The organism is Carnobacterium sp. GW821-FHT04C06, from assembly GCF_059420345.1.
On sequence record NZ_JBWKTN010000001.1, the window covers coordinates 634386 to 679651 of the forward strand.

Consider the following 45266-nt stretch of genomic DNA (forward strand, 5'->3'; position numbering starts at 1 on the left):
GTTGAAACGTGGCTGTTGCTTTCTGAGCGGACAGTTGCTACCATTTTGCGTGCTGTTTCCTTTTCAGCTTGGACTCGGCTTAAATCTGATTCTTTAATCTTCATTTTTAAAATACCAATTTGAACAAGCCATTGATTGTTGTCTACTTTTTCCATTAAAATGCCTCGTTGACCATAAGAATGAACCATCACTTCATCGCCTTTTTTGAAAGTCTTTTGTTCTTTCGCTTTTTTCAAGACTTTATTTTTAGCTAGTGCTTCTTCGTGATGTAGTTTAGATAATCTTGTTTTAGCGTCAATTAGTTCATGTTCTTTAATGCCACCTTCAAATTGACCTGTTAACTGCATTTTGCGCAAATCTTTAACAATTTGGCTAGCTTCTTCTTCTGCTGTTTCGACTACTTGATTGGCTTTTTCACGAGCTTTCTTCATTAAAACTTCTCGTTCTTCATAAAACTGCGTGATTGCAGTTTGCAAATCAAGATGCAGCTGTTCAGCTTCATTGACATAATGACGCACTTCAAGATACTCTGTTTCCGTCATTTTACGACGATTTTCCAAATCTGCAATCATTTCATTTAGGTTTTGACTTTCTCCATCAATCAAACTGCTAGCTGCTTGAATCACGGTTTCATCTAATCCTAAACGTTTCGAAATCTCGAAAGCATTACTACGCCCAGGTACGCCAATTAGTAAACGATACGTTGGGCTCAAAGTTTCAACATCAAATTCCATACTTGCATTGATGGTTTTAGGTCGATTATAGCCATAGGCTTTTAATTCAGGATAGTGAGTTGTTGCCATCACAAAACTGCCAATTTCTCCTACTTTATCTAAAATCGCAATCGCTAAAGCGGCTCCTTCTTGAGGATCGGTTCCAGCTCCTAATTCATCAAATAAGATTAAGCTTTTTTCATCAATTTGATCTAAAATAGACACAATATTAGTCATGTGAGAAGAGAAGGTACTTAAACTTTGTTCAATCGATTGTTCATCGCCAATATCGGCAAAAATCTCATTGAAGATTCCCATCTGACTTTCTTCTGCTACTGGCAATTGTAAGCCCGATTGTCCCATTAATTGCAACAAACCGAGTGTTTTTAATGTAATGGTTTTCCCACCCGTATTTGGTCCCGTAATCACAACAGCTTGGTAATCACCACCAATAGTAATGTCATTTGCTACTGCTATTTTTTCATCCAATAAAGGATGTCTTGCTTGGTGAAATTTGATTTCATTTGTTTCGCTAATCAAAGGTCTCGTTCCTTTAATGGCTTTTGCATAACTGGCTTTTGCACCGATGAAATCTAATTTTCCTAATAAATAGGTATTGTTTAAAATTTCATTGCCAAATGGTTCGATTTCATTTGAAATTTCTGCTAAAATACGGTCAATTTCTTGACGCTCTTCTATTTGTAGTTGTCTTAAGCGATTGTTTAAGTCAACGACACTTTGTGGTTCGATAAATAAGGTTTGACCTGTTGAACTTTGATCGTGGACAACCCCACCAAAATGACCTCGGTACTCTTGTTTTACTGGAATCACGTAACGATCATTTCGCATAGTTACAATCGCATCACTTAAATAATGAGCACTTTTGCCACGTACCATGCCATCTAATTTTTCACGAATGTTGCTCTCTGCTCGCTTCATTCCGTTACGAATGCCTTTTAACGCTTGACTTGCGTCATCTAAAACGCGACCGTCTTCATCCACTGTTTCACGTATTAATTGGCTTAATGTTGGCAGTGTGACAAGTTTTGCTACTAGTTCATATAATTGATACAACTCGATTTCAGCATCTTTCAAGTCGTCAAAAAAGCGTGTTACTTCTGACGTCGTTTTTAAAATTTTACCGATTTGAGCAATCTCAAGGCCATTTAGCATGGCTCCGATTTCTAAGCGTTTCAAATGTGGGCGAATGTTTTGCAGTTTAGGAATCGGCATTCCACCACGCAAACGCAAGATTTTTGCACCATCCTCCGTTTCTTCCTGCCATTTTTCAACTTCCTCGATGGACGTCGAAGGGGCTATCCCTTCCGCTTGTTCTCTTCCTAACTCAGAAGAAGTGTAACGAACAAGTGCCTGTTTGATTTTATCGAATTCAAGTGTGTAACTAATTTTTTTATTCATGTCCAACCCTTCCTTCACTTCATTTCCTTAAAAGAAAACGCCCTTCAAAAAAGAAGAGCGACTCATTAACCGATTGTACCGATCCACCAATTGTAAATTTGATTGGACAGTATCGGCGTATGTTTGACAATAAACTGCGCTAAACTACTATTTTTTAACATTTCTTGGATGTTATCCATTGGAATCATGGCTAATACATATAAAATCAAAAAAATAGCAATATAAGCCACAAGTACGCTTAAAATTCCGCCACCTAAATAGTTGGCTTGTTTGATGATTGGGAAAAAAGTTAACGAATTTAAGAGTCGTCCAATAAATCTTGTAACCAACCAGCCGATAAATAAAATCAACATAAAAGCGACTGCATTATAAAAAGCTTTATCTAGCTCCAAACCTAGGGCATGATCGAAAAAAGCAAATTGACTGTTTTCGGTAGCCGATGGATAGGGAATAAAAAGTTCTAAATGAGCTCCTAGTTTTAAATAATAGAGTCTTGCCACAATATAAGAGAGCAAATAGCCTCCTGTCATGACAATTTGTAAGACAAGACCCCTTCTTGCGCCACCATAAAAATTTATCACTAAAATAATGATGATTCCTAATGAAAGCATTCTCTCATCCTTTTCTACCTGAAAGTTAGGGGATTTGATTATCCCTCTTCAAATTTTGCTAATTTAGTTTCTAACTCAGTTATTTTTTGACGCATTTTTTCCATTTCGATTTGCATTTCTAATTGATCAGAAACGGCATTTACTGCTGTTAAAACCGCCATTTTATCTAGTTCAAGATTATCTGTTAAGCTTTTAATCTGATTGATTTGCTCATCAACGGTTTCTGCTACCAGTTGAAGATGCTCAGTTGGTCTTGAACCAACAATGGTATAGGATTTCCCCGCAATGGTTGCCTTATAACGTTTTTTTCCACCTGACAAAGAAAGCCCTCCTAATGTTACATTTCCCTTATTTTACCATGAAATTGAACAAAGTTGCATTCTTTTTTAAGAAAATCACTTGATTTAAGATTAAATTAAGGCTTTCGACTCGTTTTTCAGTAAAATATGGTAAACTTATAAGAAAATCAATGGATTAGAAATGAGTGAATCCGCTTGGCAAATGATGTATTAACGGTTGCAACAGCAACTCTTAAAGAAATGAAAAATTATTATCAAGACTATTTAAAACCTACTACTCCACCTGGGGCACTTTTTGCTGCAAAAAAAAGTTCAGTAAATATCACGGGCTACAATTCTGGTAAAGTTTTATTTCAAGGAAGTTCGGCTGAGCAAGAAGCCCATATTTGGAAGAGCAAGGCCACTACTACTTTACCCTCAAAAAAAAGCACTAGTAAAAAACCAATCGACACGCCACTTCCTCACGGATTTGATTCTTGGTCCGTTATCGGAAGCGATGAGGTGGGAACAGGCAGTTACTTTGGTCCGTTAACTGTTGTAGCAGCTTATGTTGAAAAAAGTCAAATTCCATTGCTAAAGGAGCTAGGTGTGCGAGACTCTAAAGACTTAAAAGATCCTCAAATCATTGCCATTGCGAAAGACTTGATGACCTTTTTACCTTTTAGCTTGCTCAATGTAATGCCGGAGAAATACAATCAAATTCAACCAACAATGACCCAAGGAAAAATGAAAGCAGTCTTACACAATCAAGCCTTAGGACATGTCTTAGCTAAGATTTCTCCACAAAAACCTGATGCCTTTTTAATTGATCAATTTGAATTGCCTAGTACTTATTTTAAACACATTCAAGATCAACCTGCGCAAATAAAAGAGCGGGTTTACTTTCAAACTAAAGGCGAGGGACATCACTTAGCTGTGGCTGCAGCTTCTATCATTGCTCGTTATGCCTTTTTAAAAGGATTGGACGACCTATCTGCAGAAGCTGGAACGAACATTCCTTCTGGCGCTGGAAGCAATGTCGATTTGGTTGCAGCTAAACTATTAAAAAGAGGTGGCGTAACACTGCTAGGAAAATACGCCAAACTTCACTTCGCTAATACTGAAAAAGCAAAAAAAATCAGTGGTCGTTACTAAAAAAGACGCCCCTTTCAACAAAAAACATCTTCTATTCAATTGAATAGAAGATGTTTTTTGTTAACGCTTTTTGCGCTTTACTACGAAATGAACAATCCATGTGATTACACCGCTAAAAAGAAATAAGTAGCCTAGCGGTATTAAGAAAAAGTAAGGTTCATGTAACATGCCGTTGCTGTCGATTCTTGATTCTGTAAATGCACTCGACAAGAAACAAAGTCCTCCTATTAACAAGAGGCTAATACTAATCACCATCAGTTTTGCTTTTCTGACTTCACTTGCATCTTTAACTAATTTGTTTGTCATCTGTTCATCTCCTAAAATTAATTGATCGAGTGAGATATCAAATAATTTTGCAATAAGCACCACCATTTCTAAATCAGGTAAATTCCGATCATTCTCCCAACTAGAAACAGCTTGTCTAGAAACCATTAGTTTTTGAGCCAATTGTTCTTGTGTTAATTTATTATCAGTTCTAACTTTTTTGATTTGTTTGCCAAAATTCATATCTGCCATCTCCTCGTTCCATTATCCTAAAAGAAAAAAAGTTTTTTTTAAAGATTGTCTTACAAGCATGTAGGACAGTGCAACTGTCATTGTTATTAAATCAACACTCTTGATAAATTTACTACAAAATAAATTTTTTCAAGCAGTTTACTTTTGATGGTGTTTTAGTTATTGTTTCCAAAAAAATAACAATTTACTCGTCTAATGCTTTTATTTCCATTTGAGTAACCACAATGCTTGCTGCACTTAGTACACCAATTCCCAGCAATAATTTTGAAGAAAATGGAACACTTAGAAATAGACATCCAGTCGCAATCATTCCATTTGCATATTGACTTCTTTTTAACGAACGTTTAGTTGGTACCGGCAGTGTAACTGAAATTCCGATTTTCTGATTTAACTTATTTAACGAATAATGAACTTTTTTTATCATCTGTTTTCCTCCTTAAAAATGCCTGGCAATGAGTGGTCTAATAAAAATTCAAAAGATTTTTCTGTAGCTGTTAACGTATCTCGATCAATTGTTGCCAAAAATAAAATAGTGTGAATAATGTCAATCGCCTCTTTTTCAGGCAACAACAAATGCAAGTTAGAAGTGTGAATTACTTCTGAAAAAATGTCCAAGCTTTTTTCTTTTAACTGCGTGACTTGCTCTTGAGGTAATTTGGCAAAAAATAGATCATACTCTGAGTTATTAAAATTATACAAAGCTGGATACTGACGATATTCTTTAAAAAGCCACTTCATTCCTTTTTTAAAGCCTACAAAAGAAGACTCTTCCTCTTGGATAAAGCCCGCCCATGTCCTTAACAAGTTTTCTTGTACCTTTTCAAGAACTTCAATAAAAAGTTGTTCTTTGGTTTCATACATCAAATAAAAAGCACCTGTTGAAATCCCAACGGTCTTAGTTAAGTATGGAATACTCGTTCGTTTGTAGCCATTTGTCTTCCAACTCTGCTCACAAGCTCTTTTTAATTTTTCTTTAATCTGAAATTTGTCCTCCTCTGAGAATCCTCTCACCATTTTGACCCCTCCTTTTTCTTACTTTTCACTCTGTTCATGAATATACCATAACAAAAATTCATGAATATAACAAGTTTAAAATTCATACGTTATCTACTTACCTTATTCTTTGATACTAAAAAAACTTCTAGAACGTCGTGATTCACACAACTTCTAGAAGTTTTCATTTACCTTTTTTTTATTTTATTTTGTTGATATAAATACACTGGAATACCTAGTAACGTTAATAATAATCCTAAACCAGCATTTAAAGGCTGAACATATAGTGTATTTAAAATGATATAGAAACCACCTAAAATCGCAATTAAAGGAACGACTGGATAGAAGGGAACCTTGTAAGGTCGAACCAATTCAGGGTTGGTTCGTCTTAGCTTAATCACCGCAACAAAAGTTAAAGTATTGAAAATCCAAATGACAAAAACAATTAAATCCGTCAGTTGATTAAATTGTCCCGAGCAAATCATCACAATTGAAATCACCAACATTAAGATTCCACCATTTGTTGGCATATTTCCAGATTTGCTTAACTTGCTAAACCAATTGCTAAAAGGCAATAAATTTTGGCTTCCCAACGCATATGGAATTCTTAATCCAGAAATCGTATATCCGTTAATTCCACCAAAAACTGAAATTAAAATTCCAATCGTCACAAGTTTTCCTCCAAAACCACCAAATAAAGCATGCGCTACAGCGGCTGCAGGTGTATCCGTAGCTGCCAATTGAGGCGCATCTAACACGAATAAGTACGCAATATTAATCAATAAGTACACCGACATAACGATCGATAAACCTCCGATAATTACTTTAGGCAACACTTTTCCTGGATTTTTCATTTCACCAGCTAACGCGCCGACGTTCATCCATCCATCATAAGCAAATACGGTTGCAACTAAAGCAGACCCTAGGCTAGTTACAAAGGGGTGATCCGTTACGCTCATTGGCAACAATCGAACAACGCCACCTCCTGGATAAAGCAAACCTGCAATAATAATAACAGCAATTGGGATTAATTTTAACAAAGTTGAAACATTTTGAACAAAACCACCATATTTAGTTCCTAATAAATTCATCCCCATTACTAAACTAGCAACGCAAATTGCAATTGGAATCAAATACCCCATTGATAAATCAAATAAACTCGTTACTTGTGTAGCAAATATAATAGCTAATGCTGCAATATTGGCTGGAAAATAGACAATCATTTGTGCCCAACCTACTAAAAATCCAAGCCACTTTCCAAATACTTTTTCTAAGTAAATCATCATGCCGCCTGTTTCTGGAAATATCGTTCCAATCTCGGCAACTGTCAAACCTCCTGCAATCGCAATAATGCCACCTAACACCCAAGCCAATAGACCTAATCCAGGTGAGCCGGCTGCGCCATATACAGCAGTTGGTTTAAAAAAGATTCCTGCTCCAATAACCGTTCCTATCACTACTGTAAGCGCGGTTAAAGCACTCACTTCTTTTTTCAATTGTGTTCCTCCCATAAAATACGGTCACATCCTTTTTTACTAATAAAGAAAAAGAACCCTATTCAACAATAGCGTTCTTTTTCTATAATTGATTTTCTTATCTTACCACAACATGGAAGGTTTCTACTAGTGCATTTGTCACTTTTTCAAATGCTAACGTTACTTCCTCTTCTACAAGCGTTGCTTCTGGGTTTAAATAAATCAATTTGTATGCCATTGACTTTTTACCAGCTTCAATTTTTTCACCGTTATAAACGTCAAATAATTGAACATCTTGTAAATATTTTCCACCCTTAGCTTTAATCAAAGTCGTTAACTCTTGATTATCAACGGTTTCATCTACTAATAATGCCATATCTCTTGTCATACCAGGATATTTAGGAATTGTTTGATAAATCGTTGGTGCTTTTGGTGCGTCCATTACTTTTTGTAAATTGATTTCAAAACCATAGGTTTCTTTTAAATCGTACTCTTTAGCACGTAATGGATGAATTTGGCCTAAATACCCAATTTCTTCACCATCTAATAAAATCAAAGCCGTTCTACCTGGATGCATTCCGTCTAAAGTTTCTGCCTTTTGATAGCTGATTGAACCTGTAAATCCGTACATCGCAAGTAATCCTTCAAGCACACCTTTGACAGTGAAGAAATCAACTGCTTTGCCACTTTGTTGCCAATCACTTGTCACTTCTAAACCAGTCATTACACCAGCAACGTGTTCTTCTTCTAAAGGCAAGACTTTCCCTGCTACTTTATAAAAAACACGACCGATTTCATAAAGGGCAACATCTTGATTTTTACGTGCTTTGTTATAACGAACATCATCCAATAAGCCACTTAATAAGTTCATACGTAACGTACTACGCTCTTCCGTCATTGGCATATCCAACATTGTTGCTTCGCTTTCACGCATCATAAATTGACTGGCTTTCGTTGGTGTCGTTAACACATAACTAATAGCTTGTGACAGTCCTGCCCCTTCAAGGTAACGTCTTGTATGACGAACCAAACGCTGATTTTCATTTAGCATTCCAGGTGTTGCCTCACTAATTGGTAGTGTTGAAGGCAAATTATCGTATCCGTAAATCCGTGCCACTTCTTCAATCAAATCAGCTTCAATTGAAATATCCCAGCGTCTTGGTGGAATCGTTACGTCAAAAAGTCCTTCTGAATGGGTAACGCCAAAGCCTAGGCGTTCGAAAATGGCAACCACTTCTTCACTTGAAATAGCTGTTCCTAACGAGCCATTAATTCGATCTAATGTAATATTTAATGAACTATCCATTGGTTTTAAGACATTTTTTGAAACCACTCCGCTGACGATTGTGCCGCCGGCAAGCTCCACCATTAATTGTGCGGCGTGATCACAGGCTGTTAAAATAGTGCTAGTGTTGATCCCTTTTTCAAAGCGCGCGCTGCCTTCACTGCGTAAATTGAACTCTTTTGCCGTTCTACGAATGGTGGTTGATTCAAATAAAGCTGATTCCAAAGCAACAGTAACAGTATCTTCTTGAATTTCAGAATCCAAACCGCCCATAACGCCGGCAAGTGCCACTGGATTTCCACCATTTGTTACAACAATATTTTCCTCACTTAATTTACGTTCTTCGCCATCTAAAGTAACCAATACTTCCCCTTTTTTGCCACGACGAACTAAAATTTCTTTTGATCCTAAACGATCATAATCAAATGCATGAAGAGGTTGGCCGTATTCTAAAAGAATATAGTTGGTAATATCCACAACATTATTAATTGGGCGAATGCCAGCATTCATTAATTTCGTTTGCATCCATAATGGACTTTCGGCAATTTTTACATCTTTAATAATACGCATGTTGTAACTTGGAACATCTACTGAATTTTCAACCTCTACTTGAATGTAATCTGCTGCTTTTACTGAAGAGTCTTCTGTTAGAACCACTTCTTTAAAAGTTGGTTTTTGATCATAAATTGCACCAACTTCATAAGCTACTCCACGCATACTTAAGGCATCTGCACGGTTTGGTGTAATGGATAATTCTAAAATCGCGTCATCCATTGCCAGATATGGGAAAACTTCTTCTCCTGCCACTGCTTCTGCTGGTAAAACATAAATACCATCTGCGTATTTTTTAGGCACTACTTTTTCAGAAAAGCCTAATTCACTTAAAGAACAAACCATTCCATTTGAAACTTCCCCACGAATTTTGCCTTTTTTGATTTTTGCATTTCCAGTAATTCTTGCTCCTGGTAAAGCTACAATAATTTTTTGATCCTTAGCAATATTCGGCGCACCACAAACAATTTGGGTTGGCTCCTCTTCACCGATATCTACTTGGCAAATGTGCAAGTGATCTGAATCTGGATGATCTACTACTGAAAGGGTATGTCCCACAACGATTTTCTTTAAACCTGTTTCGCCTTTAAAAACATCTTCGACTTCAATTCCAGTACGAGACATTCTATCCGCTAATTTTTCAGGGGTAATCTCTTTATTTGCGTTTAAATCTAAATATTCATTTAACCATTTATAAGATACATTCATGATTTTTACTCCTTCACCTTGAATTGATTTAAGAAACGTACATCATTTTGATAGAAATGACGGATATCATCGATTCCGTATTTTAACATAGCAACGCGATCTGGTCCCATCCCAAAGGCAAATCCGCCATAAACAGAGCTATCAATGCCTGCCATTTCAAGAACATTAGGATGAACGACTCCTGCGCCTAAAATCTCGATCCAGCCTGTATGCTTACATACGTTACAACCTGCTCCACCACATTTAAAACAGCTAACGTCCACTTCAACAGAGGGTTCAGTAAATGGGAAATAACTTGGTCGTAAACGAATTTCACGATCTGCTCCAAACAGTTGTTTAGCAAAAACTTCAAGGGTTCCTTTTAAGTCACCCATTGTAATATTTTTGTCGATTACTAAACCTTCTATTTGATGGAATTGATGTGAGTGAGTAGCGTCATCACTATCGCGACGGTACACTCTTCCTGGACTGATCATTTTTAATGGTCCTTTTGCAAAATCATGCTTCTCCATTGTTCTAGCTTGAACAGGAGACGTGTGGGTTCTTAGTAAAATTTCTTCTGTAATATAGAAGGTATCTTGCATATCTCTGGCTGGATGATCTTTTGGCAAGTTCATCATTTCAAAGTTGTAACGGTCTTCTTCTACTTCAGGACCTTCAATAACTTCATAACCCATTCCAATAAATAAATCTTCAATTTCTTCAATAATTTGTGTTAAGACATGTGGTTGACCTACGCTAACATAGCTTCCAGGTAGTGTAACATCAATAGCCTCATTTGCTAAAGCTTCATTAATTTTTTTCATTTCTAAAGTTGTTTTTTTCTCCTCTAGCATCGTCGTAATTTCATCACGTACAACGTTAGCCAATGCCCCTACTTTGGGACGTTCCTCAGCCGATAAATCTTTCATACCTCGTAAAACTTCTGTTAGCGGTCCTTTTTTCCCTAGATACGCTACACGCACTTGGTTCAATACATCTAGATTTTCAGAAGCTGCTACTTTTGCTAGTGCTTCTTCTTTTAAACTTTCAATTTTTGCTTTTAAATCCATCATTTTCTACTCCTTTATAGTATATTTAGGTTGTTTTAGGCAAATAAAAAAAAACCTGTTCCCCAGAAAGGGACGAGGTCTTAGAATCGCGGTACCACCCTTGTTCAGTTAATTGCACGATGGCAACTAGACTGCACTTCATTTAGATAACGGCTAATGCCGGAACTTCTTTCATTACAATTTGCAATAGCCAAAAGTCAACTCGAGAAGTGAATGTTCACTAGTATCTGATTCCTTTCAAATGGTTTCAGCCACGCCATTTGTCTCTACCTTACGGAGTCAATACTACTTACTTTTTTTCTGTCATTGTTTTATATGTGTATTCAATTGTTTCTCTTCCTTAGTTTACGGAATAAATCAAGGTTCGTCAAGCAGATTCTATTTTTCTTTTTCGTTTAAATGATAAAAAGCTGTTGATTCTTCTCTTTTAAAAAGAGCAAATCAACAGCTTTAGGATTCATTGAGTAAGGGATTAGAGAATTTATTCTTATACAGTTTGTGGGACAGTTTCTTCTGAGTCGATCCATTTATCTGCCCAGCATTGAACTTCATCCATTACAGGTTTTAATGACTCGCCTTTTTCAGTTAGACTATATGCTACTCTAACAGGTGAATCGGGATAGACAGTTCGTGTAACGATGCCTGCTTGTTCAAGCTCTTTTAAGCGCTCAACTAACACACGATCACTAACACTTGGAATTTTCGCTGCCATATCTTTAAAACGTTGTGGCCCTTCTAACAAGACGTCGATAATGAGCCCCATCCATTTTTTCCCTAAAATAGAAAAAGTTTGCTCAAATTTTGGACAAATCGTTTTCTGTCTTTCTTCACATGATGTCATCTTCTTCACCTCTTTTTTTTATTATAGCATTAATGGTTATAAAAAATAAGTAACTTGCTTTTAATTCTCACTCTTTTTTTTTATTAGTTTCTATAGTATAGCACATTTCTAAAAAAATAAAGAGTTATTATTTGCTTATTTTTTACAATAGGAGTAGGATACTAATATAAAGTAAGTAAAAATAAATTGGAGGAATGAAACATGTCAAACACAAAAATTGCTGTCATTTACTATAGTTCAACAGGAGGAAATACCCAAATGGCTCGTTGGGCAGCTGACGCTGCAAAAGAAGTTGGTGCTGAAGTTCGTTTATTAAAAGCTCATGAATTAGCCCCTGATGTTGCTATTGATTCAAATCCTTTATGGCGTAAAAATGTTAATGAAACAGCTGATATTCCTGAAGCAACAAGCGCTGATTTAGAATGGGCAGACGGAATTATTTTTAGCTCTCCTTCACGTTTTGGTGTGATGGCTAGCCAATTAAAACAATTTATTGACTTGCAAGGTGGACTTTGGGCACAAGGAAAATTAGCAAATAAAGCTGTCACAGCAATGGCAACAGCTGGTAACCCACATGGTGGCCAAGAAGAAGTCATTCAAAGTATTTATACTGTGATGCAACATTGGAGTACCATTCTTGTCCCAACTGGTTACATCAATAAAAGTACCTTCGGCGCAGGTGGTAACCCTTACGGAAGCAGCGCGACAATCAGTCAAGACGGAGAAGTTGTGGATGCAAAAAATATCCAACCTGCTGTTGCAGATCAAGCAAAACGTTTGGTTCAAGTAGCAACAGCTTTAAAAAATGGCTTATAATTTTTAGTCAATAAAAAAGTTTAACTCGCAAATTGACGAGTTAAACTTTTTTTTATGATTGAACGGATACTTTCAGTTTTAACCAAGTGTTTTTCACACTAGCAGTAGCGCGACCCATCAATGGCGCAATAACCTCCGCACAAGCGCAATACTTATCGACAAAAGTTACAACGTAACTTTCTTTATAACGAGGTGGCGCAATCGTTGCTAACCACATATGTTTAATAATAATGTCTTTTTCTAAATCAGACAATGGTGTTAATTTTTCAGCATTTTCACAAGCCATTCTTGGATGTACATAGGCATGTGTTCCTTCATCAAACTTCGTTGTTCTCCAGTCATAGTAAAACAGATCATGTAGCAAACCTGCTCTGGCTGTTGAACGTGCATTCCAGCCGAATTTTTTACTAATTCGGTAACTTCGGTAAGACACACTAATGGAATGTTCAAGTCTGGTTGTAAAATGATGTTGAGTATACTCAGAAAGTTGTTGCACTTCTTTGCGGTTGATTAAATCCTCAATATGTCCAATATATTCGGTATCTGTTTTCCATTTTGGTTCCGTCATTTAACGACTTCCTTTTTTTAGAGTTCTTGATATGAAGCTGAATCGCTCTACTATTTTCTTGCTAACTTCTATTTTACACCTTTTTACTACGATTAATAGTAGAAGGAATTCAATTTATAGAATTTTAAACAATCCTTAACTTTTTTGTCACAACTTATTTTTTCAATGTAAACATTAAAATTCCTGCTGCTACAGCAACATTTAAGGACTCTGCTTTTCCTGTTATTGGAATATAGAGATTCTTAGTTGTTTTAGCTAATAAATCAGCCTGCATCCCATTGCCTTCATTGCCCATTACGATAGCAAATGCATCTGTTTTAGGAATACTCGTGTAGCTAACAGCGGCTTCGTTTAACTCTGTCCCATAAATAGGAACATTCTGCTGCTTAAACGTTTCAAACCATTCAGTTAAATCACCTTCAAAGATAGGTAAATGAAAGTGGCTTCCCTGCATTGAACGTAAAACTTTGCTATTATACATATCCACTGTTCCACTGCCTAACACGACTCCACCAAACCCCGCAGCATCGGCTGTACGAATCATCGTTCCTAAATTGCCAGGGTCTTGCACAGTATCTAAACATAGAAATGGCTTGGTAAAAGTTGGCGTTGCTTGATTTTTCTCTAAGGAAATTACCGCGAACACACCTTGCGTTGTAGGTGTTTCGCTTAATTGATTGGCAATTTCTTTTGAAATCATAACTTGTTTATCTAGTGGGTATTTAAAAGCTAAGTCCTCATGTTCTTCACTGATTAAAAGTTCAACAATCGGTGCATCATAGTGAATCGCCTCTTCTACTAAATGAAACCCTTCAATCAAATAACGTTTTGCTTTTTCTCTGCCTTTTCTCGTTTGTAATTTTTTCCATTGTTTTACTCGTTCATTTTTAACAGATAGAATTGTCTCCATCGTTATTGCCTCCTAGTTCGCTCTTAACTAAAAGCGTCCTTTGAGTAAACTCAAAAGACGCTTGGTTTGGTTTATTTTTGTGACGTCTTAACTAGTATAACAGATAATTACAATCCAATAAATGGTGCTGGATTCACTGGTGTGCCATTTTCTCGAACTTCAAAATGAAGATGCACACCGGTTGAGGAACCACTTGTTCCCATAACCCCAATTTGTTGCCCTTGACGAACCGTTTGTCCTGCCACCATTGTTAGGCTTCCAGGTGCCATATGAGCATAGTATGTTTGATAATTGACGCCGTTAATAGCGCCATGATTGATGATTACTAAATAACCATAACCGCCATTGTTGTAATTTGAATACTCTACAACGCCGTCAGCAGCTGCTTTAATTGCTCCACTTCCTGCTAAATCGATTCCTTTATGGAAGGTTTGTGCTCCTGTAAAAGGATCGCTACGATAACCAAATGGTGACGATACGTATCCATTACTTGGTCGAATAAAGGTTGTTCCTCCTGTATTTGGAGGGGTCGGCGTTCCTTCATTGCTAGCTGGCGGAGTATTAGTTGTTGGCGTCGCCATTTCTTCCGCCTTCTTATCTGCTGCAACTTTTGCTGCTTGCTCAGCCACAATGCGATCTTGCTCAGCTTTTAAATCACTGGTAAGTTTACTTGTTTGAGTAGCAATTGTATTTTTTTCCGAAATCAAGGTGTTTTTTTCGGCTTCCGTAAGTTGATATTTTGTTGCAATTTGAAGGATTTTATCATCTAATTCTGATTTTTGAGCATACAAATTATTCTTCGAACGTTCAATTTCATTTTTTAAATTTTCAGCTATCTTTTTTTCATTAATAGCTGCAGTTTCAGCTGTTTTTAATTCTTTTTGATCGTTTTCTTGATCCGTTACAATTTGTTTGTTTGCATACACCAATTGAGTCACGGCCGTTACTTTTCCAATTAAATCAGAAAAATTTTCAGCAGTTAAAACAATCGTTGCTAGACTATGTGTGTCGCCATCCGTTTGGACGAAGCGAGCTTGGTTTTCTAATTTCTGTGTACGTTGTTGAATTCGGTCTTCTAAAGTAGCTATTTTTTCTTTTAACTCATTGATTTTTACTTCTGAATCTTTTAAGTTTACTTGTTGCTCTTCTAATTTTTTCATGACCTCATCGATTTGTTTTTGTAGAGATTGAACTTCTTTTTCTAAGGTACTTTTTTCAGTTTCTAATGATTTTAATGATTCCTCAGTAGCTTCGATTCCATTTTCAACAGTTGCTGATTTTGAATCGAGTTCTTGTTGTTTTTGATTTATTTCTTCAGTAGTTTCCGCTGATACTTGAGTTGCTGGTAAAACGGAAAGTGTTGACAATAGCAGTGTTGAAATTAAACTTAGTTGAATGATTTTTTTCACAGTGTCCTCCTTTGAATCTTGTTTTCGTTTTCTAAATTATAGCATAGCACTCCTTGTAATATTATATTAGTTTTGTAACAAGCTAGTGGCAAATTATTACAAGCCCTCTTCTGGTTTTCTTATGCTATACTATATAGTAAGAATTGTTAACAAAAGGACTGATGAAAATGGATTGGATTTTATTATTACGCTTAATTTTAGCCAGTTTTTTAGGCGGAATCATTGGTGTAGATCGTGAGTTCCGTGCAAAAGAAGCTGGGATTCGGACACATTTTTTAGTTTGTTTAGGAAGTGCCCTTTTAATGATTGTCTCTCAACATGGATTTGGGGACGTTGTGGGTCAACCTGGCTATAGCTTAGATGTGAGTCGTGTAGCTGCACAAGTTGTCAGCGGTATTGGCTTTATTGGAGCTGGTATGATTATCATTCAAAAACAAAGTGTGGTAGGTTTGACCAGTGCGGCTGGTATTTGGGCAACTTCTGGTATTGGTTTAGCTGTTGGTGGTGGCATGTATTGGATTAGTGTGAGTGCTACCATTTTAACGCTAGTTGGTTTTGAACTATCGAATCTGATGTTTCGAAAAATAGAACATCACACAACTTCTTTTCAAATTTCTACAACAAAAGCAGATTCCTTACCTAAGATTACAGAGCTCATGCAAAGCAAACAAAAAATTTATCAAACTTTTGAATCGAAACGAGAAATTTTTGAAGAAACAAAAGTCTATCACGTTTCTTTCACCATTCGGACTAAAAATTACGAAGAAGAAATGGAACTGGTTCAAGCTTTGCAAGAATTGCCTCATGTGACTGTCGAAAAAATTAATTAAAAGAGATGAATCGAATAGGATTCGTCTTTTTTAATAGAGTTTATTACTTTCTATGTGTGCTTGTTAGGAGTATACTTACTTTAAAGTCTCACATTTAGGATGGTGTTTTATGCAAACTGAAATTTCAAATTTTAATTTTTACAATCCCACAGAAATCGTCTTTGGGAAAAATCGTATTCCTGAACTAGATCGTTTAGTTCCTAAGAATAAAAAGGTACTGATTTTATATGGCGGTGGAAGTGTCGTTCGTTTCGGAACATTAGATAAGGTCAAAGAAGCTTTACCAAACCGTACGATTGGAGAATTTGGTGGAATCGAAGCCAACCCAACATATGAAACCTTAATGAAGGCTGTAGAATTAGTAAAGGCAGAAAACTATGAATTCCTATTAGCTGTCGGCGGAGGATCAGTTATTGATGGAACGAAATTTATCGCAGCAGGTGCTATTTTTGATGGAGATCCGATTGATATCTTCGGCGCTGGTATTGGCAAAGGTTTGCCTGTTACTAAATCCCTACCATTTGGTACTGTGTTAACCTTACCAGCAACAGGTTCAGAAATGAATAATGGCGCAGTGGTTACTTTTGTTGAAAAGAAGGCCAAGCTATCTTTTGGCAGCCCCTTTTCCTTCCCTAAATTTTCAATTTTAGAGCCTGAATTAACGTACACACTACCAACTAGACAATTAGCAAATGGCGTAATTGACTCCTTTGTTCATATTATGGAGCAATATTTAACTTATCCAGTTGGCGGCATGGTGCAAGACCGTTTTTCAGAAGGGTTATTACAAACACTGATTGAAATTGGACCAAAGGTTATTGATGAAAAGAATCATGATTATAATTTACGAGCTAACTTTATGTGGACTGCTACAAATGCGCTAAATCGTATTCTAGCTCCTGGAGTTCCTCAAGACTGGGCAAGTCATAGTTTAGGCCATGAGATTACTGCCTTGTATCATATTGACCATGCACGAACATTAGCTATTGTATTGCCTTCTTTAATGGAAATCCGTCAACATGAAAAACGTGAAAAATTAATTCAATATGCGGAACGTGTCTGGCATATTACAGATGCAACAGAGGATGAAAAAATTCAATTAGCGATTTCAAAAACCCGCGCCTTTTTTGAACAACTTGGGGCACCTACTCACTTTAAAGAGTACGATTTAGGTGAAGAAGTGGTGGAACCACTTGTTGCTCAACTTGAAAAACATCAGTTAACAGCTATTTCAGAACGCCGTGATCAAACGTTAGAAATTAGTCGCCGTATTTATTTAAATGCTTTGTAGGCATCTAAAAATAGTCAAAAGCATACACTTGCTTTTGACTATTTTTATACAAATTTAAAAAACACCTTTTATTTTTAGAAAAAATTCGCTATACTAAAATTGAAAGTGAGGTGTCCTATTTTGCGCTATCTTTATGCAAATTTAGTTGGCGAATGGACGTGTGTAACACTCGATCCTGAATCAACCATTGACGGGGTTCCCTTAGATATCTGGTTAATTGATAAAGACAACCATTTATATGATAACCCTTCCGTAACAATTTTTTACGCAGGTGTTACCTATCAAATTCATTCATCCTTACTCCAAATCTTTGAAATGACAGCAAAAAAACACTTTAGTTAAAATGAACTAAAGTGCTTCTTTGTTTAAATGCCCATATTTGACAATGCATCGATTGCCGTCATTGCCGTCTCCGTATTTTTAAAAGAAGAAGCAGACTTGTCCTTGGTTTCAATGCTTACCAACTGATGTTTCATTACTTGATGAAGAGTTTGGCGACTATTAACAGTAATCAAATAACCTTCACTATTTAGTTCACATACTTCTTTCCATGCATCTACTTGATTTTCTGCAACAACATCATCGACAATAATTGCTTTTCCATCAACTGTATGAAATGTAATTTTATAACTCATTTTCAGCACCTACTTTCTTATTACCTTTATCATAACAAACCTTTTGTTTTTAGCTAGTAATTACCCTTTTTCTTCAATCAAATAAACAACTCATCAAATGTCAGTTTAAATTTATGCATATTTTTCTTGATTATCTCAATAATCACATCATTTTGATTCATAATCGCAAAGGCCATCGCGATAAAATAACCTTTCTTTGCTTCTGCTAATTGTCCATTCATTGCCTCATTAAAAGCTTTTTCATAATAGAGTTTATCTAGTTGCGAAGTTGTTTTTTCAGATTCTGCCATTTGAATACCCGTTTCGCAAAGAGTGACTGCTTCTTGATAATCACCAATATCTGAATAAAACTTAGCTGTATTAAAGTAAATCAATAAAATTTTGTCTAAATTCTTTAAATCAATATTAGATATTTTTTCTAACTCACGAATCGATTGTTCAAAATAGATTTTTGCTTTGTTCGTTTCCTCTTTTAAATGATAGGCTACCCCAATCGTATTAGAAACCAAGACATCTGTAAAATCAACTCGTTCACTACGATCTACAATTAACTCTAAGTTTAAATAATGTAACGCTTCTTCAATATCATTAAAGCCCATTAACAAAATTTTCCCCATCAAATAAAAATACATCTTTTTTTCATGTAACGTTGAAAGACGCTCTTCATTGAGTTTTATCTTTAAAATTTCATAAGCTTCTTTGTATTGAAAAAGGTCACAAAGTTGATCCACTTGTTGAAAAATTACATAATTTTCATTAGAATCACCTTCATTAATACATATATCGTGGATGTCAACATCTAGTCTTTCACATAATTTACTTAAAATGTTCATCGTTGGGATACTATTGTGATTTTCAATTTTACTAATTGTTACTTGGGTACAGATACCTTCTGCTAATTGCTTTTGACTAAATCGTTTATTCTTTCTTAACTCTTTTACTTTCTCCCCTAAAATGATCACTTTAACTTCCCCTTTCAAATTTTTGTTGCTTTTAACAAACAACTGTTATATGATGATAACAAGTTCAACATTATTATAATATCATATAACAGGAGGATAACAAAATGAATATCAATAATTTATTGTATTTAATTTTAACTGTTGGAAATTCTTCAACATATGGCGATACGCCATTCGGCTAAAAACAAGATAACTGCTGCTACTTTTCTTTTGTAGCAGCCTTTTCTATGTTCATTTTTTTTATTTAGGCCCTTTATAACTTAGCCTGTCCATAAAACTAAAATCGATTAATGCGATTTACTCATAATTAACTTATTTGGTTTTTCATTGGATCTAAAGGAATTTTTTTAATTTTACCTTTAAAACTAAAAATTTAAAAAAATAATAGTAATCTATATACTATTCAGGAAATAATCATTCTATTATGTTTAGATTCTTTTCATGAAGATTCTTCAAAAAAACTCTTGATTTTAGTTATATAAATACCATTTTTTTTATGGTTACCAGATAAAGATTATGGTATAATCATACAGTTTGATCAATTATATACAGAATAAAATAACTTTACCCGTTGGTATTCAAAGTTATTTTACTCAAAAAAAGGAGCTTATTATGGCTAAGAAGATTAAAGATGAGAATGGAAATGTTTATGTAAAGAAAAAGCCTTTTTACAAAAAATGGTGGGTTTGGGTTATTGCTGTATTAGTATTATTTTTTATCGTTGATTCACTTGGAGGAAGTGACAAGGATACTTCAACTAAAACTGGAAAAACAGAAGCTAAATCAGAAAATAAGAGCACTACTGATTCGACAGAAAGTAACGAACCCGCACCTGAAAAAGAGGTGCCTGTTGAGTATACATCTGCCCTTAAAAAAGCGAACTCTTACGCTAAATTGATGTTTATGTCTAAAATTGGCATACAAAATCAATTAACTTCAGAATATGGTGATAAATTCTCTCCTGAGGCTGCTCAATATGCGATTGATAATATTAAAGCTGACTGGAATGAGAATGCTCTTAAAAAAGCTGAAAGTTATCAAAAAACGATGTCTATGTCCCCTGAAGCGATCCGAGATCAATTAACTTCTGAACATGGCGAACAATTCACTCAAGAAGAAGCAGACTACGCTATTCAACATCTAAATAAATAGTTTGTTTATTAAAAAATCTGCTTAAAAAAAGCGATGAAAAAATGTGGTTTTTACCACACTTCTTCATCGCTTTTTTATTTCCATTAAATGTTAATCTTCACTTTTAATCAATTGATAAATCGCATCTGCGTAAATAACCGTTGCATTGATAATATCATCAATCGCCATAAATTCATCGGTTTGGTGCATTGTATCGATGCTATTTGGGAACATCGCGCCGTAGGCTACTCCACGTTTTAATAAGCGACCATAAGTTCCGCCACCAATGGTTTTTTCAACTCCTTTTTCACCCGTATGTTTTTCATACACATCAAGTAAGGTTTGAACCAATGGGTCATCCGCTGGTACATAGTGAGGCGTTTGTGCTTTGCCACGAGACAACGTCACACCAAAATCAGCTAATTTACTTGCAAGGCCAGCTTCAATTTCTTCAATGGTAATTCCTTGTGGGAAACGGAAATTCAAAGCGATTGAACCGCCCTCTTTTGCTGTAAAATTAAACACACCAGGATTAACTGTTAGGTCTCCCATCACAGCGTCTACATAATTCAACCCAAGTTTAGCTGCTCTTGAATCGTCGTGTAGATATTCAGCCGTTAAAGCCAAGTAATGCTTAGCATCGCTACCAAATGAATAGTTTGTTAAGAATGTTGCCAAATAAGTAGCCGCATTGATTCCAGCTTTTGGTTCCATTCCATGAGCGCCTTTCCCAACTACTTCAATGGTTACTTGGTTGCCTTCGATATGGCAAGTTCCAGTAATTGGATTTTGTTCCACAAAATCAAAGAAGTCTTTTTCAATTTTAGTTGCATCTTCTGAAATAAAAATGGCTTTAGCATCTTGTGGGACCATGTTTTCACGTAAGCCTGAGTTAAAGCTGATTAATTCATTTGCTCCGCCTTCAGTATTTCCACCAAAGCTTAATTGAACCGTTAAAATCCCTTTTTCTCCATTGATAATTGGGAACTCTGCATCTGGAGAAAAACCAAAATCAGGTGTTTCTTCAACTGCTAGATAGTGATCCATACATTTCCAACCACTTTCTTCATCTGTTCCAATAATAAAACGAACACGTTTAGAAACTGGTAAGCCTAATTCTTTAATGATTTTCAAAGCGTAGTAACCAGCCATTCCAGGTCCTTTATCATCACTTGAACCACGTGCATATAAACGCCCATCTTTGATTACTGGCTCAAATGGAGGATTTGTCCAGCCACTTCCAACAGGAACGACATCTACGTGAGCAAAAACGCCTAAAGTTTCATCCCCTGCACCATATTCAATATGCCCAGCTAAATTGCCAACATTTTTAGTCACAAAGCCATCACGAGCGCCAATTTCTAAAAATTTTAACAGTGCTTCTTTTGGTCCTGGACCTACTGGTGCATCCTCTGAAGCTTTGCTATCGTCTCTTACACTATCAATTTTTAATAAAGTAAATAGATCCGCAAATAAATCGTCTTTTCTACTTTCTACTTCTTTTTTCCAATCAATTGACATTTATCAACACTCCTTTTCTTGATTTTCAACATCTTAATCATATCACTTTTTACGATATTTACCAATCCAAGGATAGCAATTTTCTAAAAAAATTCATTTCGTGCAAATCCATGAGATTCCTATTATAATAGAAGAGAACATCGGGAATCAAGGAGGAATAAATAATGAAAGAATTAAATCAAAATATTGTACAAGGAATTTTACCAAAACGAAAAAATGAAAGCTACAAAGGGAATTACGGTCATGTTCTCTTAATTGGTGGCAATCAAGAGTTAGGAGGAGCAATTATTTTAGCCGCAAGTGCTGCTGTTTATAGTGGAGCTGGTCTTGTTACAGTCGCAACTCATCCAAGCAACCATACAGCACTTCACGCTAGATTACCTGAAGCAATGGTGATTGATGGTTATGATACAGCAAAAGTCATTCATCATATGAAAAAAGCGACAACCGTCGTTATTGGTCCTGGCTTAGGGCTAGATGACCAGTCGCAACTAATTTTAAAGGCTGTTTTAGCTGCATGTACGCCTCAACAAAGACTTGTCATTGATGGAGATGCGATTACCTTAATGGCTTCTGAAAATCTTAAAACACCTGTAGCACAAACCGTTTATACTCCTCACTTAGGAGAATGGCAACGACTGAGCCATTTAACGATTGAAGAACAAACGAAAGATTTAAATGCGCATTTCAGAAAACAATTAGGGGCAGAAGTAGTCTTAAAAAAACACCATTCAGAAATTTATTTTGAAGATGAAGTCTGGAAAAACGAAGCAGGAACGCCTGCAATGGCAACTGGTGGTATGGGGGACACATTAACCGGCATGTTAGCTGGCTTTTTAGCGCAATTTCCAAACCGTAAAACAGCCATTTTGGCAGCTGTTTACCTTCATAGTCGAATCAGTGATGATTTAGCAAAAACGCATTATGTGACACTTCCTTCTCAAATTATCCAACGGATTCCTTGCGTCATGAAGGATTATGCTACAAAATTTGATTTTTAAAATAAAAGAGAGGCACTTCTATAAAATGAAGTGTCTCTCTTTTTTAGTCTATTCCTTTTAATAAATTCAGCTCTTCTTGTGTAAGCGGTCGATACTTGCCAAGTGGTAAGGTAGGATCTAGTTCCAACAATCCCATGGCGGCTCGTTTTAAATAGACAACCTTTTTTCCACAAGCTTCAAACATTCGTTTCACTTGATGAAATTTCCCTTCATGAATCGTCACAAAAATCGAGGAAGTCCCTTCGTCAGGCATCACACTGACAATTTCTAGCTCTGCTGGCTGGCATTGGTAGCCGTCAGACAAGACAATCCCTTTTTTAAAAGCATCACTATCCTCTTGCGTAACAATTCCTTCTATAGTAGCTTCATAGCGCTTTGCAACATGCTTCTTAGGAGAAAGCAGCTCGTGAGCTAACACACCATCATTGGTTAAAATCAACAGACCTTCTGTGTCTTTATCCAAACGTCCAACAGGAAAAAGCTCAAAATTTTGCTCAGCCGGCGTCAACAAATCAATTACTGTTGGATTCACATTATCAATCGTCGCACTTACAACCCCCTGTGGCTTATGCAGCATTAAATAAATAAATTCTTGATACGCTACTGCTTCACCATAAACAGCCACTTGATCGACAACCGGTTTAACTTGAAATTTGCCATCCTTTACGCATACACCATTCACTTCAACTGCTTTTTTTTTCAATAAATCCTTTGTTTCTTTTCTTGTACCAAAGCCTGTATGGGCTAAAAATTTATCTAAACGCATGTCAGACTTCCCTTCTAAAAAAGATACCTGCAACATGGAGTATTTCCATCAATTCCAGATACCTTTTTGGTTATTTGATTTTCAATCTTCTTCTTAAGCCTGCAACCTTATCACCGAGTAAACGATCAGCCAGTCTTGTTTTTAACGTCAAATACATATAAGCAAAACCACCAACGCCTGCTGATAAGAGCATCACGACTAATGCCAAACCACGATCCATCGGGCTAATAAACAAGTAACAAGCTTCCCGAACCACAATCGTTACAAGTGCCATAATCACGGTCATGATCACAATCAGCAACAATCGTTTTAGCACAAATTTCACATGAAAATGGGTTAACTTTTGTAATGATACCAACATCATCGCGCAAGACACCGTAAAACCAAAAATCGTTGCATAAAGTGCTCCTTGAGCTTGGAACATCGATACTAACGGATACTGAACTGCACCTTTAACACCAATCCCTACAATTAAACAGAAAATCGCATAACGATTTTGATTCAAGGATTGAAGAAGCGCAGATAAAACTGTAAATAGTCCTAAAATAATACTCATATACGATGAAAGCTGTAAAATCGTTGTTCCTAAATCACTGTGCTTATAAAACAACGTGTACAATGGTTCTGCAACAATCGCCATGCCAATTGCAGCTGGGAACATGATAAATGAAAATAACTGAATATTCGTTGAAATTTGCTTACGCACTTCTTTGCCTAAATTTTTAGTAAAGGCCTCCGTAATCAACGGAATTGAGGTAACCGCCATTGCTACTGCAATAGAAATGGTAATCATAATCAATTTATTAGCATTAAATGCAAACAACGCAAACAACGTTTTTGCTTCATCTGACGTAATTTTTGACGTAGCTAGCACAATTTTTTCAAAGGTGTATTGGTCGATTAACTGGAAGAAGGTGATTCCTGAACCAATAACCACAAATGGGATGGATTCTTTGACCATCTCCACTAAAATCTGGTTCGTTGAAATTTCAATTTGATTTAAGCTTCCTGCTGCAAGGACATCCATTCGATCCTTTTGACGCAACCAATAATATCCTAACGCTGCTAAACTAAAAATGGCTCCGATAAAAGCAGCAAAAGTTGAAGCCGTAACCGCATCTACCATTTCGCCATGCCAAACTTTCATAATTAAAAAAGTTGCAGCCAACATAAAGATAATACGAGCAAACTGTTCAATCAGCTGCGAAATCGCTGAGGGTGCCATCTCTTGATACCCTTGAAAATAGCCACGAATCAAACTCATCCCTGGAATAATCAACAACGCCCAACTAAGCGAACGAATCACCTTAATTTCATCGGGATTTCCAACCCCCATAATAGGAGCGAGTAAATACATCGCTAAAAAACAAATAATCCCAGTAATTACCATTAGAATCATGCCTTTTTTAAACAATTTCCGTCCCGTTTGATACTCATCAAGAGCATTATAATAGGAAATTTGTTTAGCAATTGCCGAGGGTACACCTGCTGTTGCAATCACTAAGAAAAGCGAATAGGGATTGTATCCCTTAGCAAACAAGCCATTCGCTAACTCTGCTTGACCGCCCATCCAAGCCATCCAAGGAATAATATAAATAGCGCCTAATACCCTTGAAAAAATACTGCCTGCAGTCATCCAAGCTGAGCCACGAATCATCTTTTCCTGAGCCGTTTGTTCTTCCACTACGGCTTCTTCCATATTTATTGAAGAATTTGGCATTTTTCATTAACCTACTCTCATCATTATTGTCTTGTTCTATTTTACTTGTAAACACAAAAGGTTGCAATGACTTCCCTCTTTTATCCTTCAACATTTAACAAAAAATTAAGCATCTTACTATGTAAAAATGTTTATAAGCCAGCTTTATCCCTAGCTTATAAACATTTTTTATTAAGCGGATTTCCCTTTTGCAGTTAGTAAGCGTCGTCCGGTTAAAATGGTTGCGACTAAGCAAATCACAAAGGCAACCCCAAAAGTCACATGCATTCCGTAAACAAATAATTCTGGCTGATCTGCTAAATACGTGGTTACCTTGTATCCTGATTTATTGCTCATAGCAACATACAAAATCGTCGTCGCAAAAGAAATGCCAAAGACCATTCCTAAGTTTCTAGCCAAGGAATTTAAACTGCCCGCAATTCCCAGTTCCTTTTTAGAAACAGAAGACATGACAATCGCATTATTTGGTGATTGAAAGAGTGCACTTCCCAGCCCCATAATTCCCGTCATCAAAATAAAGACTGCAATATTCGTATTTCCATCAATAAAGACAAAGCCTAACTGTACAATCGTCGTTAGTGCCAACCCGATAAACGTCAGCAATTCTCTACCGACCTTATCCGATAAACTCCCACTAATGGGTGCTGCAATCACCATTACTAATGGAAAGACCATCAATAAAAGTCCCGCTTGACTTGGATTCAATCCTCTTGTTCCTTGTAAATAAAAAGGCATCATTACATTAAAAAAGAAATTTGCCACAAAAATCAAAAAGGCACAAAATAGGCTAACCGAAAATAAGCCATTTTTAAACAAGCTTAAATCAACTAGCGGTTTGTTCACGTTCTTTTCGATTCGAATAAATGCTACAAAGCTCAAAATAGCAACTGCAAAAAGCCCTAAAATCAAAGCGTGGCCAAATCCAATTTCTTGCCCAATAAAAATCCCGATAAACAAACTGCCAATCATACATGCAAAGGCAAGAAAACCTTTGTAATCAATCGTTTCTTTTCGGAAAAATAAATCTTCAGGTAAAATCTTGATTCCCATTAAAATCGTAATCAAGCCCACTGGAACATTGATCCAAAAAATATACGACCAACCAAAATGAGCTAAAATAATGCCTCCAATACCTGGCCCTGCAATACTGCCTAACGAAACGAAGGACCCAATTAAGCCCAAAGCCTTCCCACGTTCGCTAATCGGAAAAATTTCCGTGATAATTCCATAATTGGTCGACATCGTCATGCTTGCCCCAATCGCCTGTACTACTCGAGCAAACAATAAAAACGACAAATTAAATTCAAAGCCACAAAGTAGCGAACCGATGACAAATAAAAACGTTCCCCAACGAAAGACTTTGATTTTCCCAATTAAATCTCCTATTTTTCCAAATAATAAAATAAAAATACAAACTGCCATTAAGTATACTGACACGATCCATTCCGATTGGTTCATTGGCACATTTAAAGCCTTTGAAATCACCGGTATCGCAATGTTCACAATACTGCCATCTAGTGTGGACATAAACGTAAACAAACCAATGGCAATCAAAATCAGCCATCTATTTTTTTGAACTTTTGAATCCATTTGATAGGTTTTGATAACTTCTCCCATGTATATCCTCCTTTGGTTTTACAAAACAACTGTATTATACCACTTTATTTTATTAAAAAAATAGATTCATTTCAATTTCTTAAAAAAAGCCCTCAAAAAAATGAGGGCTTTAGGCTTGTTTTTATAGTTCTGTTCCATCCATCTTGTCATCTAATAATTTTTCTTGAGATTCTTTACTCTCTATTTTAGAATACTCATTAATTTGAGCTTGTTTCATAATATCCAATACAGCATCTGTATCTGTTTTAAATTTATCTCCATCTTTTTCTAAAGCCAATTCAATCTCAATATCTTCACCATAAAGCTCCATTGGAACTCCTTTATCTCCATAAATAATATCATAGATTTTAAAGGTAAGTAAATTGTTGATTGCTTTAATATCTGTATTTTGTGACTCCCCAATCATTTTAGAGGCGTCTAAACTACCATAAACATTTGCTCTTGTCCATGTAATAGCATTTGCAACACTGTTCATTGCAATTGGATCTAACTTCACTTTTACTGTTGCAGTATCTCCTTCTACATCCACATCAGTAATTTGATAATGATCGATTTGTTTAAAACCTTTCACATACACTTTAGAATACTGACGGAATATATCTTCGGCCGTATAAATACTGCCATCAATTTGGAAAGACCAACCATTTCCAGGATAATCTTTGATTTTACTATCATAAATTGTATCTTCAGCAATTCGAGTCATATCTGTTCCTGAAATGCCTATAACATTATTAAGGCCAGAACTTTTTCCTTTAAACACAAAATCAAGAACCGTCCCAGCAGCTTTTTCTGCTTCCATTTTGTCAGAATTCTCTTCTTTTTTTATTTCTTTCTTTTTATCTTGTTCTTTTTGATTTGTACTAGTTTTTACCGATTCCTCTTTTTGAATCTCAGTTTTAGAACCACATCCTGCTAAAACAACCCCAGTCATTAAAGCAAACATTCCCAATTGAATTATCTTTTTTTTCTGCAACTTCAAACTCCTCCTTAAATTAAAAAAACACTAAATAAGTAACACCTATTATTAAACCATACAATCTTTGTTGTGTAAATATTAGAATATATATTTTTATAAACTATCAAATGAATAAAACAATTAATTATTTCGCTCAAAATTGATTTAAAATTTTTTGATATTCTTTAGTATTTTTTTCAATTGTAGTGAAACTAGTCATTCCCTTACTATCGGAAAACTCGGCTATTTTAGTAATTAATTGATTCATTTTACTTGTATCCAAAATATATCCATCCGTTGTTTGAATAGATTCAATCTGTTTTAAACTACTACTGAACCATGAATTGACCATAATACTATCTGAATTTGAATAATCAATCTTCAATTGTTGATCTTGTTTTATAAAATTTAAATCAGAGTACTTACTTTCAATAATTAAGGCATCATTTCCATATTCATCTTCGCTGATATCTTGGCCATCTCTGACACCAAAAAAAATATATCGTTTCCACTTCCAGCTTGTCATAAGTTATTGTTATGTACTCGTAAGGACCGAATCCGCATTCGGCAAAAAAAAGCACGTATGACTTTGCGGAGTAAAATTATTATTTCATTATTAACCATTTTGTGCCAGATGAATATTATCATTAACTTGAACAATATCTTTTTTTATATAATTAAAATTGAAATTCTTCCCTGAATACATGAAGATAAAGTTATTAAACTTAACGTTGTGCCTGACGTTGTTCGTCTAAATTTTCTAGGTCTTTTCTATAACTTTTTGTTAGTTGTTCTTCTTCTTCTAACTGTTGAGAATAGCGACGTCCTTCTTGGCGGATAGATACTTCGCTTTCTTCCATATTTCTATAAAATTGCTGTTTGTTCCAATCGTCATTCTTTGTTAGGTACATCACTTTATCCACTAATTGATTAGTTTCTCGTCTAAATTGTACGACTTGTTCATCTAGTTTTTTTTGTTGTCGTTGAATGTCTCGTTTTTCTTGGTAATACTGTTCTTCTAGCTGTTTATACTTATTTTTATACTCAATATTATCCATAGATTTAACCTCGTTTCATTGGGGTCTTAAGGCTTGGTTTGGTTAATTGTTTCAAATATTTTCCAGCTGCATCTGCCCCTTTTCCTTGCAGGGCACCTTTTAATGCATCTGGCAGTACTATTGGTTTGTTGATACATAACCTCTGACAGTTCATTGAGTGTGGTCACTGAGGTTTGCTTGGTGGTGCTAATCCGTACTTGTTTCGCTGTGATTAGCGCTTGTATCGTCATTCTTTCACGGGCTTTTCCTTCTCGTTCCAATTTTAACTGAAATTCTTTTTCTTTATCACTCACTGGCCCCATCCCTTCTTTATTATTTTGGTGTAAACATAGACGAACCTGCTTGTCCATCGTAGTCTTGAATATTTTTCGCAATGATCGTTAGCTGCTCGCTAAAAGTAGTTAGTTTTTCTTTGTCTTGTTGGATTTCCCCCATATTCTCATTAGCTTGTACACTGTCCCATAACTTGTTTTTTTCATAAGGTGCAATCATTTCCTGTACTTCAGCATAAGATAAGTATTGACGAATTTCGTTGGCTCCGTTTAGGATTTCTTTAGATAGTTCGCTGATTTCATGTTCCATGTCTTGTTGCATTTTTTTTAGAATCTTTTCCGCTTCTTTCCCAACAATTTTTACTTTTTTCGCAACGGCATTCGCTAAATCTACACGTAATTCGATTTTTTACTGCCAGAAGCACCAGCGATACTTTTTTGTAAGTTGGTTATTCCCTTATCGGTAGTGGATTTTAATGCGGTTAAGTTGGCATTACCTTTTGCATATTTTCCATAGAGCTCAAGATATTCCTCTACTCTCTTTTTTGCTTCGGATTTGTCATTTGCCAAAGGGTTAAATTTGCTATTTTTCTTCGCCCATACTTTTGCGGCTAATTTGGCTTGTTCCAACGTCATGTTGGGTGCAAAAATACCATCTTTGGCTAAACGATCTAAGTTTAATGTATCCCCATCAAAATATTTTGCCAATGTGCTATGTTCGCCAAATCCTGCTCCTGAAATTTGAGAAACAGTGCCATATTTCCGATCACGTCCTGACGCATTCGCCCAAGAATCGTTTTGATAACGGATTAAAAACTCAGGATTCTTTTTCAACCATTGTTGCTCGTCATAAGTTAATGTATTAAATTGATTTTTCCCCCAGTCATCAAAACTGGTTGTTCTAAAGCCAAATTTTTGCCCGTGCTCTCCTGCCATTTTCATCATGTAGCCACCTGATTGACTAAAACCTGCGACATCAGTAATTGAAACACCTTTTTGGGCAACTTTTTTTTGAGTTTGGTTTAAAAATTTTTCTGCTTGCTTATATTCTTCAGAAATATTTCCATTAAAAGCATTAACGGCTGACCCAAAGCCACTTTTACCTGTTTCATTTGGCATATTCGTTCCTGCATACACTATGGCAACATTATTATAGTCAGTGGTGCCGTCTTCGTTGACAGGAGCTATAGCCATGGCGTTTAATTGGTTATCATCATTACTTGCAATTTTGTTAACAACTGTATAATATTGTTTTCCATTAGGTAAATCTAGTCTGAACGTATCATCATTTTCTACAATTCTTACAGTTTTTTTTGTAGCATCAATAGCATTTGCCAACACTTCAGTTGTAATTTCTTTGACCATAGGCTTTCCCCTCCTAATACTTCAATTCATAAATAACTAAATTGTAAATAATTTTGGCATTTGGGCTACCTACAGTATTTTTTTTAACTTTTTCAAAAGGAATTTTATCTTTTTTCTCTAATTTTCTAGTAGAATTTTCTATCTCCATTTTTATGAATGAATCTGTATTTTCAGCATTTAATGAGTCTAATTTAACGTATTTTTTTAAAGAGCTATTATATTCAGTTTCCCCATTTAACCGAAATGTCATAGTGAAATAGTTATCTTCAGATACGAATATCTTAACATCACTATCAACATAATTTCCCAATAAAGAAGGGCCATAGATTGGTGAGTTACGCCACTCTACGCCAACACCTTGCCATTCTATTTTTTCAATTCCTTCATAGTTTTTCATTAGATAATCTGAAACGTAAGATTGAATTAATTCAATCCCTTGTTGGTACTCTTTTTCTGTTGCTCGCTTATCCATATCTCTTTTTCCTCCAATTCCTAAAATAGTTATTAGTACAATTAAAAGGCTAATTAACCACCATTTTTTCTTTTTCACTCTACCACCACCTGTTTTTAATAAGCATGCGTTTCTAGGAAATTGGCTTAATTTAATTTCCATTTTTAAAAATCATCAGTAATTGAATCGACTTTTTGGACAATTTTGTTTATGATTTAGAAATTTACGTTTTTCTCTTGGATTTTTAATGTAGCTTTCTCTTTATCAGCCTGGACCACATCTTTTGTTTCATCAATTGTTTTGGCTAAAACTTCTGTTGTGTTCTCGGTACTCACGGATTCATCCCTTCTAATATATCAATTCTTGAATTTCTAAATTGTAAATAATTTCAGTTTTTGGACTGCCATTATTAGATTTTTTGATTTTTTTAAAGTCCACCTTGTCTTTTTCGTTCAATTTAAACGTAGCATTTTTTATTTCAGATTTAACTACAACATCTATATTGCTTGGATTCATAGAATTCAACGCAACATATTTTTCTAAATCAGCATCATAGTCTGTTTCATCTATCAAAGTAAATCGCATAGTAAAATAGTTATTTTTAGAAACATATATCTTAGCTTTGCTATTAACATAATTTCCCAATTGAGATTGCCATAATTTCTTGACTAGTTACACTTTTTTCTCCTAATGCAAATTCATGTATAATTTGCTTTTCATCGGCTAAAATACGTTAAAATTTACAAATAACTAAAAGTGCCCTCAACCCTGTGTTAATCTTCATAATATCTCCTAATGATTTCATTTAATTTATTACAAAATATTTAAACCTGTAACATTTCATTTAAATAAAGATAAAAATAATGATGTTTATAATTATATGCTAACGATTAGAAAATACAACTGTTTTTTTATAAAAAAACGTCGATAACATTGAATTTTTCAATGTTATCGACTTTTAGTTTATTTAAAATCAATCAACTTTCTAACTAACTTAACCATCAAATGATACATCGGAACAACAGTCACAATTAAAGGAACTGCAAAAACTAAAAGCTCCTTATTAAAAATACTTACTAACGAGAAGAAATTCCCAAAAAAGAAGAAAATCAGCAAAAAGACTACGATTAAACTACTGATTAAACCAATTACTTTTTTGCTTAACGGATTGGCTACATAGATCAAAGATGTGAAACAAACCATTCCCGTCAATAAGACGCTTAACGTCGAAGTAATTGAATAGTCTAAATGCCAAATAGTTCCCATCACTAAAATCATACAAATATACAGAACAACAAGAATTCCGGCTGTCAATGCCGGCTTCATGACATTTTTAAAGAAGCCTCCTTTAATTTGTGCATAGTTTGGTCGTAGGGCTAAAAAGAACGAGGGAATACCTACTGTTAAAGCATTAATTGGACTTAATTGGATTGGCTGAAACGGATAAGCTTGATTCATAAAAATAAACAACACCGCCAAAATTGCCGAATAAACAGTCTTCGTTAAATAAAGTGACGCTACTCGTTGAATGTTATTTACCACCCGTCTTCCTTCCATTACAACACCAACTAATGAATCAAAATTGGAATCAAGCAATACAAAATCAGAAACACTTTTAGCTGCCGTACTTCCTTCAGCCATCGCAATACCGCAGTCTGCTGTTTTTAACGCTAAAATATCATTCACACCATCGCCAGTCATGCCAACAGTATGTCCTGCTTTTTGCATCGCTTGAATCAACTCCCTTTTCTGCGTTGGACTCACACGACCAAAAACCCGATACTTGGCTATAATTTCAGTTAAATCTGCTTCTTTGTCTACTTGACTCATATCAATTGCTTGTTTTGCATCCTCTACACCAACTCGTTCTGCTATATGAGCCACTGTTTTAGGATTGTCTCCTGAAATAATACGAATGGCCACTCCTTGTTGGTTAAAATACTTTAAAGTTGCAGGCGCTTCAGCTCGAATCGTATCTTCCATGTAAACAAATCCTAATAAACTTAGCTGCTCTGGTAACTGATGGTTGACAAACCCCGTCGAGCTACTGGCAATAGCCAATACTCTTTTGCCCATTTCACTTGCTTGATTTACACTATGCTGGTCTGCTTTTGATAACGTTGAAAATACATACTCCGGGGCACCCATCACATAAGTTTTATTTGTATCAAATGTTGCGCCACTCCACTTACGAGCCGAAGAAAATGGAACACTTTCAATTAATTTCCATTCTTCATTTTTATCAACAGCTTTTTGAAGCGCCAGGCTTGTTGGATTGTCATCTTCTAATCCTTTAACCAACGCACCGATAGCCGCTTTTAACTGATCTAATTGAACCCCATTAGCCACGATAAATTCGCTTACTGTCAATTCACCATTTGTTAATGTTCCGGTTTTATCCAAACAAAGTAAATCCACTCTTGCTAACGTTTCAATTGATCCCATTGTTTTCACTAAAACTTTTTTCTTCGTCAGATTGACGATTCCTACCGCTAACGCAATAGAAGTAATTAAGATTAATCCTTCTGGAATCATGCCAATAATAGCAGCCGTTGTTCCTAAGATTGCTTTTGAAATAGCCAACCCGCCTAAATAGCCTGAAAAAAATAGCAACAACCCAATGGGTAAAATCGCAAAGGTTAACCCTTTTACAAGACGGTTTAACGTTCGCATCAATTCACTGGTACTATTTTTTTCTTTTTTAGCTTCAATTGAAAGCTGATTTACATAGCTATCCTGTCCTATTTTAAGGGCTTCTACATACCCGTTGCCGCCAGTTACATAACTCCCTGATAAAATTGAATCCCCTACTGTTTTTTTGATAGCATCCGATTCCCCTGTTAACTGTGATTCATCTACTTCAAAACCATTTGTAGCAATTACAATACCATCTACACAAATCTGTTCCCCACGACGAATCATTACCAAATCATTTGTCACAAGCTCCTCTTGCTCAATGTCTACAAAATCGCCCTCTCGAACAACGGTTACTTTTGCTTGATTTAGCAAAGAGAGCTTGTCGATACTGTGCTTAGCTCTGATTTCTTGATAAATACCAATGCTTGTATTTGCAAAAATCACACCTAAAAACAATAAATTTTTATAGCTACCGGTTGTTAAAATAAGTCCTGCCATTACTAAATTAATGCCATTAAATAAGGTACAGATATTATCAAAGAAAATCTTGCCTACACTTTTGGTTAGAGGTTTTTGCGGCTGATTATTGGCACCTTGCGCTATTTTTTCTTTTACTTCTTTCATTGAAAGTCCTTTTAAATCAGTTTTTAGTTCCACCGTTTCAGCCCCCTCTCTTTTACTATGCTTCGTTTATCTTACACGATAAAAGTTAATAATTTCTAATGTTTGTTCTTTATTTTGAGAATTTTTTTGGATTCTTATATAAAAGATAACTTCATTTATTATATCGAAGGATTCATAAAAAATCATCCGTCAAAAGTCGGATTTCCTAAAGGGTTCTAATAGCCTTTTAACTCATCTTTACGGTATACTAAACATGTACTTAAAAATGAATTGGAGTGTGACTAAAATGAGTAATCATGTTGTTATTATGAATTTTGATTCTGAAAGTAAATCGTATCAAGCCTTTTTAGAAATAAAACAGCTACATTTGGAAAAGAAAATTAAAGGCGAACAAATGGCGATCTTAGAACACTTACCAAATCATCAATTAGAACCAAAACAATTTTTAGATTTTAATGGCGCTGATAAAAATATGAAAGGTGGACTAATCGGGATGCTGGTGGGCGTTTTAGCTGGTCCCTTAGGCGTTTTACTTGGTTGGTTTACTGGAAGTGTGATTGGTTCAATGCAGGACGCTAAGGAAGTCACAGAGGCACTTTCTGTTTTTGAGCACACTGTTGACGTCATTCATGAAGGCGATACTGGAGTCATCTTAATTGCTGACGAAGAAGACAATCGTTACATCAATGATTTAGTTTTCCAAAAATTAGGTGGTCAAATCGTACGTTTAAATACGGAAGATGTTGAAAAAGAAGTCGCTGATGCTAAAAAAACAGAACAAGATTTAGAAACTGAGGCAAAAAGTCGCTGGTTTAATCGAAAAGCATAATTAGATACAAAGAAGTCAAGGAATGAAAGAGCGCAACCTCTTGTTCCTTGACTTTATTTGTATGTCACCCTTCGATTAAGTCCTTTTTCATAACCCGCTTATTTTTCAACAATACTTATAGTGAATCCATCGTAACCTTTAACCCCAACTGTCTCCAATGCAGTAGAATTTAGCGCAGAATTGTCTGCTAAATCTTCAACAAATGAGCGTACTCCCTGCACGCTTCCATCTTTACTGGTTGAATCAAGAACCGCTCCACCTCGGACAACGTTATCTCCGATAATAATTGTTCCTTCAGTAGCTAATTGTAAGGCATAATCTAAATAAGCTGAGTTATTTTCCTTATCCGCATCAATAAAGATTAGATCAAAAGCTGGTGTTTGATCTTGTACTAATTTTTCTAAACTATCGGTAGCTGCTCCGACTAGAATTGTTACTTTATCAGATACGCCAGCAAGCGCTAGATTTTCTTTGGCAACTTCCGCATGTTTTTCATTATATTCAAGAGTGATTATTTCTCCATCCTCTTCTAGCCCTCGAGCAAACCAAAGAGTGCTGTAACCTCCAAGCGTTCCTATTTCTAAAATGCGTTTAGCTCTTTTTATTTTTGTTAGAAGGTAAAGAAATTTCCCCTGTGAAGGTGATACATCGTGTGGTGGCAATTGATGTTGCTTATTATTGGCGAGAATTTGTTCAAAAATTGGGTCTTGCCCCACCAACTTTTCAATAAAATAATCATCAACAGCTGCAAATAATTTATCCAAAATAACTCACTCCCCAGTCAGTAATCGTCGTTTTGTTTTTATTGTATCTTTTTTTTAATCAGAAAGAAAGCATCCTGCAACCTTACTCAGACTGTCGAACTATTTTGAACGAACCCTAAAAAAACAACGAGTAAAATCATTGTATGATTTTACTCGTTGTTTCTATATATGAGCCTTCTTTTTAATATTAATTGGCTACAATATTTACCAGTTTACCTGGTACAACAACTACTTTACGAATTGTTTTTCCAGCAATAGCTTCTTTAACGGTTTCATCAGCTAAGGCAATTTCTTCCATCTCAGCTTTTTGAACGTCTTTTGCAACAATGGCTTTCGCTTTTAATTTACCATTTACTTGGAAAATGACTTCAATTTCATCTTCTACTAAGAATTTTTCGTCAAAAGTTGGCCAAACTGCATACGTTAAGCTTTCTTTATGACCTAATTTCTCCCAAAGTTCTTCAGCCATGTGAGGCGCAATTGGTGCTAATAATTGAACAAATCCTTCGATATAATTAAATGGAAGTGCATCTGTTTTATACGCTTCATTTACAAATACCATCATTTGTGAAATTGCGGTATTAAAGCGTAATGCTTCAAAGTCTTCCGTTACTTTTTTAACGGTTTGATGATACACTCGATCAAGTGCGCCATCATTGAATGTTGTAATGCGATCCCGTAGTTTGCCATCTTCATCCACTAGCATGCGCCATACACGGTCAAGGAATTTACGACTGCCTTCAAGACCATTTTCATTCCATGCAATGGATGCATCAAGAGGTCCCATGAACATTTCGTACATACGCAAGGTGTCTGCGCCATATTTTTCAACAACATCATCAGGATTGACTACATTGCCTTTTGATTTAGACATTTTCTCATTATTGCCGCCTAAAATCATGCCTTGATTGTACAATTTTTGGAAAGGTTCTTTTGTTGGAACTACCCCAATATCATACAAGAATTTGTGCCAGAAACGAGCATACAATAGATGGAGAACAGCATGCTCTGCCCCTCCAATATAGATATCAACAGGCAACCATTTTTCTAGTTTTTCAAAGCTTGCTAATTCGTTTTTATTATGTGGATCGATAAAACGTAAGAAGTACCAAGAACTACCTGCCCATTGTGGCATTGTATTGGTTTCACGACGACCTTTCATACCTGTTTTAGGATCAACCACGTTTACCCATTCTGAAATGTTCGCAAGTGGTGATTCTCCTGTTCCGCTTGGTTTAATTTCAGTGGTTTTAGGCAATAGAAGTGGCAACTCTTCTTCCGGTAAAGTCGTGGTTGTACCATCTTCCCAATGAATAACAGGAATTGGCTCTCCCCAATAACGTTGACGAGAAAATAGCCAGTCGCGTAAACGATACGTTGTTTCTTTTTTACCAAAGTCGTTGTCTTCCAACCATAGGTTCATCTTCTCAATTGCCGTAGCCTTATCCATTCCATTTAGGAAATCTGAATTAATATGTGGACCATCTCCAGTATACGGCTCATTTTCAATATCGCCGCCTTCAATAACTGGTAAGATTTCAATATCAAAGGTTTTAGCAAATTCATAATCACGTTCATCGTGAGCAGGAACCGCCATGATAGCACCCGTTCCATAAGTTGAAAGTACATAGTCCGCAATCCAAATAGGAATTTCTTTTCCGTTTACAGGATTGATTGCATACGCTCCGGTAAAAACACCGGTCTTCCCTTTAGCTAAATCGGTACGGTCTAAATCTGTTTTCAAGCTTACTTCTTCAATATAAGCTTCTACTGCTGACATTTGTTCTGGCGTTGTGATCTCTTTGACTAACTCTAGCTCAGGGGCCAAAACCGTATACGTTGCACCAAAAAGTGTATCAGGACGTGTTGTAAATATTGTAAAGGTCTTATCAGTTCCTTTGACTGTAAATTCCACATTCGCTCCGACAGATTTTCCAATCCAATTACGTTGCATGTCTTTAATGCTTTCAGGCCAGTCTACAAGCTCTAAATCATCTAGCAAGCGCTCAGCGTATGCTGTGATTTTAAGCATCCATTGTTTCATTGGTTTACGGTAAACAGGAAATCCACCACGTTCACTTTTCCCGTCAATGACTTCTTCATTTGCCAAAACGGTTCCAAGAGCAGGGCACCAGTTAACGGCAATTTCAGCTTCATAAGCTAAGCCTTTTTCATATAATTTTGTAAAAATCCATTGTGTCCATTTATAATAATGAGGGTCCGTTGTGTTGATTTCGCGATTCCAATCATAGCTAAAGCCTAATGAATTGATTTGACGACGGAACGTTTCAATATTGTGAGCTGTAAATTCAGCAGGATCGTTTCCTGTATCTAATGCGTATTGTTCTGCTGGCAAACCAAAAGCATCCCATCCCATTGGATGAAGAACATTATACCCTTGTGAACGTTTCATTCTAGCTAAGATATCAGTTGCCGTATACCCTTCAGGATGTCCGACATGAAGTCCTTGACCAGATGGGTACGGGAACATATCTAACGCATAAAAATTTTCTTTAGTTGGGTCTTCTGTTGTGTTAAAGCTATTGTGACTTGCCCAATATTTTTGCCATTTTTTTTCAATTGTCTTGTGGTTAAAACTCATTTACCTTCGACTCCCTTTCCCTTATGCTTACTTGTTATTTTTTTGAAACAATAAAAAATCGTCCTGTAAATCCAAAACAAAATTTTCGTTGCTTCGCATTCACAGGACGAATAAATAAAATCAAATTCGTGGTACCACCTATGTTTTCTAAAAAACACGCTAAAATAAGCATCGCTTTCTAGACTCCTCATACCCTTAACGCAGGTGCTACGACCTTACTTACTCCTAGTTCAGTAAAGCGACTCAAAAGGCGAGTTCATAATTCTTCTTTATGCATTTCCACCACCCATGCACTCTCTATCAAAGTTTCCTTACTACTATTCCTTATCATTGTCTTTTCTATAATAATACAATCATTTTAACAAATTCCACCGCACTTTTCAACTGTCCTCTTAGAATCGTAAAACAAAAAAATTAGCAAGAGAAATCAATTTCTCTTGCTAACAATTTTTCTAAACTGGATTAGCTTTAAGATAATCCTTCAACCAATTTTTCCCCTCCACAATTCGAGTAACCAACATTGCAGATACATTATTTCCAGAAGAATTTAATAACGTTGCTGGTACATCAATAATCGTACTGATGATTACAATTACTGGAACTGCTTCTAGCGGAAATCCAAAAAGATTCACAATCAACATTTCAGCAATCATTCCGCCACCTGGAATTGACCCCATAACAGCTCCTACAAGAAAAGCTCCTAAAATAATGGTCAACATCGCACTAGGTGACGTCATTTCTTTGCCAAAAATACCATATAAAAAGGCAATTTTTAATACACCGCCGATAACGGAACCGTCTTTATGAGTATTTGCACCTAAGGGAATCACCGTCTCTGCAATATCAGGTGTAACACCCATTTTTTTAGAATATTCTAAATTAACAGGAATACAAGCTGCACTAGAACAAGTCGCAATGGCTGTAATTGAAGGCGTTGCAATGTTTTTCCAATAAATTTTCACTCCTGCTTTGCCAACTGCTATAAAAGCATATAGCGTAAAGAAAACAATATAATAAAGAACTGCAATAACTAGATACAACACAAAACTACGAGCGTACCCGCCAATTATTTTAGCTCCTAAAGTTCCAATAACTGAAGCAAAGTAACAGCCTAAACCAATCGGTGCATAATACATAATCAGTTGAACCATTTTCATCATCACACTGTTTGCTGAATTTAAAAAAGTTACAACCGCCTCACCTTGTTTGCCAGCCATTGACGTTGCTGTGCCAAATAAGATTGAAAAAACAATCAACGGCAGCATACTTGACTTAGATAGAAGCAAGTGAAAATCTGAAACAGTAAACATATTGACAATTCGCTCGCCAATCGTGATTTTTTCAGCATCTCCAGGTGCCCCCATTAAAGCTTTCACACTTTCCACATCAATTCCCTTAACTGGATTAAAAACAGAAATACCAATGTATCCAACAATTGATGCTACCAATGCTGTTGAAAAAAAGACCAGTAGCGTACTTAACATAATTTTTCCTAAACGCTTCATGCCATTCATATTTGCAATTGCCGATGAGATACTAAAAAATACGAGTGGTACGAGCATCACGAACATAATATTTAAAAACACATCTCCAAAGGGCTGTAGTACTGTTGCTTTTTCACCAAATACAACGCCTACGATTCCACCAAAAATCAACCCTGCTAATAAAAGCATCGATGACTTATATTGTTGCCAAAAACTCTTCATTTTATCTTCTCCTTCATTGCTTTCCTAAAAACTCCTTCTCTAGTTTAAATTATTTTAAGAAAAAAACAATCTTTTTCTTAAAATAAACCGTTTAAATCAATTCTGGTTTATTTTAGGATGCAAAAAGAGTATAATACTTAATGTTGTTATTAATAAGACATGACACGTTAAAGGAGTGATTAGACTGAGAGCAAAAATCCGTTCTTTACGAGAAGAGTATCATGAATTTTTACGCTATTTCTTTTGGGGATTGATTGGCACTGGGCTAAACATTGGCCTTTATGAACTTTTCATTCGTATTTTACCTATTCATTATTTAGTAATTAATTTTATTGTTTGGTTTATTACCGTGCTCTTTGGGTACTATACAAACCGTAAATTTGTTTTTAAACGCCTTGCAAAACCACTTCCTGAAACCTTGATTGAAGCAGGTCGTTTTGTTGGATTTCGTGTCGTTTCAGGTATTGCAGATACGGGAACAATGTGGTTGTTCTTTTCATTATTGGGCTTCAATGAAGTATTAGCAAAATTAATTGCAAACATCATCGCTTCTTTAATCAATTATTTCACTAGTAAATTAGTGGTCTTTAAACGCCCTAATCGAAGCATGGAAGACATTAAAATCAGTTTAAATAAATAATAAAACACCACTAGTTTTGATCAACTAGTGGTGTTTTTACATTTAACTTGAAAATTCAGTGTGGAGTTTAAATTGTTCTTCCACTTCTTTTGAATGTGCTTCTTTTACAGCCTCATCCCATTGATAATATGAGGACATTTCATCAATTACTTGTTGGCTAATTTTTTTAGCATGATGAATATCAAACAACATTTGGCTGCTTCTTCTTAAGAGATAATCCACTGGTGTTATCACCATTTCGTGCTCTAATCCATAATGGAGCATACTGTAATCTACTGGGTCTAACGAACTCTCTTGACTTGTTTTTAAATAACCATAAACCGTATCTACGTTGGAACCATAACGATGGACTAAATTCTCAGCATCCTCTTTAGACAATCCAAGCATCATGCCGACTTGCGTTTTTTCAACTACAAAGTTTTCAAAGTTATCCCCGCCACCTACGTTACCACCAGATAAAAGCAATCGTTCTGTTTTAGTTGGTTGGTAAGTTATGCCTGTTTCAACTGCTAATTCTAAGACAACTTGATCGACTACTTTTTCAGACATTTTACGATAGCCTGTTAATTTCCCACCTGCAATGGTGAACAAGCCACTATCTGAATGGAATATTTCATCTTTTCTAGAAATTTCTGAAGGGTCTTTTCCTTCTTCATGAATCAGTGGACGCACACCCGACCAACTTGACTCCACATCCTCTACTTCAATTTTAGGAATATCAAACATTTGGTTGGCTGCATTTAAAATATAATGAACGTCTTCTAACGTTACACCAGGCTCTTTTGGATTGCCTTTATAATTGGTGTCAGTTGTCCCAATATAGGTTTTCCCTTCACGAGGAATCGCAAACATCATTCGATTGTCATCAAATGGCGTATCAAAATAAATCGCATTACTAATTGGAAATTTTGCTTGATCAATAACTAAATGAACCCCTTTTGTTAAGTGCATTGTTTTTCCTTTTTTTGAGTGATCCAATTCTCTTAATTTATCGACCCAAGGACCTGCTGCATTGACAATTTTTTTTGCATAAATAGTACCCGTTTCTCCACTTATTAAATCTCGGAAAGCCACACCTTTAACTTTGCCATCTAAATCATAAACAAATTTTTCTACTTTAACGTAATTGGCAATCATCGCTCCTTCTTCCGCTGCTTTTTTCATTACTTCAACGGTTAAACGAGCATCATCCGTCCGATATTCAACGTAAACGCCGGCGCCTTTCAACCCTTCTTTTTTCAAATAAGGTTCTTTTTCTAACGCTCTAAGTGGTTTCAACATATAACGACGTTCAGATTTTTTTACCTTTGCCAAATGATCGTACATTTCCAGACCAATTGCCGTTGTAAAGGAGCCAAATGTTCCACCTTTATAGAAAGGCAATACCATCCATAATGGCGTTGTTACGTGAGGAGCATTTTCATAAACAATTGCTCGTTCTTGTCCAACTTCCTGTACAACTTTGATTTCAAACTGTTTTAGATAACGTAATCCACCATGAACTAATTTAGTGGAACGACTTGAAGTACCAGAAGCAAAATCTCCCATTTCTAAGACACCCACATTTAGCCCACGTGTTCGAGCATCTAATGTAATCCCAGATCCGGTAATCCCGCCACCTACTACAAGTAAATCTAATGGTTCTGACTGCATTTTTTTTAAATTATCGCTTCTTGTTTGGTATGAAAATTCCATCATTTAAACACTCCCTTTAATTTAGACGAACGGTTTATTCTTTTATTTTAAAACTTCTTGTTGCAGCAACTGCTTTTTCCCATCCTTGGTACAATTCTTTACGTTCTTTTTCTTTCATTTCAGGCTTATATGATTTATCAAGAAGCCAGTTTGCTTTAATATCATCAATGCTCTTCCAGAATCCGGTTGCTAAACCAGCTAGATAAGCAGCTCCAAGAGCAGTAGTTTCGTTTACTTCTGGACGTTTGATTTCAATATTTAAAATGTCACTTTGGAATTGCATTAAGAAATTATTTTTTGCAGCGCCACCGTCTACCCGCATTTCCGTAATCGGAATATTAGAATCTTTAATCATTGTTTCCATTACATCTTTTGATTGATAGGCAATTGATTCTAGCGTTGCACGAATAAAGGATTCCTTGGTTGTTCCACGGGTTAAACCAAACACAGCACCACGAGCATCTGTATCCCAATGAGGTGCACCCAGACCCACAAATGCAGGAACCATATAAACGCCTCCAGTTGACCCAGCACGAACCGCATAGTCTTCCGTTTCACTAGCATCGGTAAACATTCTTAAACCGTCACGTAACCATTGAACGGCAGACCCTGCAACGAAGACACTTCCTTCTAGAGCGTAATTGACTTTTCCATCAATTCCGTAAGCAATCGTTGTAATTAAGCCGTTATCCGAATTAATCGCTTCTTCACCTGTATTCATTAAAATAAAGCAACCTGTTCCATAAGTGTTTTTAATCATGCCTTTTTCAAAACAATTTTGTCCAAATAACGCTGCCTGTTGGTCTCCTGCAATTCCAGCAATTGGAACTTGTTGACCAAACATATGGTATTCAACCGTTTTCCCATACACTTCAGAAGAAGAGCGAACTTCTGGGAGCATGCTTTTTGGAATCTCTAGCAATTCTAATAATTCATCGTCCCATTTTAAGTCATGAATATTGAACATCATCGTTCTTGACGCATTGGTATAATCTGTAACGTGAACCTGATTGCCTGTTAATTTCCAAATCAACCATGTATCAATTGTTCCAAATAATAACTCGCCTTTTTCAGCACGACTTCTTGCACCTTCAACATTGTCTAAAAGCCATTTAACTTTTGTTCCTGAAAAATAGGCATCTACTCTTAATCCTGTTTTACTTTTAACTAAATCTGTATGTCCTGCTTTGATCAAATCATTGGCAATATCACTTGTTTGTCTTGATTGCCAAACTAACGCATGATAAATCGGCATTCCTGTATTTTTATCCCAAACAACAGTCGTTTCACGTTGATTGGTAATTCCAATTGAATCAATTTGTGTTGGACGCGTATCAGACTCAATTAACACGCCAGCAATTACAGCTAAAGTCGTTACCCAAATTTCATTCGCATCATGTTCCACCCAGCCTGGTTGTGGAAAATATTGTGTAAATTCACGTTGCGATGTATGCACGATTTCCCCTTTTTTATTAAATAAAATTGCTCGTGTACTCGTTGTTCCTTGATCAATTGCTAAGACATATTTTTTTTCCATCCGTCAACACTCCCTTAAAATTCATTAGTCTTTCTGTTTTGTAGCTACGACTAGGCCGAATAATACTACAATAAAAATAATTAATCCAATCATAGAAATTTCTAAATAGATAAAGTGATAGAAAATCGCTCCCAAAATCCCACCGACAATCGGTCCAACTACGGGTACCCAAGCATAACTCCAATCAGAATCGCCTTTACCTGAAATTGGCAATACTGCATGTGCAATCCGTGGCATCAAATCACGTGCTGGATTAATCGCATAACCCGTTGGTCCCCCAAGAGCTAAGCCAATACCTAGAATCAATAGTCCAACGATGATTGGGTTTAATCCAACTGTAATTTCATTTGCTCCAATTGCAAGTAAACCAAACGTTAAAACAAAAGTGCCTAACGCTTCTGTCATCATATTAGCAAACGGACTGCGAATCGCTGGACCAGTTGAAAATACGGCTAATTTATCCCCTTTACTTTCAGTTGCTTTCCAATGTTTCAAATAAACTAAATAAACAATAATGGCTCCTAAAAATGCTCCAATCAACTGACCGGCAATATAACCGGGTACTTCTGCCCATGGAAAAGCACCAATAACTGCAAAGGCTAAGGTCACTGCAGGATTTAAATGAGCCTGACTATTTCCAGCAACTACATAAACTCCAAGTGTTACCCCAATTGCCCAAGCAATCGTAATTCCAACCCAACCCATGTTAAATGATTTTGCTTTGACTAACACATTCCCTGCAACGACACCGCTTCCAAAAATAATCAATACCATTGTACCTATCAATTCTCCGTAAAAACCTTCCATTCTAAACACACTCCTTCTTTGTAATTCTTCTCTAAAGAAAACGATTACATTTATAAATTTATCGTATCATTAAATTCTTAAAATAGAAAATAGGATGCCTTGTCATTTGGTGAAAAGTTTGTGAAATACAATCTTTTTATCACCTGTATTTTTCATTTTCCTATTTTTAAAACGCTACTTCTACTTCTTCCTTAAAAGTTAAAAATCCATTTACAAAAGCATTTAACACCTCCAAACACCTTGTTTTATTGTTCTACCATTACTATACACTGAAACCGTTTTCTTTTAAACGGACAATTTCACAAATTTGTCCTAATACTCCTTAAAAATCAAAAAAAGAGAACTTTTTTTATAAAAAGTCCTCTAAAAAAATTATTTATGCAATTCATTTTTTAATTTATCTGCAATAAACTCAACATCGGTTCCAACAATAACCTGAACAGCTGTTTCGTTGATTTTCACAACACCACGAGCTCCTGCTTTTTTCAACGCTTGCTCGTTCACAATACTTGTATCTTTCATTTGTAAACGCAAACGAGTCGTACAATT

General features: G+C 35.8%; 43 protein-coding genes and 2 other annotated features (1 of these 45 only partly in view). Of the genes, 9 read left to right on the plus strand and 34 right to left on the minus strand.

Annotated features, from left to right (window positions below):
- From AC07SW_RS03070 to zapA, 3 genes are all read right to left on the minus strand, one after another.
- Window positions 1–2132, minus strand: partial view of an endonuclease MutS2 gene (locus tag AC07SW_RS03070; protein ID WP_494632209.1) — the 5' portion only. The gene continues 235 nt to the left of window position 1, outside the view; the window shows 2132 of its 2367 coding nt (coding positions 1–2132); its start codon is at window positions 2130–2132; its stop codon lies off the left edge, out of view.
- Between the two features lie 65 nt (window positions 2133–2197).
- The gene (locus tag AC07SW_RS03075) at window positions 2198–2743 is read right to left on the minus strand and encodes a CvpA family protein (protein ID WP_034568723.1); all 546 of its coding nucleotides are present in this window, start codon (window positions 2741–2743) and stop codon (window positions 2198–2200) included.
- A 38-nt stretch (window positions 2744–2781) separates the two neighbouring features.
- On the minus strand, window positions 2782–3063 hold the full coding sequence (gene zapA, locus AC07SW_RS03080) for a cell division protein ZapA (RefSeq protein ID WP_074403365.1): 282 nt from the start codon (window positions 3061–3063) through the stop codon (window positions 2782–2784).
- Window positions 3064–3237: 174 nt separating this feature from the next.
- On the opposite strand from zapA, the gene rnhC reads away from it, so the two are divergent.
- Complete coding sequence (gene rnhC / locus AC07SW_RS03085; RefSeq protein ID WP_135024251.1) at window positions 3238–4176, plus strand: ribonuclease HIII; 939 nt, start codon at window positions 3238–3240, stop codon at window positions 4174–4176.
- Window positions 4177–4236: 60 nt separating this feature from the next.
- Here rnhC and AC07SW_RS03090 read toward each other — a convergent pair whose 3' ends face one another.
- The 7 genes from AC07SW_RS03090 to AC07SW_RS03120 all read right to left on the minus strand — a co-directional run bounded on the left by AC07SW_RS03090 (window position 4237) and on the right by AC07SW_RS03120 (window position 11598).
- Window positions 4237–4683, minus strand: coding sequence for a DUF3955 domain-containing protein (locus AC07SW_RS03090; RefSeq protein WP_034568717.1), 447 nt, complete (start codon window positions 4681–4683; stop codon window positions 4237–4239).
- Between the two features lie 193 nt (window positions 4684–4876).
- Window positions 4877–5116 (minus strand): hypothetical protein, encoded by a 240-nt coding sequence (locus AC07SW_RS03095; protein ID WP_135024259.1) that lies wholly within the window; start codon window positions 5114–5116, stop codon window positions 4877–4879.
- On the minus strand, window positions 5113–5706 hold the full coding sequence (locus AC07SW_RS03100) for a TetR/AcrR family transcriptional regulator (protein WP_119908315.1): 594 nt from the start codon (window positions 5704–5706) through the stop codon (window positions 5113–5115). The genes AC07SW_RS03095 and AC07SW_RS03100 overlap by 4 nt, the downstream gene beginning before the upstream one ends.
- A 167-nt stretch (window positions 5707–5873) precedes the next feature.
- Entirely contained in the window at window positions 5874–7196 is a 1323-nt protein-coding gene (locus AC07SW_RS03105) for an APC family permease (RefSeq protein WP_119908316.1), read from the minus strand.
- Window positions 7197–7278: 82 nt separating this feature from the next.
- Complete coding sequence (gene pheT, locus AC07SW_RS03110; RefSeq protein WP_494632211.1) at window positions 7279–9705, minus strand: phenylalanine--tRNA ligase subunit beta; 2427 nt, start codon at window positions 9703–9705, stop codon at window positions 7279–7281.
- A gap of 5 nt (window positions 9706–9710) precedes the next feature.
- Window positions 9711–10757, minus strand: a complete 1047-nt coding sequence (gene pheS, locus AC07SW_RS03115; protein ID WP_119908318.1) for a phenylalanine--tRNA ligase subunit alpha — start codon at window positions 10755–10757, stop codon at window positions 9711–9713.
- 65 nt (window positions 10758–10822) lie between these two features.
- Window positions 10823–11073, minus strand: a binding site (T-box leader).
- A gap of 171 nt (window positions 11074–11244) precedes the next feature.
- Window positions 11245–11598 carry a winged helix-turn-helix transcriptional regulator gene (locus AC07SW_RS03120; RefSeq protein ID WP_034568707.1) on the minus strand — a complete coding sequence of 118 codons (354 nt, stop codon included), beginning with the start codon at window positions 11596–11598 and terminating at the stop codon, window positions 11245–11247.
- A gap of 201 nt (window positions 11599–11799) precedes the next feature.
- Between AC07SW_RS03120 and AC07SW_RS03125 the strand changes: the two genes are divergently transcribed.
- On the plus strand, window positions 11800–12414 hold the full coding sequence (locus AC07SW_RS03125) for a flavodoxin family protein (protein WP_463684314.1): 615 nt from the start codon (window positions 11800–11802) through the stop codon (window positions 12412–12414).
- Window positions 12415–12466: 52 nt separating this feature from the next.
- Here AC07SW_RS03125 and AC07SW_RS03130 read toward each other — a convergent pair whose 3' ends face one another.
- The 3 genes from AC07SW_RS03130 to AC07SW_RS03140 form a co-directional block, all read right to left on the minus strand.
- A complete protein-coding gene (locus tag AC07SW_RS03130) occupies window positions 12467–12982 on the minus strand; it encodes an HD domain-containing protein (RefSeq protein WP_034568703.1) in 516 nt (171 codons plus the stop codon).
- 154 nt (window positions 12983–13136) lie between these two features.
- A complete protein-coding gene (locus AC07SW_RS03135; RefSeq protein ID WP_135016917.1) occupies window positions 13137–13892 on the minus strand; it encodes a TrmH family RNA methyltransferase in 756 nt (251 codons plus the stop codon).
- Window positions 13893–13999: 107 nt separating this feature from the next.
- A complete protein-coding gene (locus AC07SW_RS03140) occupies window positions 14000–15301 on the minus strand; it encodes a murein hydrolase activator EnvC family protein (protein ID WP_311780855.1) in 1302 nt (433 codons plus the stop codon).
- A 167-nt stretch (window positions 15302–15468) separates the two neighbouring features.
- On the opposite strand from AC07SW_RS03140, the gene AC07SW_RS03145 reads away from it, so the two are divergent.
- The 3 genes from AC07SW_RS03145 (at window position 15469) to AC07SW_RS03155 (ending at window position 17764) form a co-directional block, all read left to right on the plus strand.
- Complete coding sequence (locus tag AC07SW_RS03145; protein ID WP_238328340.1) at window positions 15469–16131, plus strand: MgtC/SapB family protein; 663 nt, start codon at window positions 15469–15471, stop codon at window positions 16129–16131.
- Between the two features lie 109 nt (window positions 16132–16240).
- Window positions 16241–17422, plus strand: a complete 1182-nt coding sequence (locus AC07SW_RS03150; RefSeq protein WP_034568695.1) for an iron-containing alcohol dehydrogenase — start codon at window positions 16241–16243, stop codon at window positions 17420–17422.
- 120 nt (window positions 17423–17542) lie between these two features.
- Window positions 17543–17764 carry a hypothetical protein gene (locus AC07SW_RS03155; RefSeq protein WP_034568693.1) on the plus strand — a complete coding sequence of 74 codons (222 nt, stop codon included), beginning with the start codon at window positions 17543–17545 and terminating at the stop codon, window positions 17762–17764.
- Window positions 17765–17787: 23 nt separating this feature from the next.
- On the opposite strand, the gene AC07SW_RS03160 is transcribed toward AC07SW_RS03155, so the two are convergent.
- Together AC07SW_RS03160 and AC07SW_RS03165 are read right to left on the minus strand one after the other, a co-directional pair.
- Complete coding sequence (locus tag AC07SW_RS03160; protein WP_034568691.1) at window positions 17788–18057, minus strand: hypothetical protein; 270 nt, start codon at window positions 18055–18057, stop codon at window positions 17788–17790.
- Between the two features lie 77 nt (window positions 18058–18134).
- Complete coding sequence (locus AC07SW_RS03165; protein WP_494632213.1) at window positions 18135–19019, minus strand: helix-turn-helix domain-containing protein; 885 nt, start codon at window positions 19017–19019, stop codon at window positions 18135–18137.
- Window positions 19020–19631: 612 nt separating this feature from the next.
- Between AC07SW_RS03165 and AC07SW_RS03170 the strand changes: the two genes are divergently transcribed.
- Entirely contained in the window at window positions 19632–20171 is a 540-nt protein-coding gene (locus AC07SW_RS03170; RefSeq protein WP_119908322.1) for an Ltp family lipoprotein, read from the plus strand.
- Between the two features lie 90 nt (window positions 20172–20261).
- On the opposite strand, the gene pepV is transcribed toward AC07SW_RS03170, so the two are convergent.
- Window positions 20262–21671: a dipeptidase PepV gene (pepV, locus tag AC07SW_RS03175; RefSeq protein ID WP_119908323.1), complete on the minus strand. Its 1410-nt coding sequence runs from the start codon at window positions 21669–21671 to the stop codon at window positions 20262–20264.
- 164 nt (window positions 21672–21835) lie between these two features.
- Between pepV and AC07SW_RS03180 the strand changes: the two genes are divergently transcribed.
- On the plus strand, window positions 21836–22672 hold the full coding sequence (locus AC07SW_RS03180) for an NAD(P)H-hydrate dehydratase (protein WP_135022048.1): 837 nt from the start codon (window positions 21836–21838) through the stop codon (window positions 22670–22672).
- Between the two features lie 43 nt (window positions 22673–22715).
- Here the strand turns inward: AC07SW_RS03180 and AC07SW_RS03185 are convergent, their stop codons facing one another.
- From AC07SW_RS03185 to AC07SW_RS03240, 12 genes are all read right to left on the minus strand, one after another.
- Window positions 22716–23438, minus strand: coding sequence for a pseudouridine synthase (locus AC07SW_RS03185; protein WP_135024280.1), 723 nt, complete (start codon window positions 23436–23438; stop codon window positions 22716–22718).
- Window positions 23439–23508: 70 nt separating this feature from the next.
- Window positions 23509–25158, minus strand: coding sequence for a putative polysaccharide biosynthesis protein (locus AC07SW_RS03190; RefSeq protein WP_135024283.1), 1650 nt, complete (start codon window positions 25156–25158; stop codon window positions 23509–23511).
- A 171-nt stretch (window positions 25159–25329) separates the two neighbouring features.
- On the minus strand, window positions 25330–26775 hold the full coding sequence (locus AC07SW_RS03195) for an MFS transporter (RefSeq protein ID WP_034568682.1): 1446 nt from the start codon (window positions 26773–26775) through the stop codon (window positions 25330–25332).
- 121 nt (window positions 26776–26896) lie between these two features.
- Window positions 26897–27748, minus strand: coding sequence for a hypothetical protein (locus AC07SW_RS03200; protein WP_135024288.1), 852 nt, complete (start codon window positions 27746–27748; stop codon window positions 26897–26899).
- A 136-nt stretch (window positions 27749–27884) separates the two neighbouring features.
- Entirely contained in the window at window positions 27885–28256 is a 372-nt protein-coding gene (locus AC07SW_RS03205; protein ID WP_135024291.1) for a calcium-binding protein, read from the minus strand.
- A gap of 199 nt (window positions 28257–28455) precedes the next feature.
- Entirely contained in the window at window positions 28456–28788 is a 333-nt protein-coding gene (locus AC07SW_RS03210) for a hypothetical protein (protein WP_463684308.1), read from the minus strand.
- 4 nt (window positions 28789–28792) lie between these two features.
- Window positions 28793–28942 (minus strand): hypothetical protein, encoded by a 150-nt coding sequence (locus tag AC07SW_RS03215; protein ID WP_238328700.1) that lies wholly within the window; start codon window positions 28940–28942, stop codon window positions 28793–28795.
- A gap of 158 nt (window positions 28943–29100) precedes the next feature.
- Window positions 29101–29382 carry a hypothetical protein gene (locus AC07SW_RS03220; protein WP_337678084.1) on the minus strand — a complete coding sequence of 94 codons (282 nt, stop codon included), beginning with the start codon at window positions 29380–29382 and terminating at the stop codon, window positions 29101–29103.
- A 68-nt stretch (window positions 29383–29450) separates the two neighbouring features.
- Complete coding sequence (locus AC07SW_RS03225; RefSeq protein ID WP_337678085.1) at window positions 29451–30425, minus strand: hypothetical protein; 975 nt, start codon at window positions 30423–30425, stop codon at window positions 29451–29453.
- 13 nt (window positions 30426–30438) lie between these two features.
- Window positions 30439–30975 carry a hypothetical protein gene (locus tag AC07SW_RS03230; RefSeq protein ID WP_311907963.1) on the minus strand — a complete coding sequence of 179 codons (537 nt, stop codon included), beginning with the start codon at window positions 30973–30975 and terminating at the stop codon, window positions 30439–30441.
- Between the two features lie 249 nt (window positions 30976–31224).
- Window positions 31225–31521, minus strand: a complete 297-nt coding sequence (locus AC07SW_RS03235; protein WP_135024297.1) for a hypothetical protein — start codon at window positions 31519–31521, stop codon at window positions 31225–31227.
- Between the two features lie 318 nt (window positions 31522–31839).
- A complete protein-coding gene (locus AC07SW_RS03240) occupies window positions 31840–34170 on the minus strand; it encodes an HAD-IC family P-type ATPase (RefSeq protein ID WP_494632217.1) in 2331 nt (776 codons plus the stop codon).
- A 253-nt stretch (window positions 34171–34423) separates the two neighbouring features.
- On the opposite strand from AC07SW_RS03240, the gene AC07SW_RS03245 reads away from it, so the two are divergent.
- Entirely contained in the window at window positions 34424–34966 is a 543-nt protein-coding gene (locus tag AC07SW_RS03245; RefSeq protein WP_034568647.1) for a DUF1269 domain-containing protein, read from the plus strand.
- 98 nt (window positions 34967–35064) lie between these two features.
- On the opposite strand, the gene AC07SW_RS03250 is transcribed toward AC07SW_RS03245, so the two are convergent.
- From AC07SW_RS03250 to AC07SW_RS03260, 3 genes are all read right to left on the minus strand, one after another.
- On the minus strand, window positions 35065–35730 hold the full coding sequence (locus tag AC07SW_RS03250) for an O-methyltransferase (protein ID WP_494632218.1): 666 nt from the start codon (window positions 35728–35730) through the stop codon (window positions 35065–35067).
- 187 nt (window positions 35731–35917) lie between these two features.
- Window positions 35918–38332: a leucine--tRNA ligase gene (gene leuS, locus AC07SW_RS03255; RefSeq protein WP_034568644.1), complete on the minus strand. Its 2415-nt coding sequence runs from the start codon at window positions 38330–38332 to the stop codon at window positions 35918–35920.
- Between the two features lie 99 nt (window positions 38333–38431).
- Window positions 38432–38672, minus strand: a binding site (T-box leader).
- A gap of 112 nt (window positions 38673–38784) precedes the next feature.
- Window positions 38785–40038, minus strand: coding sequence for a dicarboxylate/amino acid:cation symporter (locus AC07SW_RS03260; protein ID WP_494632221.1), 1254 nt, complete (start codon window positions 40036–40038; stop codon window positions 38785–38787).
- Between the two features lie 175 nt (window positions 40039–40213).
- Here AC07SW_RS03260 and AC07SW_RS03265 point away from each other — a divergent pair, with 175 nt between their 5' ends.
- The gene (locus tag AC07SW_RS03265; RefSeq protein ID WP_236707210.1) at window positions 40214–40678 is read left to right on the plus strand and encodes a GtrA family protein; all 465 of its coding nucleotides are present in this window, start codon (window positions 40214–40216) and stop codon (window positions 40676–40678) included.
- A gap of 42 nt (window positions 40679–40720) precedes the next feature.
- Here AC07SW_RS03265 and AC07SW_RS03270 read toward each other — a convergent pair whose 3' ends face one another.
- The 3 genes from AC07SW_RS03270 to AC07SW_RS03280 are packed head-to-tail and all read right to left on the minus strand — an operon-like array spanning window position 40721 to window position 44717.
- Window positions 40721–42376, minus strand: a complete 1656-nt coding sequence (locus AC07SW_RS03270; RefSeq protein ID WP_119908342.1) for a glycerol-3-phosphate dehydrogenase/oxidase — start codon at window positions 42374–42376, stop codon at window positions 40721–40723.
- A 31-nt stretch (window positions 42377–42407) separates the two neighbouring features.
- A complete protein-coding gene (gene glpK / locus AC07SW_RS03275) occupies window positions 42408–43910 on the minus strand; it encodes a glycerol kinase GlpK (RefSeq protein WP_034568638.1) in 1503 nt (500 codons plus the stop codon).
- A 24-nt stretch (window positions 43911–43934) separates the two neighbouring features.
- Entirely contained in the window at window positions 43935–44717 is a 783-nt protein-coding gene (locus tag AC07SW_RS03280) for an MIP/aquaporin family protein (RefSeq protein WP_034568636.1), read from the minus strand.
- Window positions 44718–45266 lie beyond the last annotated feature (549 nt).

Coding starts and splice junctions, on each gene's coding strand:
- AC07SW_RS03075 (WP_034568723.1), bottom strand. CDS start 2,743: ATGCTTTCATTAGGAATCATCATTATTTTAGTGATAAATTTTTATGGT.
- AC07SW_RS03090 (WP_034568717.1), bottom strand. CDS start 4,683: ATGAATTTTGGCAAACAAATCAAAAAAGTTAGAACTGATAATAAATTA.
- AC07SW_RS03095 (WP_135024259.1), bottom strand. CDS start 5,116: ATGATAAAAAAAGTTCATTATTCGTTAAATAAGTTAAATCAGAAAATC.
- AC07SW_RS03100 (WP_119908315.1), bottom strand. CDS start 5,706: ATGGTGAGAGGATTCTCAGAGGAGGACAAATTTCAGATTAAAGAAAAA.
- AC07SW_RS03105 (WP_119908316.1), bottom strand. CDS start 7,196: ATGGGAGGAACACAATTGAAAAAAGAAGTGAGTGCTTTAACCGCGCTT.
- pheT (WP_494632211.1), bottom strand. CDS start 9,705: ATGAATGTATCTTATAAATGGTTAAATGAATATTTAGATTTAAACGCA.
- pheS (WP_119908318.1), bottom strand. CDS start 10,757: ATGGATTTAAAAGCAAAAATTGAAAGTTTAAAAGAAGAAGCACTAGCA.
- AC07SW_RS03120 (WP_034568707.1), bottom strand. CDS start 11,598: ATGACATCATGTGAAGAAAGACAGAAAACGATTTGTCCAAAATTTGAG.
- AC07SW_RS03125 (WP_463684314.1), top strand. CDS start 11,800: ATGTCAAACACAAAAATTGCTGTCATTTACTATAGTTCAACAGGAGGA.
- AC07SW_RS03130 (WP_034568703.1), bottom strand. CDS start 12,982: ATGACGGAACCAAAATGGAAAACAGATACCGAATATATTGGACATATT.
- AC07SW_RS03135 (WP_135016917.1), bottom strand. CDS start 13,892: ATGGAGACAATTCTATCTGTTAAAAATGAACGAGTAAAACAATGGAAA.
- AC07SW_RS03145 (WP_238328340.1), top strand. CDS start 15,469: ATGGATTGGATTTTATTATTACGCTTAATTTTAGCCAGTTTTTTAGGC.
- AC07SW_RS03150 (WP_034568695.1), top strand. CDS start 16,241: ATGCAAACTGAAATTTCAAATTTTAATTTTTACAATCCCACAGAAATC.
- AC07SW_RS03160 (WP_034568691.1), bottom strand. CDS start 18,057: ATGAGTTATAAAATTACATTTCATACAGTTGATGGAAAAGCAATTATT.
- AC07SW_RS03170 (WP_119908322.1), top strand. CDS start 19,632: ATGGCTAAGAAGATTAAAGATGAGAATGGAAATGTTTATGTAAAGAAA.
- pepV (WP_119908323.1), bottom strand. CDS start 21,671: ATGTCAATTGATTGGAAAAAAGAAGTAGAAAGTAGAAAAGACGATTTA.
- AC07SW_RS03180 (WP_135022048.1), top strand. CDS start 21,836: ATGAAAGAATTAAATCAAAATATTGTACAAGGAATTTTACCAAAACGA.
- AC07SW_RS03185 (WP_135024280.1), bottom strand. CDS start 23,438: ATGCGTTTAGATAAATTTTTAGCCCATACAGGCTTTGGTACAAGAAAA.
- AC07SW_RS03190 (WP_135024283.1), bottom strand. CDS start 25,158: ATGCCAAATTCTTCAATAAATATGGAAGAAGCCGTAGTGGAAGAACAA.
- AC07SW_RS03195 (WP_034568682.1), bottom strand. CDS start 26,775: ATGGGAGAAGTTATCAAAACCTATCAAATGGATTCAAAAGTTCAAAAA.
- AC07SW_RS03205 (WP_135024291.1), bottom strand. CDS start 28,256: ATGACAAGCTGGAAGTGGAAACGATATATTTTTTTTGGTGTCAGAGAT.
- AC07SW_RS03210 (WP_463684308.1), bottom strand. CDS start 28,788: ATGGATAATATTGAGTATAAAAATAAGTATAAACAGCTAGAAGAACAG.
- AC07SW_RS03215 (WP_238328700.1), bottom strand. CDS start 28,942: ATGAACTGTCAGAGGTTATGTATCAACAAACCAATAGTACTGCCAGAT.
- AC07SW_RS03220 (WP_337678084.1), bottom strand. CDS start 29,382: ATGCAACAAGACATGGAACATGAAATCAGCGAACTATCTAAAGAAATC.
- AC07SW_RS03225 (WP_337678085.1), bottom strand. CDS start 30,425: ATGGTCAAAGAAATTACAACTGAAGTGTTGGCAAATGCTATTGATGCT.
- AC07SW_RS03245 (WP_034568647.1), top strand. CDS start 34,424: ATGAGTAATCATGTTGTTATTATGAATTTTGATTCTGAAAGTAAATCG.
- leuS (WP_034568644.1), bottom strand. CDS start 38,332: ATGAGTTTTAACCACAAGACAATTGAAAAAAAATGGCAAAAATATTGG.
- AC07SW_RS03260 (WP_494632221.1), bottom strand. CDS start 40,038: ATGAAGAGTTTTTGGCAACAATATAAGTCATCGATGCTTTTATTAGCA.
- AC07SW_RS03270 (WP_119908342.1), bottom strand. CDS start 42,376: ATGATGGAATTTTCATACCAAACAAGAAGCGATAATTTAAAAAAAATG.
- glpK (WP_034568638.1), bottom strand. CDS start 43,910: ATGGAAAAAAAATATGTCTTAGCAATTGATCAAGGAACAACGAGTACA.
- AC07SW_RS03280 (WP_034568636.1), bottom strand. CDS start 44,717: ATGGAAGGTTTTTACGGAGAATTGATAGGTACAATGGTATTGATTATT.